At 37.4% G+C, this 52454-nt stretch carries 44 protein-coding genes and 1 pseudogene; 40 read left to right on the top strand and 5 right to left on the bottom strand.

The window, feature by feature from the left end; translation table 11 throughout:
• Nucleotides 1-11 precede the first annotated feature (11 nt).
• Nucleotides 12-827, bottom strand: a complete 816-nt coding sequence (gene proC / locus JZO71_RS08250) for a pyrroline-5-carboxylate reductase (protein ID WP_206899019.1) — start codon at nucleotides 825-827, stop codon at nucleotides 12-14.
• A 143-nt stretch (nucleotides 828-970) separates the two neighbouring features.
• On the opposite strand from proC, the gene mprF reads away from it, so the two are divergent.
• The 8 genes from mprF to JZO71_RS08210 all read left to right on the top strand — a co-directional run bounded on the left by mprF (nucleotide 971) and on the right by JZO71_RS08210 (nucleotide 11206).
• Nucleotides 971-3544: a bifunctional lysylphosphatidylglycerol flippase/synthetase MprF gene (gene mprF / locus JZO71_RS08245; protein ID WP_206899018.1), complete on the top strand. Its 2574-nt coding sequence runs from the start codon at nucleotides 971-973 to the stop codon at nucleotides 3542-3544.
• 173 nt (nucleotides 3545-3717) lie between these two features.
• A complete protein-coding gene (gene ispE, locus JZO71_RS08240) occupies nucleotides 3718-4569 on the top strand; it encodes a 4-(cytidine 5'-diphospho)-2-C-methyl-D-erythritol kinase (protein WP_206899017.1) in 852 nt (283 codons plus the stop codon).
• A 601-nt stretch (nucleotides 4570-5170) separates the two neighbouring features.
• A complete protein-coding gene (locus JZO71_RS08235) occupies nucleotides 5171-6127 on the top strand; it encodes a metal ABC transporter substrate-binding protein (protein ID WP_206899016.1) in 957 nt (318 codons plus the stop codon).
• 20 nt (nucleotides 6128-6147) lie between these two features.
• On the top strand, nucleotides 6148-6828 hold the full coding sequence (locus tag JZO71_RS08230; protein ID WP_067484650.1) for a metal ABC transporter ATP-binding protein: 681 nt from the start codon (nucleotides 6148-6150) through the stop codon (nucleotides 6826-6828).
• Entirely contained in the window at nucleotides 6801-7628 is an 828-nt protein-coding gene (locus JZO71_RS08225; protein WP_206899015.1) for a metal ABC transporter permease, read from the top strand. Before JZO71_RS08230 ends, JZO71_RS08225 begins: the two co-directional genes overlap by 28 nt.
• A gap of 163 nt (nucleotides 7629-7791) precedes the next feature.
• A complete protein-coding gene (gene purR, locus JZO71_RS08220) occupies nucleotides 7792-8613 on the top strand; it encodes a pur operon repressor (protein WP_206899014.1) in 822 nt (273 codons plus the stop codon).
• Nucleotides 8614-8771: 158 nt separating this feature from the next.
• Complete coding sequence (gene glmU, locus JZO71_RS08215) at nucleotides 8772-10145, top strand: bifunctional UDP-N-acetylglucosamine diphosphorylase/glucosamine-1-phosphate N-acetyltransferase GlmU (protein WP_206899013.1); 1374 nt, start codon at nucleotides 8772-8774, stop codon at nucleotides 10143-10145.
• A gap of 92 nt (nucleotides 10146-10237) precedes the next feature.
• Nucleotides 10238-11206 (top strand): ribose-phosphate diphosphokinase, encoded by a 969-nt coding sequence (locus tag JZO71_RS08210; protein WP_067484661.1) that lies wholly within the window; start codon nucleotides 10238-10240, stop codon nucleotides 11204-11206.
• 182 nt (nucleotides 11207-11388) lie between these two features.
• Here the strand turns inward: JZO71_RS08210 and JZO71_RS08205 are convergent, their stop codons facing one another.
• Nucleotides 11389-12165 (bottom strand): hypothetical protein, encoded by a 777-nt coding sequence (locus tag JZO71_RS08205; RefSeq protein ID WP_206899012.1) that lies wholly within the window; start codon nucleotides 12163-12165, stop codon nucleotides 11389-11391.
• 264 nt (nucleotides 12166-12429) lie between these two features.
• Here JZO71_RS08205 and JZO71_RS08200 point away from each other — a divergent pair, with 264 nt between their 5' ends.
• From JZO71_RS08200 to JZO71_RS08115, 18 genes are all read left to right on the top strand, one after another.
• Complete coding sequence (locus tag JZO71_RS08200; RefSeq protein WP_206899011.1) at nucleotides 12430-14142, top strand: patatin-like phospholipase family protein; 1713 nt, start codon at nucleotides 12430-12432, stop codon at nucleotides 14140-14142.
• Nucleotides 14112-14330, top strand: coding sequence for a YdbC family protein (locus JZO71_RS08195; RefSeq protein WP_067484668.1), 219 nt, complete (start codon nucleotides 14112-14114; stop codon nucleotides 14328-14330). The genes JZO71_RS08200 and JZO71_RS08195 overlap by 31 nt, the downstream gene beginning before the upstream one ends.
• A gap of 16 nt (nucleotides 14331-14346) precedes the next feature.
• Complete coding sequence (locus JZO71_RS08190; RefSeq protein WP_206899010.1) at nucleotides 14347-15237, top strand: YicC/YloC family endoribonuclease; 891 nt, start codon at nucleotides 14347-14349, stop codon at nucleotides 15235-15237.
• 32 nt (nucleotides 15238-15269) lie between these two features.
• Nucleotides 15270-15554 carry a hypothetical protein gene (locus JZO71_RS08185; protein ID WP_206899009.1) on the top strand — a complete coding sequence of 95 codons (285 nt, stop codon included), beginning with the start codon at nucleotides 15270-15272 and terminating at the stop codon, nucleotides 15552-15554.
• 231 nt (nucleotides 15555-15785) lie between these two features.
• The gene (gmk, locus tag JZO71_RS08180) at nucleotides 15786-16400 is read left to right on the top strand and encodes a guanylate kinase (RefSeq protein WP_206899008.1); all 615 of its coding nucleotides are present in this window, start codon (nucleotides 15786-15788) and stop codon (nucleotides 16398-16400) included.
• Between the two features lie 4 nt (nucleotides 16401-16404).
• Nucleotides 16405-16710: a DNA-directed RNA polymerase subunit omega gene (gene rpoZ, locus JZO71_RS08175; protein WP_206899007.1), complete on the top strand. Its 306-nt coding sequence runs from the start codon at nucleotides 16405-16407 to the stop codon at nucleotides 16708-16710.
• A 180-nt stretch (nucleotides 16711-16890) separates the two neighbouring features.
• Nucleotides 16891-19299: a primosomal protein N' gene (gene priA / locus JZO71_RS08170; RefSeq protein WP_206899006.1), complete on the top strand. Its 2409-nt coding sequence runs from the start codon at nucleotides 16891-16893 to the stop codon at nucleotides 19297-19299.
• A 13-nt stretch (nucleotides 19300-19312) separates the two neighbouring features.
• Entirely contained in the window at nucleotides 19313-19804 is a 492-nt protein-coding gene (gene def / locus JZO71_RS08165) for a peptide deformylase (protein ID WP_206899005.1), read from the top strand.
• A complete protein-coding gene (fmt, locus tag JZO71_RS08160; protein WP_206899004.1) occupies nucleotides 19797-20738 on the top strand; it encodes a methionyl-tRNA formyltransferase in 942 nt (313 codons plus the stop codon). The genes def and fmt overlap by 8 nt, the downstream gene beginning before the upstream one ends.
• Nucleotides 20738-22096, top strand: coding sequence for a 16S rRNA (cytosine(967)-C(5))-methyltransferase RsmB (gene rsmB, locus JZO71_RS08155; RefSeq protein WP_206899003.1), 1359 nt, complete (start codon nucleotides 20738-20740; stop codon nucleotides 22094-22096). The genes fmt and rsmB overlap by 1 nt, the downstream gene beginning before the upstream one ends.
• A gap of 12 nt (nucleotides 22097-22108) precedes the next feature.
• Nucleotides 22109-22849, top strand: a complete 741-nt coding sequence (locus JZO71_RS08150) for a Stp1/IreP family PP2C-type Ser/Thr phosphatase (RefSeq protein WP_206899002.1) — start codon at nucleotides 22109-22111, stop codon at nucleotides 22847-22849.
• Nucleotides 22846-24894 carry a Stk1 family PASTA domain-containing Ser/Thr kinase gene (pknB, locus tag JZO71_RS08145; protein ID WP_206899001.1) on the top strand — a complete coding sequence of 683 codons (2049 nt, stop codon included), beginning with the start codon at nucleotides 22846-22848 and terminating at the stop codon, nucleotides 24892-24894. Before JZO71_RS08150 ends, pknB begins: the two co-directional genes overlap by 4 nt.
• A gap of 180 nt (nucleotides 24895-25074) precedes the next feature.
• The gene (gene rsgA / locus JZO71_RS08140) at nucleotides 25075-25971 is read left to right on the top strand and encodes a ribosome small subunit-dependent GTPase A (protein WP_206899000.1); all 897 of its coding nucleotides are present in this window, start codon (nucleotides 25075-25077) and stop codon (nucleotides 25969-25971) included.
• Between the two features lie 11 nt (nucleotides 25972-25982).
• Entirely contained in the window at nucleotides 25983-26633 is a 651-nt protein-coding gene (rpe, locus tag JZO71_RS08135; RefSeq protein WP_206898999.1) for a ribulose-phosphate 3-epimerase, read from the top strand.
• A 1-nt stretch (nucleotide 26634) separates the two neighbouring features.
• A complete protein-coding gene (locus JZO71_RS08130) occupies nucleotides 26635-27273 on the top strand; it encodes a thiamine diphosphokinase (protein WP_206898998.1) in 639 nt (212 codons plus the stop codon).
• 167 nt (nucleotides 27274-27440) lie between these two features.
• Nucleotides 27441-28298, top strand: coding sequence for a rod shape-determining protein MreC (mreC, locus tag JZO71_RS08125; protein ID WP_206898997.1), 858 nt, complete (start codon nucleotides 27441-27443; stop codon nucleotides 28296-28298).
• Between the two features lie 3 nt (nucleotides 28299-28301).
• Nucleotides 28302-28811 carry a rod shape-determining protein MreD gene (mreD, locus tag JZO71_RS08120; RefSeq protein ID WP_206898996.1) on the top strand — a complete coding sequence of 170 codons (510 nt, stop codon included), beginning with the start codon at nucleotides 28302-28304 and terminating at the stop codon, nucleotides 28809-28811.
• 172 nt (nucleotides 28812-28983) lie between these two features.
• Nucleotides 28984-30540, top strand: coding sequence for an NlpC/P60 family protein (locus JZO71_RS08115; protein ID WP_206898995.1), 1557 nt, complete (start codon nucleotides 28984-28986; stop codon nucleotides 30538-30540).
• 116 nt (nucleotides 30541-30656) lie between these two features.
• Here the strand turns inward: JZO71_RS08115 and JZO71_RS08110 are convergent, their stop codons facing one another.
• Complete coding sequence (locus JZO71_RS08110) at nucleotides 30657-32459, bottom strand: M3 family oligoendopeptidase (protein WP_206898994.1); 1803 nt, start codon at nucleotides 32457-32459, stop codon at nucleotides 30657-30659.
• A 119-nt stretch (nucleotides 32460-32578) separates the two neighbouring features.
• On the opposite strand from JZO71_RS08110, the gene JZO71_RS08105 reads away from it, so the two are divergent.
• Nucleotides 32579-33085 carry a VanZ family protein gene (locus JZO71_RS08105; RefSeq protein WP_206898993.1) on the top strand — a complete coding sequence of 169 codons (507 nt, stop codon included), beginning with the start codon at nucleotides 32579-32581 and terminating at the stop codon, nucleotides 33083-33085.
• 68 nt (nucleotides 33086-33153) lie between these two features.
• Nucleotides 33154-33879 (top strand): YebC/PmpR family DNA-binding transcriptional regulator, encoded by a 726-nt coding sequence (locus JZO71_RS08100; protein ID WP_206898992.1) that lies wholly within the window; start codon nucleotides 33154-33156, stop codon nucleotides 33877-33879.
• Nucleotides 33880-33929: 50 nt separating this feature from the next.
• Here the strand turns inward: JZO71_RS08100 and JZO71_RS08095 are convergent, their stop codons facing one another.
• Nucleotides 33930-35330 (bottom strand): L,D-transpeptidase family protein, encoded by a 1401-nt coding sequence (locus JZO71_RS08095; protein WP_206898991.1) that lies wholly within the window; start codon nucleotides 35328-35330, stop codon nucleotides 33930-33932.
• Nucleotides 35331-35531: 201 nt separating this feature from the next.
• Nucleotides 35532-36503, bottom strand: coding sequence for an L-lactate dehydrogenase (locus JZO71_RS08090; protein ID WP_206898990.1), 972 nt, complete (start codon nucleotides 36501-36503; stop codon nucleotides 35532-35534).
• 343 nt (nucleotides 36504-36846) lie between these two features.
• Between JZO71_RS08090 and pth the strand changes: the two genes are divergently transcribed.
• From pth to lysS, 12 genes and pseudogenes are all read left to right on the top strand, one after another.
• Nucleotides 36847-37407 carry an aminoacyl-tRNA hydrolase gene (gene pth, locus JZO71_RS08085; protein WP_206898989.1) on the top strand — a complete coding sequence of 187 codons (561 nt, stop codon included), beginning with the start codon at nucleotides 36847-36849 and terminating at the stop codon, nucleotides 37405-37407.
• A 14-nt stretch (nucleotides 37408-37421) separates the two neighbouring features.
• Complete coding sequence (mfd, locus tag JZO71_RS08080; RefSeq protein WP_206898988.1) at nucleotides 37422-40943, top strand: transcription-repair coupling factor; 3522 nt, start codon at nucleotides 37422-37424, stop codon at nucleotides 40941-40943.
• A 15-nt stretch (nucleotides 40944-40958) separates the two neighbouring features.
• Nucleotides 40959-42557 (top strand): putative polysaccharide biosynthesis protein, encoded by a 1599-nt coding sequence (locus JZO71_RS08075; protein ID WP_206898987.1) that lies wholly within the window; start codon nucleotides 40959-40961, stop codon nucleotides 42555-42557.
• Nucleotides 42558-42566: 9 nt separating this feature from the next.
• Complete coding sequence (locus tag JZO71_RS08070; RefSeq protein ID WP_206898986.1) at nucleotides 42567-42833, top strand: RNA-binding S4 domain-containing protein; 267 nt, start codon at nucleotides 42567-42569, stop codon at nucleotides 42831-42833.
• Between the two features lie 71 nt (nucleotides 42834-42904).
• The gene (locus tag JZO71_RS08065; protein WP_206898985.1) at nucleotides 42905-43330 is read left to right on the top strand and encodes an FtsB family cell division protein; all 426 of its coding nucleotides are present in this window, start codon (nucleotides 42905-42907) and stop codon (nucleotides 43328-43330) included.
• A gap of 44 nt (nucleotides 43331-43374) precedes the next feature.
• Nucleotides 43375-43857, top strand: a complete 483-nt coding sequence (locus JZO71_RS08060; protein ID WP_206898984.1) for a S1 domain-containing RNA-binding protein — start codon at nucleotides 43375-43377, stop codon at nucleotides 43855-43857.
• A gap of 147 nt (nucleotides 43858-44004) precedes the next feature.
• A pseudogene (tilS, locus tag JZO71_RS08055) lies at nucleotides 44005-45413 on the top strand (tRNA lysidine(34) synthetase TilS).
• Nucleotides 45407-45952 (top strand): hypoxanthine phosphoribosyltransferase, encoded by a 546-nt coding sequence (gene hpt / locus JZO71_RS08050; RefSeq protein WP_206898982.1) that lies wholly within the window; start codon nucleotides 45407-45409, stop codon nucleotides 45950-45952. The pseudogene tilS and the gene hpt overlap by 7 nt, the downstream one beginning before the upstream one ends.
• 89 nt (nucleotides 45953-46041) lie before the next feature.
• Entirely contained in the window at nucleotides 46042-48195 is a 2154-nt protein-coding gene (gene ftsH / locus JZO71_RS08045; protein WP_206898981.1) for an ATP-dependent zinc metalloprotease FtsH, read from the top strand.
• A 233-nt stretch (nucleotides 48196-48428) separates the two neighbouring features.
• Nucleotides 48429-49316: an Hsp33 family molecular chaperone HslO gene (hslO, locus tag JZO71_RS08040; protein ID WP_206898980.1), complete on the top strand. Its 888-nt coding sequence runs from the start codon at nucleotides 48429-48431 to the stop codon at nucleotides 49314-49316.
• Nucleotides 49317-50315 (top strand): tRNA dihydrouridine synthase DusB, encoded by a 999-nt coding sequence (dusB, locus tag JZO71_RS08035; protein WP_206898979.1) that lies wholly within the window; start codon nucleotides 49317-49319, stop codon nucleotides 50313-50315.
• A 116-nt stretch (nucleotides 50316-50431) separates the two neighbouring features.
• Nucleotides 50432-51928, top strand: coding sequence for a lysine--tRNA ligase (gene lysS, locus JZO71_RS08030; protein ID WP_206898978.1), 1497 nt, complete (start codon nucleotides 50432-50434; stop codon nucleotides 51926-51928).
• Nucleotides 51929-52454: the final 526 nt, after the last annotated feature.

The raw sequence follows: 52454 nt of genomic DNA, 5'->3' as shown, positions 1-52454 counted from the left end.
TTGGTCTTTTTTTATTTTTGTTCTTTTTGTGCAAGCATTTCTTGATCTTTTTCAATGGTAGTATTGATGCCTTGGATGATTGCTGGAATAAATCCAGCTTCTTCGAGTGCAACGACCCCGGCGACTGTCGTTCCTCCCGGAGAAGAGACTTGGTCCACTAATTCCCAAGGATTTTCATTGCTCTCAAGGAATTTTTCACATGAACCTAAAATTGCTTTGGCAGAGATTTCAGTGGCTATTTTTTTTGGTAATCCATTGAACACTCCGGCTCTTCCCATAGCATCAATGAGCATGTAAACAAATGCAGGAGAACTTCCAGCTAAACCAATGAAAGTACTGAAATCTGATTCAGGTAAAGGATACACACTACCAATTGCTTCAAAAATCTGTGTTGCTTGTGTTAACTGTTCTTCTGTAGCAACAGAATTTTTACAAATGGCAGAGACTCCGGCACCAACACTGACATTCACATTTGGCATGACACGAACAATTGCAGCTTGCGAGCTATTTAAAGCTGCTTCAAGATCATTTAAAGTTGTACCAGATGCAATGGAAATGAAAAGGATTTTTTGACTGTAGTCTTGTAATTCACGAAGTACGGTTGAAATAATTTTGGGTTTTACTGCGAGTAAAAGAATGTCTACTTGTTCAGCGACTTCTTGATTTGTTTGACAAGCAGTGACTCCTGTTTGTTTAGCAAAAGCTTGCGCATTTTCAAAATGACCACTCGAAACAAAAATCTCGTCTTTTGAAAAGGTTTCTTTTTCGAGTAGACCACGAATGATTGCTTGAGCCATATTTCCTGTTCCGATAAATCCAATATTCATTTTACTTCCTCCCTTTTGATTTTAGAATAGCTTTGTTTGTTAGGAATCGCAAGTAACGTGTCAAGCAAAAGTGGAAAATTATAATTAAATAAGCTAACATTAGTGTTATGAAATGAAAGTACAAGAGTATGGAAGGTAAAAATGTGAAAAATAAAATACAATTGATCCTTCAATGGATGAAAAATCATAGTCTGATTTTAAAGTTGATTTTTTTTGGTTCAGTATTAGTCTTTGTCGCAAATCAGGTTGCTAATATTGCAAATGGCATGAGCTGGCAAGATATTTGGGAAACGATGGAGAAACAAAATCATGTAACCATCGTTTTGATGACGTTATTGGGGTTGCTTGGCGTGTTGCCGATGCTTTTATATGATTGGGTGACCCTTAGAGTATTGGAAAAGCAAGGAAAGCCCAAGATGCCAAGGCAAGAGTTCTTTCTAGCAGCTTGGATCACGAATACAATCAACAATTTGGCAGGATTTGGCGGTGTCGTGGGCGCTAGTTTGCGAGCTAATTTTTATGGTAAGCAGGCAGATCGAAAAAAGGTACTAGCAACCGTTTCAAAAGTGGCAGTGTTTATGATAACGGGTCTATCAGTTTGGTCACTGTTCACTTTTATCGATGTCTTTTTTATTCAAACAGAAAGTATTTTTCGAAGTTACTGGATTTGGCTACTAGGTGGCAGTTTTGTTGCACCAGTTATTTTCTTGTTTGCTTATCTTAAAAGAAGAACATTGTTTTCAGAGTTTTATCCCAAAGGCTTAGTAGGTTTATTTTTTGCTTCATTTGGTCAGTGGACAGGTGCGCTAACCGTGTTTTTATTGATTGGCAAGCTGATGGGAATCGACGTATCACTTCATTCGATTTATCCCATGTTTATTGTGGCAACGTTGATTGGTATGTTAACGATGGTACCAGGCGGTATGGGAACATTTGATGTGTTGATGATTCTTGGCATGAGTCAGTTATCTGTTCGTCAAGATGTTGCAGTGGTGTGGTTATTGTATTATCGCTTATTTTATTACGTAGTTCCGTTTTTAACGGGGATTCTTTTGTTTATTACGCATACAGGTGTGAAAGTAAACCGATTTCTTGATAATATTCCACGCTTGTTTTTCCAAAAAGTGGCACATATTATTTTAGTTAGTGCTGTTTATTTTGCGGGAATCATGATGGTTTTATTATCAACCATTACAAACTTATCTGCGATTAGTCGCTTATTTCAAATTTTATTGCCTTTTTCATTTAATTTTTTAGATCAGACACTCAATTTGCTTGTCGGATTTTTACTGTTAGGTTTGGCTCGTGGTTTAGCAATGAAAGTGAAAAAAGCTTATTTGCCAACCATCATCTTGTTGATTTTTGGTATTTTGAATACAATTACTCGAACCTTGTCATGGGAATTGATTTTAGTTTATGTACTCATTTTGTTAGCGGTTTGGTTAGCACGAAAGGAATTTTATCGCGAAAAGTTTGTCTATTCTTGGGGGGCAATCGTTTTTGATGCTTGCTTGTTTGGTTTCTTGTTTATTGTTTATGCAATTGCAGGTTATCATAGTGGACAATTTTGGGTAGGACGAATGACTGCGAATAATTTTATTCTGTTTCCTTCAGATGAAGTCTGGTTTTCTGGACTGATTGGTCTAGGTATTTCATTGTTAGCGTTGGTGGCATTATATCAATATTTAGCTACGGCAACGAATGAACTTGGAACGGAGTTAGAAACAGAAAGATTGAATCGACTGATTGATCAATATGGTGGAACTGCTTCTAGTCATTATTTGCAACTGCCTGGTTATAAATATTTTTATTATCAAGAAGGAGGTAAGGATCAAGTAGTTTTTGGTTACCAGGTAAAGGGAAATAAATGCTTTGTACTGGGAAATCCAATTGGCAATCCAGTTATGTGGCGAAAGGCAACCAAAAGCTTCCTCAAAAAAGCTGATTGCTTAGGTTATCAGCTGGCTTTTTATAAAGTGTCGGAAAAATATGTCGTGATGTTGCATGAAGTTGGCTTCCGTTTTGTCAAAGTAGGAGAGGCTGGGATTGCTGACTTAACGGTTGCAGATGTTCCTTGGTTAAATCAACAATTAGAATACCAACGGTTAACCAATGAAGGTTATCATTTTACTTGGTATGATGAAATTCCTGATGAGCTACTTCCAACGTTAGGAGAGGTGTCGCAAGCTTGGCTGAATGGCGAAACAGAGAAACATTTTTCTGTTGGACGATTTGACACAGAGTACGTGAAGACCGGTGGTGTGGGCGTTGTTCGAAAAGAGCAACAAGTAGTTGGATTTGTGACAGCACAACCAATGACACAAGTACAAGCGGGGTATGATTTGCTGCGTGTATCGCCGGGAGAACCTGTTGCATTGAGTGATTACTTGTTAGCAAATTTGTTTGTTGAGTATCAAAAACAAGGTTACTTGGAAGCAAATCTTGGTTTAGCACCTTTGGCGAATGTTGGAGAAACAGACTTTTCATTTATTCAAGAAAAAATGATGAACGTCATTTATAATTATGGGAATTTTTTCTATGCTTTTCAAACAACATATGAAAGAAAATCAAAGTATGTCAGTCGTTGGGAAGGTCGTTACTTTGCTTATATGAAAGGGAGCAATTTTGTATTCGCAACGCTTCAATTATTTATTCTGATTGGTCGAGGAAAAGGGAAAAATCCAAGCTTAGCTCAAGAAGTTTTGACTGAATTATAGACATGAAATGAGTATGAAATATAAGGAGAGGATAAGAATGAATGACATCTTATCCTCTCCTTTTTCTTTTTTGTATTAGTTGAAATAGGAATTTAAGGCGGAAGTTAGCTATACTTTTATTTTCCCCTATGATAGAATACTTTCGACTTAGACTTTTCGAATGGGTGAGAGGTATGGAACTAATTGAAAAAGCACCAGCCAAAATAAATTTAGGATTGGATGTACTATATAAGCGACCAGATGGGTACCATGAACTTGAAATGGTTATGTCGAGTGTGGACTTAGCAGACCATTTGATTTTTGAAGAATTACCTGAAGATCAAATCATTGTAGAAACAAATAAAGCTTTCTTGCCTGTAGATCAACGAAATAATGTCTATCAAGCAGCCCTATTATTAAAAAATAAATTTAAAATCAAAAAGGGTGTTAAAATCGTTGTTCAAAAAAACATTCCAGTGGCTGCTGGCTTAGGTGGAGGTAGTACCGATTGTGCTGCAGCTTTACGCGGAATCAATCAATTGTGGGATTTGGGTTGTTCTTTAGAAGAACTCGCAGAAATTGGACTAGAAGTTGGCACAGATGTTCCTTACTGTGTATATGGGAATACGGCATTTATTGGTGGTAAAGGTGAGAAAGTAAAACTGATTCCATCTATGCCACAATGTTGGGTCATTTTAGTCAAACCAAGAATGAGTGTTTCCACGCGGACGGTATTCAGAGATCTTGACACGCAAACCATTCAGCATCAGGATGTTGCTGGATTAGTAGAAGCAATCAAACAGCAAGATTATCAACGAATGATTCAAAAAATGGGCAACAGTTTAGAAGATGTGACGGGTAAAAGGCATCCTGTGATTCATCAGATCAAAGAGCGGATGATCAAGTATGGAGCGGATGTGGCTTTGATGAGTGGTAGTGGACCAACTGTTTTTGGTTTATGTCAGCATTATTCGAGAGCCCAACGAGTATATAATGGATTAAAGGGATTTTGTGATGAAGTTTATCTTGTACGCACATTGCGTTAAACATTAAACTGGTTTAGTAACTGATTCTTTGTAGTCGATTGACTAACTGGAAATTAATTAAAAAGCATATACGTTTAGTTTTCTTTTGCGACTAAACTTATGTGCTTTTTTTATTTATATTAGCTATAAATCGCTAATTAATGAATGAGCAATCGAGTAAATTAAAAAAGTTGCACGAAACAATGGACTGTCTCACTAATTTGTGGAAACCCAACTAAGCAAATTAGTAGGGCTAAATTTATTTTTTATTTTGTTCGATGTTTTTTCCAATGTTAAAACTCCTAATTATTTATTTATCGAGGAAAAAAACATCCATTCCAGGGAAATGGTGGGATCATGATCTTTATCCAATTATAAAAATTCATGGAATCACCCCTTTCGTGAAGTTCACCGCCATTCTATATGAGAACGCTTGTCTAGTTTGTAGAAAATTTGTCTTTTCTATGAGGAAGCATTCAAATGTTTTACGGTTTATCTTCAAATATCCGTTGTAAATCAGAAGATTTCAGAATTCTATTGACTGTAATTTTTTATTTTGATACATTAGTTCACGTTGATAAATCGTAAAATTACGATTTGCTATTTTAGAGAGGGGTAAACAATGATTAAAAAATATGTATGGGCAACGATAGCTGTTGCAGGAATGTTGTTATTTGCTGCTTGTGGACAAACTGAAAAGAAAAGTGAGTCAAAGACAGACGAATTAACGATTATTACTTCTTTTTATCCAATGTATGATTTTACGAAGGAAGTTGTTGGTGACGAAGGAAACGTTGAGTTGTTGATACCTGCGGGAACAGAACCACATGATTTTGAACCGAGTGCGAAAGAAATGGCGAAAATTTCGGATGCAGATGTTTTCGTGTATAATAGTTCAGACATGGAAATTTTTGTTGATTCAATGAAGAAATCAGTTGATCAGGAAAAAACATTAATGATTGAGGCAGCTAAGGGGATCGAACGCTTAGAAGGCTCAGAAGACCATGATCACGAAGCCGAAGCAAATCATGAAGAGGAGCATGATGGGCATGACCATGAATATGATCCTCATGTATGGTTAGATCCAGTCCTAGCAATCCAAGAAGTTCAAACAATCGCGAAGGAATTGGGCGATAAATATCCTGAAAAGAAAGCAACATTTGATGAAAATGCGGAAGCTTACATCAAAAAATTAGAAGCGTTAAATCAAAAATATGTAACAGAACTAAAAGACGCAAAAAATCGGACTTTTGTTACGCAACATGCTGCATTCGCCTATTTAGCGGATCAATATCATTTAACTCAAAAATCGATTTCAGGTATTTCACCAGATCAAGAGCCGACCCCAAGTCGTTTGGCAGAACTGAAAGAATTTGTTGAAGAAAATCAAACAAAAGTCATTTATTTTGAAGAAAATGCTTCTTCAAAAGTGGCTGAAACGCTAGCTGCTGAAACGGGCGTGAAGCTTGAAGTGTTAAATCCACTGGAAAGCCTAACGGAAAAACAAATGGCTGCTGGTGAGAATTATATTTCTGTGATGGAAGAAAATTTAGCGGCATTGAAAGAAAGTATCAAGTAAGTTTAGAAGGAGGTCTAGTGATGCATTATATCGAAGTATCTGATTTGACCTTTTATTATGAAGAAGAGCCAGTGTTAGAGGACGTATCTTATCATGTCGATGCTGGAGAGTTTGTCATTTTAACTGGAGAGAATGGAGCAGCAAAGTCAACGCTGATTAAAGCAACTTTGGGTTTATTAAAGCCGACCAAGGGAACTGTCACGATTGCCACGGAAAATCAAGAAGGAAAAAAATTGAAGATTGGTTACATTCCCCAACAAGTGGCATCATTTAACGCGGGATTTCCAAGCACAGTGATTGAATTAGTTCGTTCAGGGCGATTTCCGCGAGGAAAATGGTTCAAACGTTTAACTAAAAAGGACCACGAATATGTAAAACTTGCTTTAGAGTCTGTTGGAATGTGGGATATGCGCCATCGTCGAATTGGGGAGTTATCAGGCGGACAAAAACAGCGAATTAGTTTGGCACGTTTGTTTGCAACTGATCCAGATTTATTTATTTTAGATGAGCCAACGACAGGAATGGACGAAGAATCTAGAAATGAATTTTATCGTTTGTTGCGACATAGCGCACATGTTCACGGAAAATCTGTCTTGATGATCACTCACGACCATGAAGACATCAAACAGTATGCAGATCGACAAATTCGTTTGGTAAGGAAGGAGGACTCACAATGGCGTTGCTTTCATATGAATTCATGAGAAGAGCCTTTCTGGCTGCGATTTTTATTGCAGGGATTGCTCCGATGTTGGGGGTTTTCTTAGTAATTAGAAGACAGTCGTTGATGGCTGATACACTTTCTCATGTTTCGTTAGCAGGGGTAGCGTTGGGGTTCTTTCTCAATTTGAATCCAACAGTTACCACAATGATTGTTGTAGTCTTAGCTGCAATTGTTTTAGAATATCTACGTACGATTTATCGGACATACTCTGAGATTTCGATCGCAATTTTAATGGCCGGGGGATTAGCGTTAGCGTTAGTTTTGATGAATTTAAGTGGTGGAAATTCTGCAACGAGTATCCAATCTTATTTATTTGGCTCAATCGTGACAATCACATGGGACCAAGTTATTTTCTTGGGCATTTTATTTGTGATCATTGGTGTCATGTTTGTTTTATTCAAACGTCCAATGTATGTCTTAACTTTTGATGAAGATGTGGCACATGTTGATGGATTACCCATTCATGCGATGTCAATGATGTTCAACGTAATAACTGGTGTCGCGATTGCAGTGATGATCCCAATAGCAGGTGCATTGTTGATTTCTGCAATCATGGTGTTACCTGCAGCAATCGGTATGCGTTTAGGCCGAAGTTTTAACGTCGTGATTGCGATTAGTATTTTTGTTGGCTTTATCGGGATGCTTTCTGGGTTAGGTAGTTCCTTTTATTTGGATACACCACCTGGAGCAACAATTACGTTAGTCTTTATTGCCTTATTCTTACTCGTTAATATAGTCAAACGACTATCGATTGGTGTAAAACGAAAAAATCGAGCATAAAATGGTCTGTGAGGAACAGTGGAAACGAAATATTTCCGCTGTTTCTTTTTTTATAAATCAGAAATACCGAACTATTTTCTTCTTTTTTTATAAAATGCTCGAATTTTTGAAAAAAAACTTATATAATGAAGAACGACAATTTTAAAAAAGGGAGCTGGAATATGTGAAAGTACGTCGCAGTGAGCGTCTTGTTGATATGACTCAATATTTATTAGATCATCCACATGAATTGATTTCGTTAACAAGTTTTGCCGAACGTTATGAATCTGCTAAATCTTCCATCAGTGAGGACTTAGGGATTATCAAGAAAACATTTAAAGAAAGAGGTTACGGCACACTAGAGACAATTCCTGGTGCGGCGGGTGGTGTCTTGTTTATTCCTGAGATTCCTTACGAAGAAGCAAAAAAATATATTGAATCTTTAGCCGAACGTTTATCAGAGCAAGATCGCTTGTTGCCAGGTGGTTATGTTTACCTATCAGATCTATTAGGAGAACCTGAGTTATTAAGACAAGTTGGAAAAATCATTGCATCAAAATATTTAGGTGAAAAAATTGATGCGGTGATGACAGTTGCGACAAAAGGCGTACCAATTGCCCAAGCCGTTTCTTATTATTTAAATGCACCATTTGTCATTGTTCGACGCGATTCAAAAATCACAGAAGGATCAACTGTGAGCGTAAATTATGTTTCAGGTTCATCAGAACGAATTGAAAAAATGGAGCTTTCAAAAAGAAGTTTGAAACGCGGTTCAAGAGTTCTTGTCGTCGATGATTTTATGAAAGGTGGCGGAACAGTGAATGGGATGAAGAGTTTGATTGAAGAATTTGAATCTGAATTAGTTGGTATCACTGTTTTTGCCGAATCAAAATTCCACGGACATCGTGCAATCGATGATTATACTTCATTACTTTATGTGAAAGATGTGGATACTAAAACGAAAAATATTACTGTTGTTCCTGGAAACTATTTCTCAGAAGAATAGATTTTCAGCGAAACGAACTAAGTGTAGAAGAGGTTGGGACAAAAAATTGTCCCAACTTTTTTGTTTTTAATTGAATTTTTTAAAATAATCGTTAGTTGAAAAAAAGCGAACACTGGGCTAAACTTAACACAGGAAATGAATAACTAGGAGTGAAGTAAGTGGAAGCACGTTATGCAATTATTTTGGCAGCGGGAAAAGGAACCCGCATGAAGTCAAAACTCTATAAAGTATTACATCCAGTTTCTGGAAAACCAATGGTTGAACACATCATCAGTCGAGTAAGTGAAACAAACCCTGACGAAATTATTACAATCGTAGGTCATGGTGCTGAACAAGTGAAAGCACAACTGGGTGAACGTAGTGAATATGCTTTACAAGCGGAGCAATTAGGAACTGGACACGCAGTTTTACAAGCAGCTTCTTTCCTAGAAGGCAAAAAAGGAACGACTTTAGTCATCAGTGGTGACACGCCTTTACTAACGACGGAAACATTAAATAATTTATTTGAATACCATCAAGGGAAAAATGCTAGTGCAACGATCTTGACAGCGCACGCACAAAATCCTACAGGTTACGGGCGAATCATTCGTGATCATGTTGGGATTGTAGAAAAAATTGTTGAACAAAAAGATGCTTCACCAGAAGAAGCTCGTGTGCAAGAAATCAATACTGGTACTTACTGTTTTGATAACGAAGCTTTATTTGCTGCCTTGAATAAAGTTGGGACGAATAATGCTCAAGGTGAATATTATTTAACCGACATCATTGAAATCTTAAAAGAAGATGGAAATACAGTTGCTGCTTATCAAACAGAAGATTTTGAAGAGTCTATGGGTGTGAACGATCGTATCGCATTGACAAAAGCAAATGAAATTATGCGTAAACGAATTAATGAAGCACACATGACTAATGGTGTCAGTTTTGTTGATCCAGCGTCAACTTATATTGATGCGGGTGTCCTAATCGGTTCAGATACAGTGATCGAAGCAGGTGTACAATTGCAAGGCGAAACGGTCATTGGAATGGATTGCATGATTGGCGCACATTCACGAATCGTAGATAGTGTAATTGAAGATAACGTTGTAATTACCAATTCTGTGGTTGAAAGTAGCCATGTGAAAAAAGCAGCAGATGTTGGTCCATTTGCTCATTTGCGCCCAAAAGCTGAAATTGGCGAAGGTGCGCATATTGGGAACTTTGTTGAAGTCAAAAATGCTGATATTGGTAATCATACAAAAGTTGGTCATTTGACTTACGTTGGGGATGCAACTCTAGGGGAAGATATCAATGTTGGCTGTGGCGTTGTTTTCGTTAACTACGATGGCAAACAAAAACATCATACAAAAGTCGGTGCACATAGTTTTATTGGCTCGAATTCAAACCTTGTTGCACCTGTGACGATTGAAGAGAATAGTTCGATTGCAGCTGGCTCAACAATTACAAATGATGTTCCTGAATATGCACTTGCAATCGCACGTGCGCGTCAAGTAAATAAAGAAGGATATGCGAAAAAACTCCCTTATCTCAATTAGTTTTTTGTAAAATAACTTGATTTATTTAAAAAATATGTCTACTATTTACTAGGAAGAATTTCAGAGTTGTGAAAAAGAAAGTGGAGGTCCCCATGTCAAATCATTATTTTGATCCAAGATTAAAGATTTTTGCGTTAAACTCAAATCGCCCGTTAGCTGAGAAAATCGCAGCAGCTGTTGGTGTGGAATTAGGGAAATCATCTGTTACTCAATTCAGTGATGGTGAGATTCAAGTAAACATTGAAGAAAGTATCCGTGGTTCACATGTGTATGTTATCCAATCAACAAGTAGCCCAGTAAACGACAATTTAATGGAATTGTTGATTATGATCGATGCGTTGAAACGCGCTAGCGCAAAAACAATTAATGTAGTTATGCCGTACTATGGTTATGCACGTCAAGACCGTAAAGCACGTGCTCGGGAACCAATTACTGCTAAATTAGTTGCAAACATGATTCAAAAAGCAGGAGCAACAAGAATGTTGACCCTAGACCTTCACGCTGTTCAAATTCAAGGTTTCTTTGATATTCCTGTTGACCATTTAATGGGTGCACCATTAATTGCTAATTATTTCTTAGAAAAAGGAATCAAAGGCGACGATGTTGTTGTTGTTTCACCTGATCATGGTGGCGTAACTCGTGCACGTAAGTTGGCTGAGTTCCTAAAAGCACCAATTGCAATCATCGACAAACGACGTCCTAAAGCAAACGTTGCCGAAGTAATGAATATCATCGGTAAAGTTGAAGGAAAAACATGTGTCTTGATCGATGACATGATTGATACGGCAGGTACCATTACATTAGCAGCTAATGCGTTGAAAGAAGCAGGGGCAACAAGTGTTTATGCTTCTTGTACGCATCCAGTGTTATCTGGTCCAGCTTTGCAAAGAATTGAAGATTCAGCAATTGAGCGCTTAGTTGTAACGGATTCAATTTATCTACCAGAAGATCGCAAAATTGATAAAATCGACGAAGTTAGTGTTGGTGGTTTGATGGGTGATGCAATTAAACGTATCCATGAAAACAAACCAGTTAGTCCACTTTTTGAAACAAAAAAATAAGAACTTAAAATGAAACTGTGGTGCAAAACACCCAGATCCGACAAGCTACGCCGAGAAGTTGTTTTGAGAACAACGTTCATTCGAAAGAAAGAGGTATGACAAGATTTTTGTCATACCTCTTTTTTGCAAAAAAAGAACGTAACAGCTAGATGCTACGTTCTTTCACACAAATAAAGCTCTTTTTAATTTAATGTGCTGTAAGCAAAGTCATCAACGTCACTGATTAAACGCCAACGTCGGTCAAGTGTATTGTAAACCAGTGTCCCAATTACAGGTTCTTCGCGATAGCGAGTCCCTTTTAGCTTCCAAATGTAGTCTTCAATCACATAGATAGGGATTCGATACTCATCGTTGATCAAACCAGCTTGTTCAAATGAAAAAATGATTCCTTCTTGCATCAATGAACGCATTTCTTTTAGTAAATCCCCATTGATTTTTTCAACAGTGATACCACGACGAAAGAATGATTTCTTTTCGTTGATTTTATCCGCAAGAATTTGGCTCATTTTGTCCGCAAAAATTCGATAAAATTCGTCTAGATAGCGATAATAAATACGGTTCAACTGATCGCTTAAATCAAAATAGACAAAATTATTTTGTAATTTATAGAAAAACGGTGAGTGCAGGTGGGTTTTCATATGCCCAAAATACAATAATTCTGAAATTTCTAATGGGGATAATTCTTTTAGCATCGTTAAATCTGTAAAATCGATCCACTTTAAGTCGTCTGTGTTGTGACGATTACGAAGTGAGGAAAAGAAATGTTGTATGTTTTCTGTCCCACGAATAATTTTTAAGCCAGTGTGAGGCTCGTATTCTCCTGCTGAAGCAGCAGGGTCTAACAGTAGCAAGTTTTGAGGATAATGCACGATGCTGTTTGAAAAATCATTCGCAGTTAATCCTTTGGTTAAAACAGCGTTACTAGTTGTATCGATATGTACATAAACTGAATCAGTCATCATGCCCCTCCTCACTTGATTTCTCAACTATTTTATTTTACAACAATTGTAAGAAAAAAGCTTGTTTCTTTTATTTTAAAATTCCATTACAAAGTCACGCTTTCATTGAAAATAATCGTAGCTTTCAAATTGCTTTAAATTTGGTGTCAGTTATTTTTTAGGAAAGAATAATGAATTATTCTATCTTTATCCATTTTAGATGCATTCGTTCAAACAAGAATTTTTTTCAAGAGACTGCTATACTTGAAGAAAAAGGAGAAAGTAATGGATATCCAACCGATTTATTGGTCAGAAAGGCAACGGCTACACAATGAAAGTCAAAAAATGATGCAACCATTTCCATTTTTCAATGAACAACCAAAAAGTCGCGACTCTTTTTGGCAAGCGACAAAAAAGAAAAATGCATGGCGAGTCAAAGTCGGTAAGCTAGTCCTCTACTTTGAAAAGAAAACGGGAAAGGCAAGTGAGTCAGATCATTTAGTTATAACGAATGTATTGGTCAATGAAGCTTTTCAACAATGGCGTCAACTATTTACGTTGCTGGAAAGTTGCGCGCGTTACTTTTTGAAATCTGCTTGTCAGTTTTCTTTTTCACAATCAGTTTCTTCACAAATGACAGAACTCTTTATCAAGTTTGGGTATCAAAAAGTTGATACTACGGCAACTCGATGGGTGAAAAAAATTTCTGGACATCTTGCTGTGGTTTTTGGTGGAGGCGGGGCACACGGAGCGTATCAAATTGGCGTGTGGAAAGCGTTACAAGAAGCTGGCTTTTCAATTGAGATCATTACGGGTACGTCAGTCGGTGCAATCAATGGTATTTTGATGTTACAAGATGATTTGAATCAAGCCGAATTTTTATGGACGAATTTATCGACCAATCAGGTTTTAGCTGTGCCAGAAAACTTACCTTTAACTGATTTGCGCCAACAATTGTTGACCGATATTCGTCAAATGACTAAGACGGCTGTTTTGACTCGTGGTATTTCTTCAATGCCATTAGAAAAATTGCTGAGAAAATCATTGGATTTAAATCACCTCGTTCAAAAAACGAAACCACAACTATTTACAGTTACGACTAAAATCCCTGAAATGATTGAGAAAGTGGTACCTATTCAAAAGATGCCACCAGAACAAATTCCTGATTGGATCGTTGCTTCTGCTTCTTTTTATCCAGCGATGGCCTATAAAAAAATTGACAAAGAGCGGTATATTGATGGGGGGTATAAAAATAATCTGCCAGTAGATGTTGCGATAGAACAAGGAGCAACTGAAGCTTTTGTGGTAGATGTCCAAGGACCTGGGATTACTAAAAGAGTCAAAAAACCATTAGGATTTGTTGAATGGCATTGTCGCTCACTTTGGACACTGGGAACATTTCTGATTTTTGATGGACAGCGTAATTCATTGAATTTACAATTAGGTTATTTGGAAACAAAAAAGCAACTACACCAATATGAAGGTCATTGGTATACCTTTGATTCGACTGTTTTGGCTGAAAAAATTTGGAAAAAATTCTTGCGCATATTAGCTCAGGAAAAAAAATTAGATCTTTCTTTTTTCTATGACGTAAAATTTTGGGAGAATTTGCGTAATGTATATAAAGACAGGGTCGTCATTGAAACATGCGGATTAGCAATGCTAGAACTATTGGCAAAACAAATGTATTTACTACCTAATAAAGTTTATCAAGTACCAGAAATGCTTGCGTTGATTCGTGAGAAAGAACAACGCCCTTTTACAGAAATTGTTACGAAAGAAATTGGGTTACTAAGTCTGGAAGAGTGGTGGTCTTCTTCGAGAGAACAACGTTTAGAACAAAAATTGACGAGACTAGCAAAAAAACTTTATGCTAGTACACAAGAGATGGTTCAAGGGTTACTTAACGGACAACCAGTGGACACATTATTTGTTTTATATGCACATTATCTTAAGGAGGAACAAGAATGGCACAAGAATTTTCCTATGAAATCATAGAAGAAATTGCAATTTTATCTGAGAATGCAAAAGGCTGGCGTAAAGAATTAAATTTGGTTAGTTGGAATGGTCGTCCGCCGAAATTTGATTTGCGCGACTGGTCACCAGAACATGAAAAAATGGGTAAAGGATTGACATTGACTAACGAAGAATTTGAAGCACTGCAAAAAGCAATAGAAAACATGTAAGAAAGGACCCTGTCGAATGAAAAGTATGACCGGTTTTGGCAAAGCAATCCGCGAAACAAAAGAGTATCAATTAGATATCGAGATTAAAAGTGTCAACCAACGTTTTTTAGATATTCAATTACGCAGTCCGAAACTTCTAAATTTTCTCGAAGGTGACATGCGGCAGTTGATTAAACAACAACTTACTCGTGGACGTGTTGAAGTTTTTGTGAATGTAACGCACATTGGAGAAAATGCGAAACAAGTCGAAATCGACTGGTCGTTGATTGATTCATTAGTGACGCAACTTTCTCAAGGGGTACATGATCGATTCGGTGGGGAAGTTCAACTTTCGGTAGCATCCTTGATTGAGCGTCTAGCATTACAAGAAAAATTTGTCTCGGTCAGTGAACCAGAAAAAGCAGATGAAGAACAACTAAGGCTACTAGTTCAAGAAACATTGACTGAAGCATTGGGTGCAATTGAACGTAGTCGTGAAGTAGAAGGTCAAGCATTAGCTACTGTATTATTGCAGAATCAAGCCGAATTTTCGCAAGTGTTAGACAATCTATCAGCCTTTGTTGAAACATATGAACAAGAATTCCAAATACGTTACCAAAAAAAATTGGAAGAATTTTTAGGCGATAAAGTCGATGAGCAACGATTGTTGACGGAGTTGGCCATTTTATTAGAGCGTGGGGATATTCATGAAGAACTAGATCGCTTGTTTATCCATCTCGGAAAATTAAATGACTTAATTATGATGCCTACACCAGTTGGTCGAGAACTTGACTTTCTAATCCAAGAAATGAACCGAGAAGTGAACACGATTGGATCAAAATCAAGTGCAATTGAAATCAAAAACCAAGTAGTCCAATTAAAAACGATTTTGGAAAAAATTCGTGAGCAAGTCCAAAATATTGAATAATTGCACGAAACAGAAAAAGGAGGAAATTTGTAATGAACTATTATGATATTACTTTTCATGAATTAAGTGGCAAAAGTGTGGTTAAAAGAAATGTCCCATCAGACAAAGAAGGATTCGATGTTTGGCAAGACGCCTGCGTAAAAATTTCAGACCAAGAACTAAATATTTTAATCAATGATGGGACATATGTAACGCTTAATCGAAAATACATCGTGCGTATGGATACACAAGAAGTTAGTGATCCAACAGAAAAAGTACTCAGCCGAAAGGACGAAATCATTGGCGTCGTGAATACTTTGTCTAACATGGGATTTTAATTTTTTAACTAAAATCAATTGTGCTGCCTCATCAATGATAACAAAAGTTGCACCAGAAGCTTGGTCGCAGCTTTTTTATTTTGTGGAAGAAACAAGCTTTTCTCTTCTAGTTTCAAGCAAAGGTGGCTTTTTTAGGAAAATCTGTCTATAATAAAGAGAACCTTGAAAGTTGCAGAAAAAAAGTGCAAAATAAACGATAAGCAAGAAAAGACTAGTTGAAAGGACGTCGTCATGTCAGAGCGTGGATTATTAATCGTATTGTCAGGTCCATCCGGTGTAGGAAAAGGAACCGTACGTAAAGCAATTTTTGAGAGTGAGGATAATGATTTTCAATATTCAATCTCAATGACTACTCGTAAAATGCGAGAAGGAGAAGTCGAAGGAGTGGACTATTTCTTTCGAAGCAAAGAAGAATTTGAAGCGATGATTGAAGCTGGTGAAATGCTTGAATACGCAGAGTATGTTGGAAATTATTATGGCACACCATTATCATATGTGAATCAAACCTTGGACGAAGGAAAAGATGTATTTTTAGAGATTGAAGTTCAGGGAGCACAGCAAGTGAAAGATAAAGTGCCAGATGGTGTATTTATCTTTTTGACACCGCCCGATCTAGTGGAATTAAAATCACGAATTGTTGGTCGTGGAACGGATGCAGAAGAAGTTATTGAAGAACGTATGAGAGTTGCTAAAGAAGAAATCGAAATGATGGCCCTTTATGATTATGCCGTTGTAAATGATGAAGTTCCGTTAGCTGTTAATCGGATTAAAGAAATTATTGCTAGCGAACACTTTCGAGTAGATCGGGTAATCGGAAAATATATTAAAATGTTAAAGGAGATGTAGTCTTATGATGTTGAAGCCTTCAATTGACTCATTGTTAGACCGAGTAAATTCAAAATACTCATTAGTAATTTTATCAAGTAAACGTGCCCATGAACTAGATGCTGGAGCACAACCAACATTAGATTCATTTGAATCTGTAAAAAGTGTGGGACAAGCACTTGAAGAAATCGATGCAGGAAATGTGATCAATGATCCACATCCCGAATTGAAACGTGAGCGTCTACGTATGGAAAATGAAGAACGCCAAGCAAAAAAAGAACGTGAGCAACAAGAATTAGAATCACGTATTCGCGAAGAACAAAAACTATAAATCCAAGGGCTGTGACTAGAGTCACGGCTCTCTTTTTAATTTTTCAAATAAAAGAAGAAGTGAGCTAGCTAGTTTATTTTTTTGTTACGAAATAGTAGAAATTAGGACAAACCAAGGGTTTTCTAGTAAAATAAGCACGGATCTTTTTTACTAAAATTGGTATCAAAGGAGGGAAAAGTTGTGGGAGTAATTGCAGAAGTGATTGTAGACGTACCGACGATGCAAACGGATCAACCTTTCACGTATCTCGTTCCCTTCACGTTAGAAGCGGAGTTACAAGTGGGGATGCGCGTGGAGGTTCCTTTTGGAAAAGGAGACCGACATGTTCAAGGATTTGTTATTAGATTGAATGATGAACTGGCTCAGACTGATGTTCAATTGAAATCAATTATTCGTGTGCTGGATTTAGCACCTGTTGTTAATCAAGAGCTATTAGCATTAGCTGACTACATGAAAACAATTACCTACGCATTCAAAATCACTTGTCTTCAAACGATGTTGCCAAGTGTAATGAAGGCAGAGTATGACAAAATCATTTATCCTTTGAAACCATCAGCTGAAACACAAGAATTCTTTCGAGAACGAGAAGTGATTTCTTGGAAAGAAGCAGAGTCTTTAGGTGTTGTTTCGCAGTTGATGCATTGGCGAAAAAAGAAATTAGTTGATATTCGTTATGAAGTTCATACTAAAAACAAAGTGAAGACAATCCGAATGGTTCACTCACTTTTAAAAGAAGCGCAGATTGAGGAAGAGTGGGGAAAGCTACGTCAAAATGCTAAAAAGCAAAAAGAATTATTACTTTGCTTATCTGAAGTAGTAAAGGATGAACCACTTGCGTACTTTAAAGATAAAGGAATCAGTAGTGCTGTGTTAAACCAAGGAAAAGAGAAGGGCTGGCTTCGTTTTGAAGAAGTCGAGCGTTATCGTGATCCCTATCAACATCGTTCATTTGAACAAACTAGTGCGTTAGATTTGAACCAAGAACAACAATTCGCAGTCGATCAAATCACCACTGCGTGTCAAACGCAAAAAGAAACCATTTTTTTATTAGAAGGTATTACCGGAAGTGGAAAAACAGAAGTCTATCTGCAAAGTATTGCCGAAGTTTTAGCTGCGAAAAAGACAGCTATCATGTTAGTACCTGAAATCGCATTGACACCACAAATGGTTGAGCGATTCAAAGGACGTTTTGGAGAAGCCGTTGCGGTGTTACATAGTGGACTATCGCAAGGAGAAAAATATGACGAGTGGCGTAAAATCGAGCGGAATGAGGCACAAGTAGTCGTTGGTGCTCGTTCAGCGATTTTTGCACCGTTAGAAAATATTGGTCTGATTATTATTGATGAAGAACATGAGTCGAGTTATAAACAAGACGAAACCCCACGCTATCATGCGAGGGACTTAGCAATTTGGCGGGGAAAATATCATCATTGTCCAGTATTATTAGGAAGTGCGACACCTTCTCTTGAATCACGTGCAAGAGCACAAAAGGGAGTGTATCAACTTCTGACTTTGAATAAACGAGCAAAAAGTAGTGCGCAATTACCTGTAATTGACATTGTGGATATGCGAGAAGAATTCCAAAAACATAAAGCTGCAACTTTTTCTAGCCAGCTACAAGCTAAAATTCAAGATCGTTTAGAGAAAAAGGAGCAGACGGTTCTATTATTAAATCGTCGCGGTTATTCTTCGTTTGTTATGTGTCGTGACTGTGGTTTTGTTTTACCTTGCCCAAACTGTGATATCTCTTTAACATTGCACATGGACAGTAAGTCAATGCGTTGCCATTATTGTGGACACGAAGAAGCAATTCCTCATCGTTGTCCAAATTGTGGTGGGAACAAAATTCGTTATTATGGCACAGGTACGCAGAAAGTAGAAGAAGAATTACAAACTTTGTATCCTGAAGCTCGTATTTTACGAATGGATGTTGATACTACTCGGAAAAAAGGAGCACATGAACGGATTTTGCAAAAATTTGGTGCGAAGGAAGCAGATATTCTTCTAGGAACACAGATGATTGCTAAAGGACTAGACTTTCCAGATGTAACTTTGGTAGGCGTTTTAAATGCGGATACCTCACTAAACTTGCCTGACTTTCGATCAAGTGAGCATACTTTTCAATTGTTAACACAAGTTTCAGGAAGAGCCGGACGAGCTGAAAAAGCTGGTGAGGTAGTCATCCAAACCTTTAATCCAGAACATTACGCGATCGAGTTAGTAAAAGAGCAAAATTACGAACGTTTTTATCAAAAGGAAATGCAAGTTCGTCATCGTGGGGGCTATCCACCGTATTACTTTACAGTGAAAATTACTACGAGCCATCCAGAAGAACAAGTAGCTGCAAAAAAAATCTTTCAGATTGCGCAACTGCTCAAACAGACGTTAAGTAACCAGAGTTTGATTTTAGGTCCAACACCAAGTATGATTTTGCGTGTGAAGAATCGTTATTACTATCAACTGATTATTAAATACAAGCACGAACCTCAGCTAGCAAATGTGTTGGATGATATTTTAGATAAAAGCCAAAAAGAACAACGCCAAGGATTATTTGTGGCGATCGATAATGAACCATTACATTTTATTTGAGAAAGGACACTATATGCGCTACCCAATCTTGATTCACCCAAATGATAAGTTAAAACGAACAGCTCAACCCATCGACGTCATCACTGATGAAACAGTCGCACTACTAGATGACCTGTATGAAACAATGGTTGCAATGGACGGTATTGGTATTGCAGCACCACAAGTAGGAAAAAATCTTCGTTTAGCAATCGTTGAAGTTGACGAAGGGGACAAATTCGAATTGATCAATCCTGAAATTATCGAAGCAAAAGGAGAAAGTTTAGATGTGGAAGGCTGCTTGAGTATTCCTCATGTTTATGGAACTGTGAAACGTGCAGATGAGGTAACCGTGCGCTATTTTGATCGTGAAGGACAAGAAATGGAAGTAACGGCATTTGACTACTTAGCACGAGCATTTCAACATGAAATCGATCATTTAGATGGTATTTTGTTTGTTGAAAAAATGATTGAACAAATTCCTGAAGAAGAACTTGAAAAATATATGGAGGAGCACCTAAATGACTAATATTGTATTTATGGGAACGCCAGCTTTTTCTGTCCCAATACTAGAAGGATTATTGGAAGCTGGCTATACAGTTCAAGCTGTAGTGACACAGCCCGATCGACCAGTCGGTAGAAAAAAAGTGATCACGCCAACACCAGTCAAAGAAGCAGCATTAAAGCATGGGTTACTGGTACTACAACCAGAAAAGATCTCCGGCTCAGAAGAAATGGGAAAAATCATCGAATTACAACCAGATATTTTGATTACGGCTGCGTTCGGTCAATTTTTACCAGAAAAACTACTACAAGTTCCTAAACACGGAGCAATCAATGTCCATGCCTCTTTGTTACCTAAATATCGTGGAGGAGCACCTGTACACTATTCGATTATCAATGGTGAAAAAGAAACAGGTGTAACCATTATGGAAATGATTAAAAAAATGGATGCGGGTGGTATTTTTGCGCAAGAAAGCTTGCCGATTACCAAACAAGATGATGTTGGGACAATGTTTGATAAATTAAGTTTATTAGGAAAAGAACTCTTATTAAAAACATTACCAAGTATTTTGGATGGTAGTTTAGCACCAACTCCTCAAGATGAAGAAAAAGTGACCTTTTCTCCTAATATTACAAGAGAGCAAGAAGCAATCGACTGGAATAAAACAGCCGAAGAAGTTGATAATCAAGTACGCGGAATGCGCCCTTGGCCAATCGCTTTTACAACGTATGAAGATGTTCGTTGGAAATTACTAGTAGTGGAACCACTTCCAGAGGAAACAAACGAAGTTCCCGGTACGATTATTCGCAAAGACAAGAAGAATCTTTGGATCGCGTGTGGCAATCAAACAGTACTAGCAATCAAAGAATTACAACCTGCAGGTAAAGGGAAGCAGACCATTCAAGCGTTTCTAAATGGCAGCGGACAACATGTAGTGGTTGGACAGCAGGTGAAATAATGGCAAAAATCCCGAATAGTATGAAGAAATCTGTACGCTATATGGCTTTAATGACCTTAGAAAGAGTTTCTAAAGGTGGAGCGTATTCCAATCTTTTATTAAATGAAATGATTAACAAAGGAAAGCTTAATCCAAAAGATATTGGCTTATTTACAGAACTTGTTTATGGAACGATTAGTCACCAATTATTACTTGAATTTTATATCACGCCTTTTATTGCTAAAGCAAAAAAGGTAGACGAATGGGTCAAAACATTGCTACTCTTGTCTGTTTACCAGTTGGAATTTTTAGACAAGGTTCCAGATCATGCGATTTTGAATGAAGCAGTAGAAATTGCAAAAGTAAAAGGAAACCCCGGGACAGGAAAATTCGTGAATGGCGTATTGAGAAGCTACCAACGTCAAGGAAAACCTGATGTAGAAGCAATCAAAGATCCCATAGAACGATTGGCAGTGAAAATCAGTCTACCTGTTTGGTTGACGCAATGTTTTATCGATCAAATTGGGTTTGAAGAAACAGAAAAACTGGGTCATTCACTTTATGTGCCGAGTCATGCAAGTGGACGCGTCGATGTTCGTCGCCTTTCACGTGAACAAGCAATCGCTGTTTTAAATGAAGAAGAGATCTCTGTGAAAGAAAGCCAAGTTAGCCCCTATGGTGTTGTTGCAGAAAAAGGTCATTTAGCTTCTAGCTCACTATTTCATGATGGGTTGCTAACAGTTCAAGATGAGAGCTCAATGCTAGTTGCACCAGCAATGCAAATTGAACCAGAACATCACGTACTGGATGCGTGTGCTGCGCCCGGCGGTAAAACGACGCACATTGCGACATTTTTAGATTCAACATGTGGCGGCGAAGTGATTGCTCTCGATGTTCATGATCATAAAGTAAAACTCATTGAAGAAAATGCAGCTCGCTTAAATGTTTCTTCAGCAGTTTTTGCACAAAAAATGGATGCACGAGAAGTACAACAAACTTTTGAACCAGAACAATTCGATCGTATTTTAGTCGATGCACCATGTTCAGGTTTGGGCTTGTTGCGTCGAAAACCAGACATCCGCTATAAAAAAAATCCACAAGATTTAGAAAATTTACCTAAAATTCAATTAGCAATTTTGGAAAGCTGTGCCCCTACGTTAAAATCGTCAGGAATCTTAACTTATAGCACATGCACTATTCTAGCTGATGAAAATCAAGGAGTCATTGAGACCTTCTTGAAACGCCATCCTGAATTTGAAAGGATTGATGTTTTAGTGAGTCCTGTGCTAAAATCATCAATCGAAGATAAAATGTTAACTTTGTATCCACATCAATTTAATACAGATGGCTTTTTTATCTGTTGTTTGCGTAAAAAGTAATGAGGTGAAGAAATGCAAATTGAATTTCAATCAGATGTAGGAAGACGCCGTAATACAAACCAAGACTATGCGAATGTATTTACTAATCAAGAAGGAATCAAGTTGGCGGTTTTAGCTGATGGAATGGGAGGGCATCGTGCAGGTGACATTGCCAGTCAAATGGCTGTGACCAATTTAGGTGCTGACTGGGAAGGACAAACACTAAAAGATAGTGAGAAAATTGCTCAGTGGTTTATTCAGGCCATCCAAAATGAAAATGTTAAAATTTATCAGCGAGGACAGGAAAAGCCAGAATACAATGGGATGGGTACAACTGTTGTTGCTGTCGCTTTGTCAGATACAAGATTTACGATTGCAAATGTTGGAGATAGTCGTGCCTATTTAGTGCGTGAAGATCAACTAAAACAGTTAACAGAAGATCATTCATTAGTAAATGAACTAGTTAAGTCTGGTGAAATCAGTCAAGAAATGGCAGTGAACCATCCAAGAAAAAATATTTTGACGCGATCGGTAGGAATGCCGGGAACGGTTGAAGTAGATGTTGCAACTTATTCTTGGCAACTTGGGGATCGATTATTACTTTGCTCAGATGGGCTTACTAATATGTTGTCGGAAGAAATGATTGGATCAATTATTGATGGTACAGGTTCGCTTACGGATAAAGTAAAAGAATTGATCGATCGTGCAAACGAGGCAGGTGGTGCTGATAACATTACTGCACTTCTTATCGAGTATAAGGAGGACTGTGCATGATCGAGTTAGGCAAGAAACTAAATGGACGTTATCAAATTACCGGCAATATTGGCAGTGGCGGAATGGCAAATGTCTTCTTAGCCCATGATCTAATCTTAGATCGTGATGTCGCTGTCAAGGTCTTACGATTTGACTTTCAAAACGACAAAACTGCTATCCGTAGATTTCAAAGAGAAGCGTTAGCAGCAACTGAATTGGTTCATCCGAACATCGTGAGTGTATACGATGTTGGAGAAGAAGCAGATATGCAGTATTTAGTAATGGAATATGTGAAAGGGATGGATCTCAAACGATATATCCAAACCCATTATCCAATTCCATATCAAACAGCTGTTGATATTATGCAACAAATTTTATCAGCGATTTCGTTGGCCCACAATCATCAAATTATTCATCGCGATCTAAAACCTCAAAATATTTTGATTGACCACGAAGGTGTCGTGAAGATTACTGATTTTGGTATTGCGATTGCATTATCTGAAACATCAATTACCCAAACAAATACAATGCTAGGCTCCGTACATTATTTGTCACCCGAACAAGCAAGAGGAAGTATGGCTACTAAGCAATCTGATATTTATGCGCTTGGAATTATTCTCTATGAAATGTTGACAGGAAGTGTACCGTTTGATGGTGAATCAGCGGTAACGATTGCCTTGAAACATTTTCAAGATGAATTACCTTCGATTAAAGCAATTGATCCTGGAGCGCCACAAGCATTAGAAAACGTTGTGTTGAAAGCAACTGCGAAAGAACCAACTGATCGTTATTTGACAGCTGATGAAATGAATGAAGATTTAGCAACCGTTCTTTCTCCTGCGCGTGCGAACGAGCCAAAGTGGGAACCACAAGCTATGTTGAATGAAACAAAAGTGCTGACACCGATTGATGCAGATTCGCCAATGCCAGATTCGTTTAAATCAATGCGTTTGCCAGATGAACATGACGTTTGGGAGCAACCGAATCACCCACCAGAAGAAGAGGAAGAAAAACCAAAGAAAAAACGAAAAAAATGGTGGATTTTACTCATTCTTGTTTTACTCGGATTAGGTATCGGTGCGGGTGTGTTTTTTGCTTCTGGTGGCCGAGGTGAAGTGGAAGTGCCAGATGTATCAGATTTAACAGAATCAGCAGCTCGAACAATGTTGGAAAATGCGAATCTAAAAGTAGCAAGTGAAACAGAAGAAATTGCTGATGATAAAATTGAAGAAGGAAATGTGGTTAAGACAGATCCTGCAGCAAAAACAACTGTGAAAAAGAATCGCGAAGTAAAATTATATTTAAGTAGCGGCTCTAAAAAAATCAAATTAAAAGATTACACAGGCGTAAGCTATGATGAGGCAAAAGCCAACTTAATTGACTTAGGATTTTCAGAGGACCAAATTAAGTCGGAAGAAGAGTATAGTTCTGAAATTGAGAAGGACATGATTATTTCTCAGACACCCACAGACGGAGAGGTTGATCCAGATTCTGATACGATTACTTTCAAAGTAAGCAAGGGAGCCGAACCTGTCTTTTTATATAATCATACGGGTGAAAACTATGATGAAGTTTATAGTACATTGCTAGCTGCAGGCTTTTTAGCCTCGAATATTAGTGTGAGTTATGACTATAGTGATACAATAGCTGCGGGAAATATTATTAGCCAAACTCCTAGCTCAGGAGAATTTACAGCGGCTGAAACAGCTGTTAGTTTTGTAGTCAGCCAAGGTGCCGAGGAAAAACCAAGCCGTCTGAATGACATTTCAGGTTATTCGAAGAGCGAAGCACAAAATTATTTATCTGGAATTGGTGCTGAATATATTGGACACGAAACTTCTGAATACTCGGATACTGTGGACAAGGATAAAGTTATTCGGACTGATCCAGGTGTCGGTGCAAGTATTAATAAAGGCGACATCGTAAGTGTTGTTTATTCTAAAGGGCCAGATCCGGCGAAAGCTTCTTCAAAAGATTCTTCGGAAAAAAATTCCTCAAGTAGTTCAACAAAAGAAACAACAGATGGGTCAGAAAAATCAACCGAAGAAAATAAATCACAAGAATAAATACAGACGTCTTGAAACAGTAATTTAATTAAGTAAAAAAGAATTATGTTGTTAGTGAAAATCTAATGACATGATTCTTTTTTTTGAACAAAGGGAAAATAAATTTTTTAGAGCGTAATAAGTTTACCTGTAAAGGCATAAGAATTCTTTTTCCTGTGTTAAAATAAATAAAAAACGGAGGTGGCACAAATCAGAGGACAAATTAGAAAAGCAATCAGTGGTTTTTATTATGTTTATGCAGATGGGGAAACCTACCAAACGCGAGGAAGAGGAAATTTCCGTAATCGAAAAATCAGTCCATTAGTTGGTGACCAAGTCATTTTTGAAAGTGAAAATAAAACAGATGGCTATTTACTAGAAATTTTGCCACGAAAAAATCAATTAGTAAGGCCGCCTGTGACGAATGTTGATTTAGGTGTGATCGTCACAAGTTTAGTTGAACCGAATTTTTCAGCGAATTTACTGGATCGTTTTTTAGTGATGCTCGAGTATGAAATGATCCGACCAATTATTTTTCTAACAAAAACGGACTTAGCACCGAACGATCCAAAAATTGAAGAGATCAAAGAAGTCTATGAGAAAATTGGTTATCCAGTCATAGTACCGAAACAATCAGGAGATACTGACGAATTAATTCGTTATTTTCCAAACCAATTAACTGTTTTTATGGGGCAGTCAGGGGCAGGTAAGTCCACGTTGCTTAATCAAATTTCGCCAGAATTACAGTTAGCAACAGCAGAAATCTCAGATTCTCTTGGCCGAGGAAAGCATACAACGCGTCATGTTGAATTAATTCCGTTGTACGATGGATTAGTCGCTGATACGCCAGGCTTTAGTTCGATTGATTTTCTAACGATTGAAGCAACAGAATTACCAAAACAATTTCCAGAATTTGTTGAAGCGTCTGCACACTGTCGTTTTCGTGAATGCATGCACGCGAAAGAACCTGGGTGTGAGGTCAAGCATCAAGTGGAAAATGGGGAAATTGCACAAACACGCTATGATAACTATTTGCAATTTTTACAAGAGGTTGAAAAACGAAGACCCATTTACAAAAAAGAGAGTAAAAGAAAATAGGGGGAAATCAAATGAAATTAGCACCATCAATCTTAAGTGCAGACTTTGCCAACTTACAACGTGATATTGAATTAGTAGAAAAAGGCGGAGCAGATTACATCCATGTCGATGTTATGGATGGCCAATTTGTACCAAACATTACATTAGGGCCCAATGTTGTCCAAGCAATCCGTCCTGTGACGAAATTACCTTTGGATGTCCATTTGATGATTATAAATCCAGAAAATTATATTACGGATTTCGCGAAAGCTGGTTCCGACATTATTACTGTCCACGCCGAATCAACACCACATATTCATCGAGCTGTTCAAATGATCAATGATTTAGGAGTAAAATCGGGTGTTGTGATCAATCCCGGTACACCTGTTTCGTCAATCCAACATGTGTTGTCTATTGTTGATCAAGTCTTGGTTATGACTGTAAATCCTGGTTTTGGAGGTCAAAGTTTTATTGAAGAAACAGTTGTTAAAATCGCTGAATTAGATTTGCTTCGTCAAGAAAACGGGTATCATTACGCAATCGAAGTTGACGGTGGAATTGTTCCAGAAACAGCAAAAATTTGTAAAGAGGCAGGAGCAGATGTTTTTGTTGCAGGCTCTTACATCTATGCTTCAGAAGATCCAATTCATCAAATCAATCAATTAAAAGAGGCTTTGAGCTAAAATGAAAATTTTATTAGCAGCAGGCGGGTCACCTCAAGAATGGCCAGAGATAACAAGCTCTGAGTATGACTATCATGTTGGTATTGACCGTGGAGCGTTCTATTTATTGCAACAAGGTTTATCTGTAGAAATCGCTGTAGGTGATTTTGATTCGTTGAATGAGGAAGAACGCACTTATGTTTTTTCGCAAGCAGAGTTGGTTGTTCAATCACCAGCAGAAAAAGACGACACGGACACTCAATTAGCATTGGTTTCCACATTTGAACGCTACCCTGAAGCAGAGTACACTTTAGTAGGAGCTACTGGTGGTCGCTTAGATCATTTGCTATCTAACTTATGGTTAGGATTGGAACCGCGTTTTCAGCCATATATTCAGCGATTGACTCTGGCAGATCGTCAAAACAATTTGAGCTATTATTTGCCAGGCAGTTATTCGATTAAAAAAATACCAGAAATGAAATACTTGGCTTACTGTTGTTTGACGCCTGTCAATCATCTGAATATCAAAGAAAGTAAATATGAACTGGAAGATACCACTGTTGCTCAGCCAACTTCATATGCAAGTAATGAATTTGTTTCTGATACAGCTAAATTTTCATTTGAAACGGGTGTAATAGCTGTAATTCAAAGCAAAGATTAAGGAACTTCCTTGGCTAGAATTTCACAAACGTGGACACTTGAACAACTAAAGTAAGTATAGTGAAAAAGATTTGCTAAAAAAAGATTAAGAGAAGTAACTTGCCTTTTGTTTCAAGGTGTTTAGTGCTAAAATTAAATGCAAGAGTCTAATTAATTCGAGGTGTCTTTGTGAAGAAGTTCAATCCCAATAAAAATATTATTATTACGTTGATTATTGTCATTATTGTGGTGACAATTTTAAGTGTAACAGCTGCTCAACGAGCAAATGAAGGAAAAACCAATTTATTTCAATCTGTTGTTAATGACAGTGTTGCTATTATTGACAAAGCCGTTTTTGCACCAGCAAGATGGGTCGGAAACGGTGTGAATTCTGTCCACAATTTATTTTCTACTTATTCTGAAAATGAGCGACTAAAAGAGCGCTTAGACAGTTATGATGAAGTGGCGCAACAAAATAAAAATTATCAAAAAGAAATTGAATCATTGAAGAAAGAGCTTGATTTGAATCAAACCTTGACTAGTTATGAGAAAGTCACGGCTAACGTGATTACCCGTTCACCTGATAGTTGGCAAGATATGTTGACTGTTGATAAAGGTTCAAGAGATGGCGTCAAATCAAATATGGCTGTTATGTCACAAAAAGGTTTAGTTGGACGAGTAGTTGAGGTAAATGCAGCTTCTTCCAAAGTTGAATTACTAACTTCAGCTAATGAAAGCTCAGATCATTTTCCAGTAAAAGTGAACTCTGCAAATGGAGATGCTTTTGGTTTACTTAAGGGGTACGACGAAACTGGGCAAGCATTGGTTGCAACGCAACTGACTGGTGATACAGACATCAAAGAAGGCGATGTTGTACAGACATCTGGTTTAGGTGGTAATTCACCTGCTAACTTGCCAATCGGGACAGTTACAAAAGTCAAACCTGACAGTAATGGCCTAGATCGAGAAGTTTATATCAAACCTTATGCACAGATGTATGACTTATCCGTTGTAACGATCATCCAACGTTTAGTGGAGGATGAATAGTTTATGCTGAAAAAAGAAACGATGAAGTATTACTTGCCTGTTATCTTATTCTTTCTTATGCTTTTGGATGGACAGGTAACTAGAGTTTTAGGTGAGTGGACCAAGGGTGTCTACATGGCAAATGCACATTTTTTGATTCTCGCATTACTATTTTGTAGCCTGAGTTTTTCAAAAAGATATCTGTTAATTACGACAATTATTTTAGGCGCTGTTTTTGATATGTATTATATTGGCGTCATTGGCATTTACGCTGTAGCACTTCCACTAATTATTTTTATTATGTACTCAATGAGTCAAACGATTCATACAAATATATTTACTGAATTTTTTAGTATGATTATTTTTGTGACTGGGTATGAACTATTTACGTTAATCATCCAGTTGATTTTCAAACTTGCAATAGTTAATACGAACTACTTTATTACCCAGTTTTTAGGACCAACATTGCTATTAAATATGATTATTTTTGCTATATTTGTATTCCCATTTAAGAAATTATTCAGTGATGAATAATTTCTTTTTTTGTTCCTAACAATTTTGTCATTTTATAATTGTATTTTGAAATATTTTTGTAACATAACTATTATATCGTTGACATACAGCTATGGTACAATTTTCATATCGTTAAGAAAGACTTAAATATTTTTAGATATTTATTAAATTAAGCCAGTCGGAGGAATGAAGAGTGAAAAAGAGTTTATTATCAGCAGTAATGGTTTGTTCAATGACTTTAACTGCCGTAGCATCACCGATCGCTGCCGCGGCAGATGATTTCGATTCACAGATCCAACAACAAGATAAGAAAATTGCGGACCTACAAAACCAACAATTAGATGCACAATCACAAATTGATGCTTTGGAAAGTCAAGTTACTGATATTAACACACAAGCTCAAGATTTATTATCAAAACAAGAAACTTTACGTAATGAATCTGCTCAATTAGAAAAAGAAATTGCAGATTTACAAGAACGTATTGAAAAACGCCAAGATACAATTCAAAATCAAGCGCGTGAAGCACAAGTAAAAAACACAAGTTCAAATTACATTGATGCTGTAATGGATGCAGATTCATTGGCAGATGCTGTTGGTCGTATTCATGCGATGACAACAATCGTTAAAGCAAACAATGAATTAATTGAACAACAAAAAGAAGATAAAAAAGCTGTTGAAGACAAACAAGCTGAAAACAAACAAAAACAACAAGAACTTGCTGAAAATCAAGCAACGTTAGAAGCTCAAAAAGGTGATCTTTTATCTGCACAAGCTGACTTGAATGTAATGAAAACATCATTAGCTGCAGAACAAGCAACTGCTGAAGATAAGAAAGCTGATTTAAACCGCCAAAAAGCAGAAGCTGAAGCGGAACAAGCTCGTATTCGCGAACAAGAACGTTTAGCAGAACAAGCACGTCAACAAGCTGCTCAAGAAAAAGCTGAAAAAGAAGCACGTGAACAAGCAGAAGCTCAAGCTGCTGCTCAAACAGCAGTTTCTGAATCTACAGCTACTGAATCAACTGTAGTATCTGAATCTTCAGAAGCAGCAACATCTGAATCTTCAGTAGTAGAAGGATCAACAACGCCAGAATCTTCAGTAACAGAAGAATCAACAACACCTGAAGAATCAACAGCACCTGAAACTTCAACGCCTGAAGAATCAACAGTACCTGAAACTTCAGCACCTGAAGAGTCTACAACACCTGAGACTTCAGTACCTGAAGAATCAACAACACCGGAAGCTCCTGTAACAGAAGATTCATCTTCAGAAGCTCCTGTGGTTCAAGAACCAACAACACCAAGTACTGGCAATGACAGTTCAAATACTGGCAACAGTGGTTCAACTACACCATCTAAACCTGTTACACCTCCATCAACTGGTGGTTCATCATCTGTTAATGGTTCAGCTATCGTAGCAGAAGCTTACAAATATATTGGTACACCGTATGTTTGGGGTGGAAAAACTCCAGCAGGATTTGACTGCTCAGGATTTACACGCTATGTATACTTACAAGTAACTGGTCGTGATATCGGCGGTTATACTGTTCCTCAAGAACAAGCTGGAACAAAAATTTCAGTTTCTCAAGCTAAAGCAGGAGACTTATTATTCTGGGGTTCAGCTGGTGGAACTTACCACGTAGCAATTGCTTTAGGTGGTGGACAATATATCCACGCACCTCAACCAGGTGAAAGTGTAAAAGTTGGCTCAGTTCAATGGTTTGCACCTGACTTTGCAGTTAGTATGTAATTTTAATTGAAAAAAAGAGTTAGGCATTTGCCTAACTCTTTTTTGTTTTTACTTAACTAAAACGCATGGACGATTCTTTGATTGAAAAGTCGACCATGCGTTTTGTGATAGAAGAATTATTGCACAAATTCTTCTGTTAATTCCATAAATTGTTGAATATCATCTAAAACCATATCAATTCCAGCTTGCCAGAAATCTGGTTTTGTTAAATCAACACCAAGGTGTTTTTCAGCTAATTCTTCAGTGGTCATGGATGCTGTATCTCTTAGCAAATCAATATATTCTTGTTCAAAGTTTGTGCTTTTTTGATTAGCATAAGCATAAATTCCCATACTGAATAGATAACCAAATGTGTACGGAAAGTTATAAAATGGTACATCATCAATAAAGAAATGTAATTTTGCTGCCCAGAAATACGGATGATAACTAGCTAATGAATTTTGATAGCCTTCTTTTTGTGCATCAACCATCATCGATGTTATTTCTTCTGCAGAAACTAACCCTTTTTGACGAGCTGCATAAAAATTATTTTCAAAAATAAAACGTGAATGAATGTTCATGAACATTGCTAGAGCATTTTGTAACTTAGTATCTAGTAAATTGATTTGTTCTTCTTTAGATTTTGCAGCTTTTAAGGTAGCATCTGCTACTATCAATTCTGCAAAAGTGCTCGCAGTTTCTGCGACATTCATTGCATATTCACGGTTCAATGAAGAAAGATCCCACATTGTACTACTGTGGAAGGCGTGACCAAGTTCATGTGCTAAGGTAGCGACCTCGTTTACGGAGTTACTATAGGTCATGAAGATTCTTGATTCTTTTGTTTCAGGCAATTCGGTGCAGTAACCACCTGGGCGTTTTCCTGGACGATCTTCCGCTTCAATCCAACTTTTTTCAAATGCTGATTGAGCAAAGTTAGCCATTTTTGGACTGAATTTTTTAAAGTTTTCGATGATAAATGCCGCAGCTTCATCAAAGGTAAAAGTTTTTTCTTCCAAATTCCCTAAAATAATTGGTGCATCTTGATCTTGCCACTCCATTTTTTCTTTACCGAAAAGATTTGCTTTTCTTGTCAGATAGTCTACTAAAGGTTGTTTGTTCTTCTCAATTGTTGACCACATAATATCAAGAGTTTCTTTTTTTAAACGATTGTACTCTAACGGCTTTTGCAGATAATCAGTAATACCGTGAAGTTTGTAAGTGGATAAGCGGAAACCATCTAAATGATTTAGCGTGTCGACAAATAGTGGTGCTTTTTCTTTCCATGCTGCTTCCCAAGCAAAGAATAATGTTTTTCTAACTTCAGGGTCAGGATCGCTCATCATTTTATTGAATGCTTGTCCAGCAGAAAGCTCGACTGTTTCGCCGTTCTGAGTGAAAGGAATTGTGATGCTAGCAACGATGGTATCGTAATGGCTACTCCAAGCATTTAGTCCATCAAGTGCTAGAGTATTGATAATATTTTCTTCAGATTCTGATAATAATTGTGCACCGTCACGACGAATTTCATTTAAACGAAACGCAAGTGGTTGAAAATCAGAATTTGCAAGTAATAATTGCCAATGTTCTTCATTTATTTTTGCAAATTTTGTCGAAAGGACAGTTTCTGCTGATTGTAGTCGAGGAAGAAGTGCATAAAGTTTTCCAGATAAAATTTTTGCTTGTGAATCATTTACATTTGCAGATAATAAGGCTGTGATGTAACTATCACATTGAGTAAATCCATCAGAAATTTTTGCTTGAAGTTGTAAAATAGTTTGTAGTTGTTCAAAATTCTCTGGTGAAAATTCCCAATCACCGACAAATTGATAGTAGTCTTTCATTTGTGATTCAAGTTCAGCCAGGCGTTCATTTAATGCTAAAGAATTACTTCCTCCAGAAAAAATAGAGTCAAGATCCCAGTTTAATGAATAGTTCATAAAAAATCTCCCTTCAATTTTTTGTTCAACGTTTAGTATAGCATTATCTAGTAAAAGAAGTCTTTTTTTAGATTGTTGTTTCCGTAAAAAAAAGCTAAGATAGGTTAAAGAGGTGACTTATGAATTCAATTCAAAAACAAATGAAAAATGGAAACTTTTATTTGATCGTTGCTTTGCTGATTGCAGCTATATTATTTTATAGTTCGTCACAAACGTATGTAGAGCAGTCACAAGTTTCCCGACTAGAGGGTTGGTTATCTTCACAGCCTTTTAAAGATACATTGACAACGATTCGCTTTGATTATGGTGGAAGTGAAGTAAGTATTGAGCATTTAGGTTATTTTAAATTTGTAGAGTTTTTTATACGAAAAGCTGCTCATTTTGGTACGTATTTTATTTTAGGTGGTAGCTTGTTCTTGGGTGTATTTCCTAAACTAAAGATTTGGTGGTTAACTGGTATTTTAGCTTGGTTATCAGCTACAGGATATGCAGGGTTAGATGAGTTTCATCAAATGATGACTGGTGGAAGGTCACCAATGTTTCAAGATGTGATGCTTGATTCAATGGGGGCATTGACGGCTGTTCTTTTATGTATCTTGATGAAAGCTTGGAAAAAGAAATTGTAGATTTGAACGATTGCTTTTTCTATCAGAGGGTCTAAAATGAGTAGTGTGAACACAAAGGAGGAATAGAAATGTCAGGACACAGCAAATGGCACAATATTCAAGGAAGAAAAAATGCCCAAGATGCAAAACGGGGTAAAATTTTTCAAAAACTTTCACGAGAAATCTACATGGCAGCAAAATCAGGTGGCCCTGATCCTGCAATGAATCCTGCACTACGTTTAGTGGTAGATAAAGCAAAATCTGCTAATATGCCAAATGACAATGTTGAACGCGCCATCAAAAAAGCGACAACTGCGGCGGATGAAGCAAACTATGATGAAATTACGTATGAAGGATATGGTCCAGGTGGTGTGGCTATCTTGGTACATGCGTTGACAGATAATCGAAATCGGACAGCAACCAACGTGCGCGTAGCTTTTACACGTAATGGAGGATCATTGGGAGAAACTGGGTCTGTTAATTATTTATTTGATCGAAAAGGTTACCTGGTGATTCAACGTGAAGATCTAGCAGTAGATGAAGAGACAATGTTTGAAGATGTCTTGGAGGCTGGCGCAGAAGATTTGCAGACTTCAGCTGAAGTTTTTGAAATTTACACAGCGCCAGAAGATTTTGTAGCTGTTCGTGATCAATTAGAAAAAGATGGCTTTGCTTTTGTGCAGGCTGAGTTGACAATGGTTCCGCAAACAATGATTGCATTAACAGAGGAGCAACGTGAGCAACTAGATAAATTAGTCGACAAATTGGAAGATGATGATGACGTTTCAGAAGTCTTTACTTCTGCTGAACTGTAAAAAAGAGGAGTCAAACGAACATAATTGTTCGTTTGACTCCTCTTTGACTATTAGAATACCAAAACAGGTGTACCTACTTCGACCATTCCAAACAACTCTTTCATGACGCTTGGTGGCGTATTGATACAACCGTGTGAACCACGGGTTTTCCATAATTCACCACCGTATTCAGGTTGCCAATCAGAATCATGAATCCCAACGCCGGTCCAGTCAATTGGCATCCAGTAATCTACTGGGCTGGCATATGGTGTGCCATCATCGTTGGTTCCTTTTAGTACGGAGTTGGTTTCTTTGTTCCAAACGTAAAAGACACCGGCAGGGGTTTGTGTTGCTGGCTTACCAGAAACGATATCTGTTTCAAGTGCGACTTTGCCGTCTTTGTAGTACCACATGTGTTGGTTTTGTAAATCAACTTCAATGTAAGTATCTTCAATTAAAGAATGATCAGCAGTTGTACTTCCTTGGACAATCGGTGAGCGAGTAAAATCTTGACCAGCTAAAATTTGTTTCTTTAGAGCTGTGACTTCGTCTTCTGTTTGAATAGTCCAACTGTACGTTCCTGTTGGGACATTTACTTCCCCGCGTTTTGTGCTGTTAAATACAGTATCATTTGTACTTGTATTATATTCTTGACCTAACTCAGTTACATATTGCGTCACTTTGTCAGTATCTAAATCGATTTTTCCGTCTGAATAAATTAGCCAATCAGCTAAATCATTTGTAGGGATTTGAAATGTCTTTCCATTGATACTATAAGTTGCTTTGACTTTAGCAATATTGTTCATAGATGTTAATTGTTGGTTTAGCTCTTTGTCGTCAGCAGTAACTTTAGCTTTTTGCTTAAAATCATTCAAATCAATTTGTTTTTCATTTGTAGCAGCAACTTCTTTGATTTCTTTGACTGTTGCATCTACATCAATTGAATCACCATTGACTTCAGGTGTAATAGCAAATCCGTCGTCTGTTTTTTTGATGCTTGCGTCTTGGGTCTGTTTTCGATTACTATTTAAATCATTTAGCTTTGTTGTCAGTTCACCAATTGTAGTGTCTAGTTTTGAATGGTCCTGACTAACAGGATCAATTTCTTGCTTTTCAGCTGCAGAAACATAAGTCATACCCCAAGTCCAACCGTTTTGTTTGGATAAGAGTTTACTTAAATCATCTGAGAAATCATCACGATAACCTAATTCTGATTTGGCGATTTCTTGCCAAACTTTACCATTTTCTTCAATAGCTAAAGTTGTGTTAGAATAAGTATCTTTTAATTTATTGTTTGCCTGATCAACAGTCATATTACTTACATCAATTTCATTGATCTCAGTATGAGGTAAGAAGTGACTCGTGTAATATGTACTGCGGAAGGTATAGAAGCTGACTAATATTAACAAAACACCAAGTGCAGAAAGAATGCCAATGTGTATCTTTTTTTTGTGTTGAGAAGATCTTGTCATAGAACGATAACTCCTTGAATAATAGAATAGGGTGTGTATCGAGTTCATCATAGCACAATTTATTTGAAAAGACGAAGTTTAAATATTCATTATGAAAAAAATTAAACAAAATCTTTTTTAATAATTATTTCAAAATAATAAAAAAGCCGAGACAATCATTTGTCCCGGCTAGATGTTTAACTTTTACAAAAAAGAAAGTAATTAGTCTTCTAATTTTGAGAATGCTTCGTCTAAAATTTCTTTTAATTGTTTAGCTGAAGCGTTCATACGATCTTGTTCTGCATCAGATAATGGAATTTCGATAACTTTTTGAACACCTTGAGCATTGATAACAGCAGGTGCACCGATATAGATGTCATTCAATCCATATTGATCTTCCATGTAAACTGATAAAGGTAATACAGCATTTTCGTCATCAAGGATAGCACGAGTGATACGAGCTAACGCAACTGCGATACCATAGAAAGTAGCGCCTTTTTTCTCGATGATTGTGTAAGCTGCGTCACGTACGCCGAAGAAGATATTTACTAATGCTTCTTCATCTACTTCTGGATTGTTTTTAACCCATTCGTAAATTTGTAGTCCAGCAACGTTTGCGTGTGACCAAACTGGGAATTCTGAGTCACCATGTTCGCCAAGGATGTAAGCATGGACGTTACGAGCATCAACGTCAACTAATTCAGCAATCTTTTGACGGAAACGAGCTGAATCAAGAGATGTACCTGAACCGATAACGCGTTCTTTAGGGAATCCAGAGAATTTCCAAGTTGAGTAAGTTAAGATATCAACTGGGTTAGCAGCAACTAAGAAAATACCATTGAAACCTGATTCAACGATTTGTGTAACAACGTCGCGGTTGATTTTTAAGTTTTTGTTTACTAAGTCTAAACGAGTTTCACCTGGTTTTTGTGGTGCACCAGCAGTGATAACTACAAGGTCAGCGTCATGTGCATCTGCATAAGTAGCTGAGTAGATTTTTTTAGGTTGTGTCCAAGCAAGAGCATCAGTTAAGTCTAATGCGTCTCCTTCAGTTTTAGCTGTGTTAATATCTACAATTCCAACTTCTTGAGCGATATTTTGAGTAACTAGAGCGAAAGCATAACTAGAACCTACGGCACCGTCTCCAACAAGAATAACTTTTTTGTGATCTTTAATTTCTGCAGTTGCAGTCATATGTGTATCAATCCTTCCATTGATTTGTTTTTCCCTTGACTATGCTATCATGGATCAGGCTTGCTGTCACGCTATTTGGCTAGGAAATATAACAGATAACAAGGTTGTATCATATGTAAAAGCTTACATGTGCGTTATTTCACTATTTCTTGAAACCAATGATTTCATTAAGTTTTGAAGAATTTTTTAATATTTTTATCATTTATTAAACATTCTGTTTTAGTCGAAACAGCTGTTTATGTGTTATACTGTTTTTAAAATAAAAAGAAGAATGAACCTTTTAACTGGACTGCTCGTTAGCTGTCCAGCATTTTGTGTTCTTTAGAATTAGGTGAATAAACAAATGAAAATGATCGTAGGATTAGGTAATCCTGGAACGAAGTATGAACAAACAAAACACAACATTGGATTTATGGTGGTTGATCGTCTTGCAAAAGAGCATCAAGCAACATTTAAAAAAAATAGTTTTGAGGCAGAAGTTGCAGAATTTTTTTACAAAGGAGAAAAGATCTTACTTGTAAAACCACAAACTTTTATGAATGAATCGGGTCGTTCAGTTGGACCGTTAATGACTTACTTTGGTATTTATCCAGAGGAGTTGATTGTTGTGTATGATGATTTAGATTTAGCAATCGGAAAGATTCGTTTACGCCAAAAAGGAAGTGCTGGCGGCCACAATGGAATGAAAAGTATTATTTCACACTTGGATACGAATGTTTTTGATCGTGTAAAAGTTGGGATTGGTCGACCAGAAGGTAAGAAGACGGTGGTTTCACATGTGCTTAGCCCATTTAGCAAAGAAACACTACCTTTAATAGAAGAAAGTATTCATCAATCGGTTCAAGCAATCAATTTTGTTCTCGATGGGCATTCATTTATTGATACAATGAATCAGTTTAACTAAGAAGGAGAAACGTAATGGATATTGTTCAATTAGTGGGCCAAGAACCTCAAGTAAAAGAATGGGTGGCTCAATTAGAAGCAACTACGCCACGGCAATTGATTACTGGGCTAGCAGGTTCTGCTAAAACATTGCTGATTGCCCACGTTTTCGAAAAAACGGACAAAAATATAATCGTTTTGTTACCAAATTTATATTACGCAAATCAATTAGCAGAAGATTTACAGCACATCGTTGACCCAGATAGCATTCATTTGTTTCCGGTGGATGAAGTTTTGTCTGCAGAAATGGCTTTTTCTTCACCGGAAGCAAGAGCAGAACGTGTAGCAACGTTAAACGCCTTACAAGAAAAGCGTGCAGGAATTTATCTTTTACCAGTTGCTGCTTTACACAAGAAATTACCAAGTAAGAAGGCTTGGATTGATGCACAACTTAACTGGAAAGTTGGCGATGAGATTGATGTAGAAAACCTACCGCGTCAATTAGTCCTAATGGGATATGAACGACAAGAAATGGTTGCAAAACCAGGTGAATTTAGTATTCGTGGAAGCATTGTCGATATTTATCCTTTAACGATGGAACATCCTGTGCGAGTGGAATTGTTTGATGTTGAAATTGATTCGATGCGTTACTTTGAAGCCGAAACGCAACGCTCTATTGGGCCAACGGAAGAAATTTGGATTTCACCAACATCAGAACAAATCTACACAGAAGCTGATTTGGAACATGGGATGAAAGAGTTAGAAAAATTACTTGAAAAAAGATTAGCCACAACTGTCGAAAAGGTCGATCAAGTATTTTTGCAAGACTATTTCGGACAGATTTTGTCAAATTGGCAAGCGGGGATACCAACGGAAGAGGCAAAGCTTTACACGGATCTGCTTTATCCAACATCAACCACGATTTTAGATTATTTTCACTCTGATAGTTTGTTGATGGTGGATGATTATCCAAGAATGATGGAAACAAATCGAGAAATTGAACGAGAAGCCGCCGAATGGCAGACACAAAAAATTAGTGAACCGCGTGTTTTTTCTGAACAAGTTTTTGTTGCAGATGTTCATAAATTGATTCAAAAAGAACATTTTTCGACAACCTTTTTTGCTTTGTTCCAAAAAGGAATGGGCAATTTGAAGTTTCACGCCATTCATTCGTTCCAATATCGGACGATGCAACAATTTTTTGGTCAAATGCCTTTGTTGAAAACGGAAATCAATCGTTGGCGTAAGCAAAAACAGACAGTTATGATCTACATTCCAACTAAAGAACGAATTCGCAAAGTAGAAGAATTATTGCGTGACGATGATATTTTAGCCATTGAAACGGCAAGTGATGAGCTAATCGTTGGGCAAGTACAGTTAGTTGAAGGCGCATTGCAAAATGGCTTCGAATTACCACAAGAAAAAATCGTGGTCATTACTGAAAAAGAGATTTTCCAAAAGACAACGAAAAAACGAGCTCGCCGCCAAACAGTTACGAATGCAGAACGATTAAAAAGTTATAACGAATTAAAAGCTGGTGACTATGTTGTTCATGCAAATCATGGGATTGGAAAGTATATTGGGATGGAGACGCTCGAAGTTGATGGCGTTCATCAAGATTACATGACGATTTTATACCAAAATGATGACAAATTATTTATTCCTGTCACTCAGTTGAATTTGATTCAAAAATATGTTGCGTCTGAATCAAAAGCTCCACGAATCAATAAGCTAGGTGGTAGCGAGTGGACGAAAACAAAACGTAAAGTCTCTTCTAAAATTGAAGATATCGCGGATGATCTAATCAAACTATATGCAGCCAGAGAATCTGAGATTGGCTATGCTTTTGGTCCAGATGATGGGTATCAAAAAGAATTTGAAGAAGCATTTCCTTATTCTGAAACAGATGATCAATTGCGTAGTTCTTCGGAAATCAAACGTGATATGGAAAAAGAAAAACCGATGGATCGTTTACTTGTAGGCGATGTAGGGTATGGTAAGACAGAAGTCGCTTTGCGTGCTGCTTTTAAAGCAGTGAAAGAAAGTAAACAAGTGGCATTTTTAGTTCCAACGACCATTCTTGCACAACAACATTATGAAACGATGTTGGAACGTTTTGAAGGTTTTCCAATTAATATTGGCTTGTTGAGCCGCTTTCGAACGAAAAAGCAACAAAAAGAAACGATTGAACAATTGCGTACAGGGCAAGTAGACATTGTTGTCGGGACGCATCGTATTTTATCAAAAGATATTGAATTTAGTGATTTAGGCTTATTGATTATTGACGAAGAACAACGATTTGGCGTAAAGCATAAAGAACGATTGAAGCAGCTTCGGGCGCAGGTAGATGTACTGACGCTAACAGCGACACCAATACCAAGAACACTGCATATGTCGATGCTTGGTGTACGAGACTTATCAGTTATTGAAACACCGCCGGCAAATCGTTACCCAATTCAAACTTATGTTATGGAGAAGAATCCTGGAGCAATACGAGAAGCGATTCATCGTGAAATGGGACGAGGCGGGCAAGTTTTTTATCTCTATAATCGAGTGGAAACGATTGAGCAAAAAGTGGAAGAAATCCAAGAATTAGTTCCAGAAGCGAGAATTGGTTACGCCCATGGTCAAATGACAGAAGTTCAATTAGAAAATACATTGTTTGATTTTGTTGAAGGACAATACGATGTGTTAGTTACGACCACAATTATTGAAACAGGTGTAGATATTCCCAACGCGAATACTCTATTTGTTGAAAATGCTGATTATATGGGATTATCAACTCTTTATCAGTTACGAGGACGAGTCGGGCGAAGCAATCGAGTAGCCTATGCTTACTTTATGTATGAACCACAAAAGATTCTCAATGAAGTGAGTGAAAAAAGATTGCAAGCAATCAAAGATTTTACAGAACTAGGATCAGGTTTTAAAATTGCCATGCGTGATTTATCGATTCGTGGTGCTGGAAACCTATTAGGTGCGCAACAACATGGCTTTATTGATGCAGTTGGTTTTGATATGTATTCGCAAATGCTAAGTGAAGCTGTCGCTCGTAAACAAGGGAAAAATAATCAAGTTGAAAAAACAACGGTGGAAATCGACCTTGGTGTGGACGCTTACTTACCAGATATTTACGTTTCAGATCAACGCCAAAAAATTGAAATCTATAAACGAATCCGGGAGCTGGAATCACAAGAAATGTTGGACGAGCTTGAAGATGATCTATTGGATCGCTTCGGTGAATACCCTGAAGAAGTTGCCCATTTATTAACAGTCGGACAATTAAAAATGGATGGGGATCGTGCACTGCTGGAAACGATGCGTAAGCAACAAGAAACAGTGATTTTCACGTTAAGTAAGGCAGGTACAAAACGTTATTCTGTTGAACAATTGTTTGAAGCATTAAGTGAAACAACGTTGAAAGCAGGATTAGGAGTGGAAAAGGAAAAGATGGTTATCCGTTTAACCATCCCAAAAGCAATGGGTGAAGCTGTTTGGTTATTAGAAATCCAACATTTTGTTAAAGCATTACGACAACAAAAATATTTGTCGGTGTAGGAAGGAGCGATTCCCTTGGACCACAAAGAAATGCGTCAAGTGATGCAAGGAGCGGTGATTTTAACCGTAGCTTCTTTTATTGCTAAAGTTTTAAGCGCACTTTATCGAATCCCTCTTCAAAACTTAGTTGGTGATGAAGGATTTTATGTTTATCAACAAGTATATCCGATTTATGGAATCGCGATGACCCTGGCTTTATCAGGATTACCCCAATTCATTTCAAAATATGTTGCAGAAAAAAAGGAACCATTGAAACAACGAGGGGCGTTAAAAGAATTATACCCTTTAGTCTTTTGGACAGGTGTTTGCTTATGGCTAGGTGTCTGGTTATTTAGTGGTGTTTTAGCGAAAATGATGGGTGATTATCAACTGAAACCCTTGATTGAAGTCGTTTCTTTCACCTTTTTATTGATGCCAGGTTTATCTTTTTATCGAGGAAATTTCCAAGGACATTTTTTAATGGAACCAACTGCTATATCACAAGTAGTGGAACAAATCGTTCGTGTGTCGATTATCGTGTTCAGTGCATTCGCATTTAAACAGTATAGTTGGAATGTTTATGAAACTGGAACAGCAGCAATGAGTGGTGCCGTGGCAGGTGGGCTATGTGCATATCTTGTTCTTTATTATTATGAACAAAAAATTCATGGAGGAGCAATGAGTTTTCGGAGTTTCCCCATCTTCTCAAAACCAAGTAAGTGGTTGATACGTCGTTTCTTAGTTGATGGTGGTTTAGTTTCGATTTACAGTGGGTTATTGATTTTCTTTCAATTGATTGATTCATTTTTTGTAAAGAATGCGTTGCAAATCTATGGCTTAAGTGAACATGCGTCTAAAATAGCTAAAGGAGTCTACGATCGTGGACAGCCGTTAGTACAATTAGGTCTGGTCATTGCAACGGCATTAAGTGCTACTTTTTTACCGACCTTGACTAGTTATTTAGCAAATGCTGTTTATGGACAGTTTGTGAAGACTGCTAAGATGTATTTACGTTTAACAACGGCATTAGCTTTGGCGGCTTCCGTTGGTCTAGCAATGCTGCTTCCTTATATCAACTATGCGTTGTTTAAAGATTACGCTGGGAATGCTACTTTAGTGTTGTTTGTATTTGCGATTGTTTTAACAGCCGTGATTCAAGCTTATCAAAGTATTGCGCAAAGCAAAAACTCTTTTCGTCCATCGTTGAAAGGTGCAGGCTGGGGACTATTAGTCAAATTGTTGACAACAGCAGTGTTTACACAATGGTTTGGAACGGTTGGTGCAAGTTTATCAACCTTACTTGGTTTAGTCGTGACTCTTTGGTATTTTATTCATATAGAAACAACCGAAGTGAATGCTTTTTGGAAAGAACGCGCTTTTGGGAAAAAATTATTACAGAGTTTAGCTTGGATGATCTTTGTACTATTTACTTATTATGGAGTAATCCAAGTAATTATTGGACCAGTTACGCATCGTTCAGGTGCGTTGTTTATCAGCCTTATTGGTGTCGTGATTGGCGGATTAACATTTGTTTTTGCGGTCATCTCGTTGAAAGTTTTTACGATTCGGGAATGGTTGTTGTTGCCTTTTGGTAAAAAAATTCTACGATTCAATCAAAAATTCAAGAAAAAGTGAGGATATATTATGCGATTAGATAAATTTATGAAAATTTCTCGTATTATCAAGCGACGTTCTGTAGCAAAAGAAGTGGCTGATAAAGGTAGAATCCAGGTGAATGGTAAGTTAGCAAAATCTTCGAGTGATGTCAAAGTTGGCGATGTATTAAAGATCCAGTTTGGAAACAAGACGATGGAAGTCAAAGTCAATGAACTTCACGAATCAACAAAAAAAGAAGATGCACAAAAAATGTACGAAATTATTTCAGAAACAAGAACAGAAAACGCAAATTAATAGATTAGACAAGCTTTATTGATATTGGTATAATGGAAAAGACAAGCCAAAACAGATTGGAGCGAAAGCAAGTGGCAAAAAAAGGCAATAAAATTGCTGCGTTAGATACAGATTACACAAAGAAAAAATACGCTGAGTTTCAAAAACAACAACGTCAGCTCGTTTTTCGTAGACGTCGGTTAGCAGTCATCTTATTAGGCGCTTTGTTCATTTTTTCAATCATTGGTGTGCAAATTTTCCGAGATATGCAACGTCTAGATAAACTAGCTGAGTTAAAGGTCGAAGCTACTACGGAAATGAAAGAAGTCAAAGCAGACGTCACGCAATTAAAATCAGATGTCTCGCTGCTGAAGGATGACGACTATGTGGCAAAACTTGCCAGAAGCAAATTCTTTTATTCTAAAGAAGGCGAGCAAGTCTATCCAGTATTGGAATCTAATACAAATAGTTCAACAGAAGAAACAAACCAATCAACGAGTTCTACAACTGCAAAATAAGCAGGAATATAAATTGGGTAATAAATAGGAGGAACATTTTTTTTATGTCAATCGAGGTAGGAGCAAAACTGCAAGGAAAAGTATCAGGTATTACAAATTTTGGTGCATTTATTGATTTAGGTTCTGGTAAAACAGGTTTAGTCCATATCAGTGAAGTATCAAACGGTTTTGTAAAAGATATTCATGATGTATTAAGTGTTGGCGATGAGGTGACAGTGAAAGTTACATCTGTTGGTGATGACGGAAAAATTGGATTATCCATTCGTAAAGCACAAGAACAACCAGAAAGTGCTGGTAAAGAAACAAATCATAACGCAAAGAAATTTCAACATCAAAATAAGGAACCTCGGGAAAATCGTACGCGCTCAACACAAAAAAAATCTTTTTCTCGCAGTCAACCTTCAAATACGAAAGAAGACTTCGATTCATTGATGAGTTCATTTTTGAAAGATAGTGATGATCGATTAACTTCATTAAAGCGTAACACTGAAGGAAAACGTGGAGGTCGCGGCGGACGTCGTAGCTAATAAAGATGAATAATCACCCTAACGTTTTTCTTACTAGCTAAGATGAACATTTGTTGAACACATCATTATTCGTACCAAATAAAAATATAGCTGGGACAAAACATTGGCTTCGTTTTGTCTCGGCTTTTCTTTTTTGAAAGGAGGAAGATCGCCTTGAAAGAATCGTTTAGTCAATTAGGACAACAAAAACATTTCTGGTCGAAAAAAACCAAAATTTTAGTTGCTGTTTCTGGTGGAGTGGATTCAATGGTTTTGTTGGATTTATTGTTAGCTGCACAACAAAAAGATTGCTTTACTTTGGGCGTTGTTCATGTCAATCACCAGTTGCGGGTAGAGTCTGCTGAGGAAGAACAGTATTTACAAAAATATACGAAAGAAAAGAATCTTCCTTTTTATTCCATTACGTGGGAACTGCCTGCTGAAACGGGTGTTGAGACAGCTGCACGTCAATTTCGTTACCAAACATTCTCTCGAATCATGTACGAGAAAGGGTACGATACGTTGATGACAGCCCATCATGGAGATGACCAAATTGAAACGATTTTGATGAAAATTTTAAGAGGGGGACAATTGAATAGCTTTGCTGGAATCAAAGAAATTCAACCATTTGCAACAGGGAAATTGATTCGTCCATTACTAAGTTATAACAAGGAACAATTATATGAATATGCGAACAAACAACAGCTGATTTATTTTGAAGATGTAACAAATCAGGAACTAGATGTCCAAAGAAACCGACTACGTCACTTAGTTGTTCCGCAATTAAAAGAAGAAAATGTGCAAGCTTTACGTCATTTCCAACGATTTTCAAAGCAGATTCAATGGGCAGATGAATTGATTCAAAAACAGATGAGTGAAAAGGTAACTGAACTTCTCGAACCATTAGCTAATGGTTGGCAAATTTCTGCAGCAAATATTTCGGCAATGGCTGAAAGTGAACGTTACTTTTTTCTTCATACACTTTTTGAACAGTTGTTTAACGAAACAACTGTCGCAGTAAAAGAACAGCAGGTTTTATTTCTAGTCAATCAGTGGCAAAGCGAAAAAAGCCAATGGCAGTTTGATCTAGGTAAAGGTTGGGTGTTCAAAAAAGAATATATGAATGTAAGAATTGAACAGTCACGACCACTGCAAAGTTTCACACCAAGAGATTTGCTTCCAAACCAGCCAATTTATTTAAGTGATTCACAATGGATTGGGTTGTTTTCGAGTGACAAGATAGCTGTACCAGAAAATCTTGCTGATTGGTCAGAATTTAGACATGATTTGTGGCTTGAAGAAGGAACAGAACTTCAGGTGGATCGACGACTTCCTGGTGATCGAATTCGTTTGACCGAAACGCTTACGAAAAAAATTTCTCGTTACTTTATCGACAAAAAAATCCCTGACGTACAAAGGAAACAAGCGTACTTGATTACAGATGCACAAAGAAACGTGTATAGTGTTGCTCCTTTTGTCTTTTCTTATTTGAGTATTGCCAAAGAAACTGATAAAATACACTACATACTTCTTTACAAATATCAAAAGAAGCAACTGGAAGGAGAACCCAATGTTAGAAAAGGATATTGAGAAAGTTTTGATTTCAAAAGAAGAGATACAAGCTCGTTGTGAAGAACTGGGCAAAGAATTAACTGAAACTTATCGTGATAAAAATCCACTAGTAGTCGGCGTATTAAAAGGAGCTGTTCCTTTTATGGCAGACATCGTGCGTTCAATTGACACTTATTTAGAGCTAGATTTCATGGATGTTTCAAGTTACGGAAATGCCACTGTATCTTCCGGTGAAGTAAAAATCGTAAAAGACTTAGATACAAATGTAGAAGGTCGCGACTTGCTGATTGTTGAAGATATCATCGACAGTGGCCGAACACTTGCGTACTTAGTTGATCTTTTTAAATATCGTAAAGCCAATTCCGTGAAAATCGTTACTTTATTAGATAAACCAGAGGGACGCGTTGTGAACATTGAAGCTGATTATGTTGGTTTTAATGTGCCCAATGAATTTGTTGTAGGCTACGGTTTAGACTATGCAGAAGCTTATCGAAACCTTCCTTATGTTGGGGTCTTAAAACCTAGTGTTTATCAGTCAAATTAGTGCCTTTTCTGAAATGAGTTATGTTACAATGAAATGGTCAGGATTGATAAAAATTTCTAAAATCAAATTAGTGTTTAAGGAGGGTAACTATGAACAAAAAGAATAACGGCATGATGAAAAATGCCTTATATTATGTCCTCGTGATTTTGGCGATGGTCATGGTGGTCTATTTTATTTTTGGTAACAATAGCCAGCAGTCGTCAGACATCGAGTACTCAAAATTCACTGAACAATTAGAGTCAGGGAAAATCAAAGAATTTAGTGTTCAACCTGCAAATGGTGTGTATAAAATCACTGGTGAATACAAGGAACAGCAAACAGTCAGCAACAGTGGCGGTTTAGCAATCCTAGGTTCAACCGATGTATCAACAACACACTTCACAACAATCATTTTGCCAAATGACACGACATTAAGTCAGGTAACAGATTTGGCAAGACAACATGATGTAGGAACAACAATTAAAGAAGAATCAAGCAGTGGTATTTGGGTATCACTACTATTAAGCTTCTTGCCGATTGTGATCATCATTTTCTTCTTCTATATGATGATGGGTCAACAAGGCGGTGGCGGTGGTGGCGGTGGCCGAGTGATGAACTTCGGTAAGTCAAAAGCCAAAGAAGCCGACAAAAAAGCGAACCGTGTTCGTTTTTCTGATGTTGCTGGTGCAGAAGAAGAAAAACAAGAACTTGTTGAAGTCGTTGAGTTTTTGAAAGATCCTCGTCGATTTGTTGAATTAGGTGCAAGAATTCCAGCTGGTGTTCTTTTAGAAGGACCTCCAGGAACAGGTAAAACGTTATTAGCGAAAGCTGTTGCCGGTGAAGCCGGTGTACCTTTCTACTCAATTTCTGGTTCTGATTTCGTTGAAATGTTCGTCGGTGTTGGGGCAAGTCGTGTACGTGATTTGTTTGAAACAGCGAAGAAAAATGCGCCAGCAATCATTTTCATTGATGAAATTGATGCTGTTGGCCGTCAACGTGGAGCTGGTATGGGTGGCGGACACGATGAACGTGAACAAACATTGAACCAATTATTGGTAGAGATGGATGGATTTGATGGGAATGAAGGCGTAATTGTGATTGCTGCAACGAACCGTTCGGATGTCTTAGATCCAGCGTTGCTACGCCCAGGTCGTTTTGACCGTCAAATTTTGGTTGGCCGTCCAGATGTCAAAGGTCGTGAAGCCATTTTACGTGTTCATGCTAAAAATAAACCTTTAGCTGACGACGTTGATTTGAAAGTTGTTGCACAACAAACACCAGGATTTGCTGGTGCGGATTTAGAAAATGTTTTAAACGAGGCTGCTTTGGTAGCTGCTCGTCGTAATAAAAAGAAAATTGATGCATCTGATATTGATGAAGCAGAAGATCGTGTTATCGCTGGTCCTGCTAAGAAAGATCGTGTAATCAACAAAAAAGAACGCGAAATGGTTGCTTACCATGAAGCTGGACATACGATCGTTGGTTTAGTCTTAAGTCGCGCACGTATCGTTCATAAAGTAACAATCATCCCTCGTGGTCGTGCTGGCGGGTACATGATCGCTTTACCAAAAGAAGATCAATTCTTGATGACTAAAGAAGATATGTTTGAACAAATCGTTGGATTACTTGGTGGTCGTACAGCCGAAGAAATTATTTTCGGCGTTCAATCAACAGGTGCTTCAAATGACTTTGAACAAGCAACTTCATTAGCGAGAAGCATGGTTACTGAATATGGAATGAGTGATCGACTTGGACCAGTTCAATATGAAGGAAACCATCAAGTATTTGTTGGCCGTGATTATGGTCAAACGAAAGCTTACTCTGAACAAGTTGCATTTGAAATCGATCAAGAAGTTCGCAAGATTTTGATGGATGCTCATCAAAAAGCGCATGAAATTATCGAAGCGCACCGTGAACAACATAAATTGATTGCAGAAAAACTTCTTGAATTTGAAACACTGGATGCAAAAGCAATTAAATCATTGTTCGAACGTGGCGTGATGCCAGAGGGAACAGAATCTGCTGATTATCCAAGTGAAAAGGAAGCACAAACGTTTGAAGAAGCGAAACGTGCTTTAGAAGAAAAAGATGCGGAAAAACAAGCAGAAGAAAAACAAGATTTTGAAGAAACAAAACAAGAACTAAAAGACGAAGCCGAAGAAGTAAAATTGGCTAGTGAAGAAACTGGTTCAGAAGTTGCTGAAGAAGAAAAAGACAAAGAGTCTGATTACGACAAAAACAACTTTGAAGATCGTTATAAATAGTAAAATATTTTGAAGCTGGGACAAATAAATGTCCCAGCTTTTTTTCTTTGAATCCATTCAATTTAGTTTTCTATTGAGCAGTTTGAAGCGAGTATTTATATGCAAGAAAAATTGTTTTCTCTTTTATTCAATTTGATTTATTATTAAGCTCTGATTTCAAAAGTTGAAAAAAATGAAAGTTGCTAGTATGATTCACTAGGAGCTGAAAAACCAAAAAAGGGGTACATACAATAATGGAAGATTATTTAGTTAAAGCACTAGCACATGATGGTTTTGTTCGTGCTTATGCAGTACAAGCAACAAATACAGTCGCAGAAGCACAATGTCGCCACGATACATGGCATACATCGTCGGCAGCGTTAGGTCGTACACTAGTTGGTAGTTTATTATTAGGAGCGACACTAAAAGGTGAAGATAAATTAACGGTTCGTATTCAAGGAGACGGTCCAGCTGTTGGGATCGTTGTTGATGCAAATGGTAAAGGTGATGTAAAAGGATATATTAAAAATCCGCATTTAAGCTTACCGTTGAACCCAGAAGGGAAAATTGATGTTCGTGGTGCAGTAGGAACACAAGGAATGTTCACAGTAACTAAGGATTTGGGATTAAAAGAACCTTTCTCTGGGCAAACTCCTATCGTTTCGGGTGAAATCGCGGAAGACTTTACTTACTATTTAGCTATTTCTGAGCAAATTCCTTCAGCGGTTGGTCTAAGTGTCTTAGTGAATACAGATGACAGTATTAAAACAGCTGGTGGATTTATGATCCAAATCATGCCTGGTGCAGATGAAGAAACGATTTCTAAAATCGAAGAACAACTGAAAACAACACCAAGAATCTCAACATTGCTTGATGAAGGACACACACCTGAAGAAATTTTAAAAGGATTATTGGGAACAGAAGAATTAAATATTTTAGAAAAAATGCCTGTTCAATTTGCTTGTGACTGTTCAAAAGAAAAATTTGCAGAAGCAATCATTGCACTAGGAACAGAAGAAATTCAAGCAATGATTGATGAAGATCATGGTGCAGAAGCAGTTTGTTCATTTTGTAATAATAAATATGAGTATTCTGAACAAGAATTATTAGATCTGCAAGCAGAAGCAGTAGGAGGAATTTAGTTGGAACATCAGTGGAAAATTGGGAATGTGGAAATTCCGAATCGTGTAGTTGTTGCACCAATGGCTGGGATCAGCAATTCTGCTTTTCGAGTGACGGTTAAAGAATTTGGTGCAGGATTAGTTGTATGCGAAATGATTAGCGATCAAGGCATCCATTTTCGAAACAAAAAAACGCTAGAGATGCTTCATATTGAAGAGACAGAGCATCCGCTGAGTGTCCAAATTTTTGGTGGTAATAAAGATAGCTTGGTTGAAGCGGCACAATTTGTTCAAGAAAATACAACAGCAGATATTATTGATATCAATATGGGCTGTCCAGTAAACAAAGTTATCAAGGCAGAAGCGGGAGCAAAGTGGTTACTTGATCCAGATAAGGTTTATGAAATGGTTCATGCTGTTTCTTCCGCTGTAGATATACCTGTCACAGTTAAGATGCGAATTGGTTGGGATGATCAACACGTTTTTGCCGTTCAAAATGCATTAGCTGCAGAGTCAGCTGGTGCAGGTGCAATTGCTATGCATGGTCGTACTAGAGTGCAGATGTATGAAGGACAAGCTGATTGGGAAGTCTTGAAAGAAGTCAAACAACAGTTAACGATTCCTTTTATGGGGAACGGGGATGTGAAAACCCCCGAAGATGCGAAACGTATGTTGGAGTACGTCGGAGCAGATGGTGTGATGATCGGGCGTGCAGCTTTAGGTAATCCTTGGATGATTCATCGTACGCAACATTACTTGGAAACAGGTGAGCTAATTCCTGAGCCAACACCTGCTGAGAAAATCGCGACAGCGAAACTTCATCTACGACGTTTGGCTGATTTAAAAGGTGAACAAGTAGCGTGTCGTGAATTCCGGACACATGCTTCCTACTATTTGAAAGGAATTCCTCGCGCAGCTAAAGTAAAAGTGGCAATCAATCATTCTGAAAACCAACAAGAAATCAATGATTTGCTTGACGCTTTTTTAGAAAAAACAGAAAAAGTTGCTGTAAAACATTAAACTGATTTCTAAGATTTTTGTGAATTTCAAGCCGAAAATTTAAGTTCGGCTTGCTTTTTTTGTGTTTCATTGGCATTATTAGAACTGAGAACAACTAGGAGAATGGAGGAACTTTTGTGACTGAGGAACAACAACATCAAGTAGAAGATTTAAATGATCAAATGCTTGTTCGCCGCCAAAAGATGGAAGAACTAAGAGAAACTGGAATCGATCCGTTCGGGAAGCGATTTGAACGTACACATAACTCAGAAGAGTTGCATGAATTATTTGATTCAAGAACAAAAGAAGAATTAGCTGAGATGAGTTTGACTGCTAGTGTAGCTGGACGAATGATGACTCGCCGCGGAAAAGGGAAAGCGGGTTTCGCGCATCTTCAAGATCGTGAAGGTCAAATCCAAATTTACGTGCGTAAAGATCAAGTAGGTGATGATGCCTATGAGATTTTTAAACATGCTGACTTAGGGGACTTCTTCGGAGTTACAGGTCAAATTATGAAAACTGATACAGGTGAAGTAACAATTAAAGCAACAGAATTTACAATTCTTTCAAAAGCGTTGCGTCCATTACCTGATAAATATCATGGATTAACAAATATTGAGCAACGTTACCGTCAACGCTATTTAGATTTGATTAGTAATCGTGAAAGCTTTGATCGTTTTATGAAACGTAGTCAAATCATTAGCGAAATTCGCCGTTATCTAGATGGAAATGGCTACATTGAAGTAGAAACACCTGTTTTACACAATGAAGCTGGTGGAGCAGCAGCCCGTCCATTTACTACACACCATAACGCTCTAGATATTGATTTATATTTACGTATTGCACTAGAGTTACACTTGAAACGTCTAATTGTTGGTGGAATGGAAAAAGTTTATGAAATCGGTCGAGTTTTCCGTAATGAAGGAATCGATACAACACATAACCCTGAGTTCACAATGCTAGAAGCTTATACTGCTTATACAGATTATCGCGATGTCATGAATCTAACTGAGGGAATTATTCGTAATGCAGCTGAAAAAGTTTTAGGGACAGCGCGTATCACTTATGATGGTCAAGCAGTTGATCTTGAAAGTGACTTCAAACGTGTGCATATGGTAGACGCAATTAAAGAACAAACTGGTGTTGATTTCTGGAAAGAAATGACACTAGATGAAGCTCTTGCAATTGCTAAAGAACATAACGTGGAAGTAACAGATGCAATGGGAGTGGGGCATGTGATCAATGAATTCTTTGAAGAATTTGTTGAAGAAACATTGACACAACCAACTTTTGTTTATGGACATCCAGTTGAAGTCTCACCATTAGCGAAGAAAAATCCTGAAGATCCACGTTTTACTGATCGCTTTGAATTGTTTATCATTGGTAGAGAATTTGCAAATGCCTTTACTGAGTTAAATGATCCAATTGATCAAAGAGAACGTTTTGAAGCGCAAGAAAAAGAGCGTGAGCTAGGTAACGATGAAGCACACGGCGTAGATGAAGACTTCTTGGAAGCTTTAGAATATGGAATGCCACCAACTGGCGGATTAGGAATTGGAATTGACCGCTTAGTAATGTTGCTTACAGATGCACAATCAATCCGTGACGTTTTGTTGTTCCCGACAATGCGTTAAATAGGAAACTAAATAATAGAAGACAGCTGTCTGGTTATCCAGATAGCTGTCTTTTATTTCACTCAAGAATTTAAAAAGAGTTTTAACGAAAATTATCTCTTTCTTTAAAATGATATCATTGATATTTGATTGAAAAGCGAACGAAAAACGCATTATAAATAGTAATGATCGGACAAACGAAAAAAACGAAAAAAAACAAAAAAATTCATTGACCCGACTTGTTTTAGTTGGTATATTATTATTTGTTCGCAAGGCGGACAACTGCTGAAAGATGAAAGTTTTTTCAGAAAATAAATTTAAAAAAGTTGTTGACGTGTGAGGTATCACATGATAAGATAACTAAGTCGTTTGAAAAGAACTACTCATGAAGCTTGATCTTATCAAGAAAAACTTCAAAAAAAGTTCTTGACAAATAACGAACGATGCGATATGATAAATGAGTTGCTGAAAGATTTCTTAAACGAAATCGAAAAAAACTTTTTTAAAAAAGAGTTGACATTCAAACGTCACTCTGATATGATATAAA

The sequence above is a fragment of the Candidatus Enterococcus courvalinii genome (assembly GCF_017315945.1).
Taxonomy (GTDB): Bacteria; Bacillota; Bacilli; order Lactobacillales; family Enterococcaceae; genus Enterococcus_B; species Enterococcus_B courvalinii.
This window is presented reverse-complemented; position numbering and strand designations above follow the sequence as displayed.

Excerpts from the sequence above, each read along its gene's own strand:
- proC (WP_206899019.1), bottom strand. The coding sequence starts at position 827 with ATGAATATTGGATTTATCGGAACAGGAAATATGGCTCAAGCAATCATT.
- ispE (WP_206899017.1), top strand. The coding sequence starts at position 3,718 with ATGGAACTAATTGAAAAAGCACCAGCCAAAATAAATTTAGGATTGGAT.
- JZO71_RS08235 (WP_206899016.1), top strand. The coding sequence starts at position 5,171 with ATGATTAAAAAATATGTATGGGCAACGATAGCTGTTGCAGGAATGTTG.
- JZO71_RS08230 (WP_067484650.1), top strand. The coding sequence starts at position 6,148 with ATGCATTATATCGAAGTATCTGATTTGACCTTTTATTATGAAGAAGAG.
- JZO71_RS08225 (WP_206899015.1), top strand. The coding sequence starts at position 6,801 with ATGGCGTTGCTTTCATATGAATTCATGAGAAGAGCCTTTCTGGCTGCG.
- JZO71_RS08210 (WP_067484661.1), top strand. The coding sequence starts at position 10,238 with ATGTCAAATCATTATTTTGATCCAAGATTAAAGATTTTTGCGTTAAAC.
- JZO71_RS08205 (WP_206899012.1), bottom strand. The coding sequence starts at position 12,165 with ATGACTGATTCAGTTTATGTACATATCGATACAACTAGTAACGCTGTT.
- JZO71_RS08200 (WP_206899011.1), top strand. The coding sequence starts at position 12,430 with ATGGATATCCAACCGATTTATTGGTCAGAAAGGCAACGGCTACACAAT.
- JZO71_RS08195 (WP_067484668.1), top strand. The coding sequence starts at position 14,112 with ATGGCACAAGAATTTTCCTATGAAATCATAGAAGAAATTGCAATTTTA.
- JZO71_RS08190 (WP_206899010.1), top strand. The coding sequence starts at position 14,347 with ATGAAAAGTATGACCGGTTTTGGCAAAGCAATCCGCGAAACAAAAGAG.
- JZO71_RS08185 (WP_206899009.1), top strand. The coding sequence starts at position 15,270 with ATGAACTATTATGATATTACTTTTCATGAATTAAGTGGCAAAAGTGTG.
- gmk (WP_206899008.1), top strand. The coding sequence starts at position 15,786 with ATGTCAGAGCGTGGATTATTAATCGTATTGTCAGGTCCATCCGGTGTA.
- rpoZ (WP_206899007.1), top strand. The coding sequence starts at position 16,405 with ATGATGTTGAAGCCTTCAATTGACTCATTGTTAGACCGAGTAAATTCA.
- def (WP_206899005.1), top strand. The coding sequence starts at position 19,313 with ATGCGCTACCCAATCTTGATTCACCCAAATGATAAGTTAAAACGAACA.
- fmt (WP_206899004.1), top strand. The coding sequence starts at position 19,797 with ATGACTAATATTGTATTTATGGGAACGCCAGCTTTTTCTGTCCCAATA.
- rsmB (WP_206899003.1), top strand. The coding sequence starts at position 20,738 with ATGGCAAAAATCCCGAATAGTATGAAGAAATCTGTACGCTATATGGCT.
- JZO71_RS08150 (WP_206899002.1), top strand. The coding sequence starts at position 22,109 with ATGCAAATTGAATTTCAATCAGATGTAGGAAGACGCCGTAATACAAAC.
- pknB (WP_206899001.1), top strand. The coding sequence starts at position 22,846 with ATGATCGAGTTAGGCAAGAAACTAAATGGACGTTATCAAATTACCGGC.
- rpe (WP_206898999.1), top strand. The coding sequence starts at position 25,983 with ATGAAATTAGCACCATCAATCTTAAGTGCAGACTTTGCCAACTTACAA.
- JZO71_RS08130 (WP_206898998.1), top strand. The coding sequence starts at position 26,635 with ATGAAAATTTTATTAGCAGCAGGCGGGTCACCTCAAGAATGGCCAGAG.
- mreD (WP_206898996.1), top strand. The coding sequence starts at position 28,302 with ATGCTGAAAAAAGAAACGATGAAGTATTACTTGCCTGTTATCTTATTC.
- JZO71_RS08110 (WP_206898994.1), bottom strand. The coding sequence starts at position 32,459 with ATGAACTATTCATTAAACTGGGATCTTGACTCTATTTTTTCTGGAGGA.
- JZO71_RS08105 (WP_206898993.1), top strand. The coding sequence starts at position 32,579 with ATGAATTCAATTCAAAAACAAATGAAAAATGGAAACTTTTATTTGATC.
- JZO71_RS08100 (WP_206898992.1), top strand. The coding sequence starts at position 33,154 with ATGTCAGGACACAGCAAATGGCACAATATTCAAGGAAGAAAAAATGCC.
- JZO71_RS08095 (WP_206898991.1), bottom strand. The coding sequence starts at position 35,330 with ATGACAAGATCTTCTCAACACAAAAAAAAGATACACATTGGCATTCTT.
- JZO71_RS08090 (WP_206898990.1), bottom strand. The coding sequence starts at position 36,503 with ATGACTGCAACTGCAGAAATTAAAGATCACAAAAAAGTTATTCTTGTT.
- pth (WP_206898989.1), top strand. The coding sequence starts at position 36,847 with ATGAAAATGATCGTAGGATTAGGTAATCCTGGAACGAAGTATGAACAA.
- mfd (WP_206898988.1), top strand. The coding sequence starts at position 37,422 with ATGGATATTGTTCAATTAGTGGGCCAAGAACCTCAAGTAAAAGAATGG.
- JZO71_RS08070 (WP_206898986.1), top strand. The coding sequence starts at position 42,567 with ATGCGATTAGATAAATTTATGAAAATTTCTCGTATTATCAAGCGACGT.
- JZO71_RS08060 (WP_206898984.1), top strand. The coding sequence starts at position 43,375 with ATGTCAATCGAGGTAGGAGCAAAACTGCAAGGAAAAGTATCAGGTATT.
- hpt (WP_206898982.1), top strand. The coding sequence starts at position 45,407 with ATGTTAGAAAAGGATATTGAGAAAGTTTTGATTTCAAAAGAAGAGATA.
- ftsH (WP_206898981.1), top strand. The coding sequence starts at position 46,042 with ATGAACAAAAAGAATAACGGCATGATGAAAAATGCCTTATATTATGTC.
- hslO (WP_206898980.1), top strand. The coding sequence starts at position 48,429 with ATGGAAGATTATTTAGTTAAAGCACTAGCACATGATGGTTTTGTTCGT.